The following is a 57,671-nucleotide window of genomic DNA, read 5'->3' as shown; positions in this document are numbered from 1 at the left end:
CGGCTTTTGTAGTACCAGCGATGGCAAGTGTAACAGAACATCTATCTTTCGCCGTGACAGTTAGTACTACATATGAGCATCCATTCGGCCATGCTAGGAGGTTCTCAACCTTAGACCATCTTACAAAAGGGAGAATTGCTTGGAATATCGTTACTTCTTATCTTCCGAATGCTGCACGGAACTTTGGTCTACCAGAAATGCTAAAGCATGATGCACGTTATGATTTGGCTGACGAGTTTTTGGAAGTCTCTTATAAGCTATGGGAAGGGAGTTGGGAGGACAATGCTGTCATTGCTGATGCCTCCAAAGAAGTTCTAATAGATCCATCAAAGGTACATGAGATCAATCATAAGGGTGAGTATTTTTCGGTAGAAGGTCCTCATTTAAGTGAGCCTTCCATACAGCGTACTCCAGTCATTTACCAAGCAGGTACATCAGAACGTGGTAAGGAGTTTGCCGCCAAACATGCAGAATGTGTCTTTGTTGGCGGGTCAGCAGAAAAAATAAAATCGTCTATTCAAGATATCCGACAAAGAGCGCAAAAATATGGTCGAAACCCTGAAAATATTAAGGCATTTACTTTTTTAAATGTAATCGTTGGTGAGACTTCAGAACAAGCAGAGGAAAAGTATCAGGAATTAGCTAGGTATTGGAGTGCTGAAGCAGCAAAAGCCCAATATGGCGGTTCTAGTGGTTATGATTTATCACAATATACAGACTTAGATAGTCCTTTTGAATATAAACATACCGAACATGGGCAATCAAGAGCTGCCTCACTTACAAAAGATGCACCCAAAAAATTAACAGTCAGAGAGGTATTAAACCGTTTTGAAACAATTGATCGGAATCATGTGCTAGTAGGAAATCCAAGTGAAGTGGCTGATGCCATTCAATTTCAATTCGAAGAGAGCGGCGTAGATGGCTTTAACCTGGCTCATCTTGTCACACCAGAAAGCCTGAAGGAATTCATTGATTTGGTCATTCCTGAATTACAGAAACGCGGAATTTACAAAACAGAATATGAACAAGGGTCCTTTAGGGAAAAATTATTTAATAACGGAAGTAGTTTATTACCAAGCGATCATCCGGGAAGTCAGTATCGAAAAACTGCTATATTAGAAGGGAAGTAATTTTCGTAAACATTGTTGCATTTATTTTAGCCATTAATAAGTATTATTAAATACACATTGGGTGTTAATTCAATTGATTGGAGTGGATGGCACGAGACTCCAGCGGGAATAGCGAGCCAAGCGACCCGCAGTGAGGTACGAGCGAGGAGGCCTGCGGATCGCCCGCGGAAAGCGAGTGCCAGAAGCGGAAATCACCCCTAATTCCACTGATAAACTTTAAGTTAATAGGAACAATCTTTTAGAAAAGAGCCAAATGTTATTATAAGGAGAGGGAGTATTTATGGAATATAAAATAATCGGAGATACTGGCATTTACGTATCAGAGTTGTGTTTCGGTACGATGTCATTTGGTGGAATAGCAGACGAAAAAACGTCTATGGCAATGTTTAACCGGTGTAGGGAAGTTGGAATCAATTTTTTTGATACAGCCAATATTTATAACAGTGGAAGTTCAGAAGAAATACTAGGTAAGTGTATTGCTGATTGCCGAGATGATATTGTATTAACATCTAAGGTCGGTCTTCCTTCGGGTGTTGGTAACAATGAAGGAGGCACTTCTAGGAGACATATTTTCCTTTCTATTGAAAAAACACTGAAGCGGTTGGGAACAGATCGAATTGAATTTTACTTCCTTCATCGGTTTGATGAGAAAACCGATATCGAAGAAACACTCATTGCTTTAGACGATCTTCAAAGACAAGGAAAGATACTGTATCCTGCGGTCAGTAATTGGGCAGCGTGGCAAATTGCAAAAGCTCTTGGTATTGCAGAACGGAAAGCTTTGGCTAAATTTAAGCTCATTCAACCGATGTATAATCTAGTGAAAAGACAAGCGGAAGTTGAGATATTACCATTAGCTCAATCAGAACAACTTGGGGTCATTAGTTACAGCCCGTTAGGTGGAGGGCTTCTATCTGGTAAATATGGGGAAGCTAAGCAGCCTAAACAAGGCAGGCTGATAGAACAACGTAATTATCAACTCAGATACGGTCAAGAGAGTTATTATGAAATTGCTAGTCGATTCACACAATATGCGAATGAAAATGGGTATGATCCAGTTTCTCTAGCGGTTGCTTGGGTAAAGAGTAACCCGAGTATCACAGCGCCAATCATAGGTGCTAGAAACCTAGAACAGTTGGAGCCGGCACTTAATTCTAATAAAATCTCTTTAGATAAGAATCAGTGGGAAGAAATAGCTTCCTTGTCCATTACTCCCCCGTTAGCAACAGACCACAGTGCGGAGGAAGGAATAGTGAGGAGTAGATAAAATAAGAAAAATCTGTAGGTGTTTGCCGCCCTACAGTTTTTTCTTATTTCTATAGAACTACTTATTTAATAAATCATTGTATATGTAATTTTTTTCAACGTACGTATCAATTGATAGTTGGATTAGTTCAAAGTCCTTTTTGGTTAGGTCCCGGACCACCTTTCCTGGTGAGCCTAGTACGAGGGAACGAGGTGGAATGATTTTATTAGACGGGATCAGTGTATTGGCACCAATGATACACTCTTCACCGATGACGGCACCGTCTAAAATTGTGGAGCCCATTCCGATGATACATCTTTTTTTAATCGTACAACCATGAAGAATCACATTATGACCAACAGTTACTTCGTCTTCTACTACTACTGGCGAGCCTTCAAATAAATGAATGGTTGCATTATCCTGGATACTACATCGATCCCCAATAATAATAGCGTCTTCATCACCGCGCAGAACAGCGTTAAACCAAATAGAGGTCTCTTTACCGACCTGAACATCACCAATTACATTAGAACCTGGAGCCAAGAAGACAGTATCATGTACGTTCGGTTTTTTGTCTTTAAAGGGAATAAGCATTATGAAATCTCCTTTTTAATTTTTCATAATATTATAACATATTTATCATTCGTGATAAGATGGGATTTGGAATGGACTTATTCGTTCGGGGCTTCATACCGCCGATGAAGGACTTTGCAAGAGACTGACATGCTCGATCGGGCCTTCATACCGCCGATGAAGGACTCTGCACGAGACTCGCTTGCTCGATCGGGCCTTCATACCGCCGATGAAGGACTTTGCAAGAGACTCGCTTGCTCGATCGGGCCTTCATACCGCCGATGAAGGACTTTGCAAGAGACTGACATGCTCGATCGGGCCTTCATACCGCCGATGAAGGACTCTGCAAGAGACTCGCTTGCTCGATCGGGCCTTCATACCGCCGATGAAGGACTTTGCAAGAGACTCGCTTGCTCGATCGGGCCTTCATACCGCCGATGAAGGACTTTGCAAGAGACTGACATGCTTGTTCGGACCTTCAAGACGCCGACGAAGGACTATACACGTGTCTCGCTTGTACTTATCAGAACAATCTTCGATAAGGGAAGGTATTCCTCTTACTAAGGGTGGCTAAACTTGTAACGTACTGAAGAAAACATAGTAGATTCATATAGAAAGGATGGTAACATGTCAGATAAGAAAGATGAAATCATTTTAAAAGGACTAAAAGAACATAATTTAAAAAATATAGATTTAACGCTACCAAAAGAAAAAATCATTGTTTTTACTGGCCTTTCTGGCTCTGGAAAGAGTTCAGTTGTTTTTGATACATTAGCCACGGAAAGTAGAAGACAAATGACAATGAACTATCCTCTCTATGTCAGAAATCAAATGCCAAGGTATGAAAGACCACACGCCGATCTTATGCAAAACCTAAGCCCTGTTATAGTTGTAGAGCAAAGACCTGTAGGGGGCAATTCACGTTCAACAGTAGGTAGCTATATGGATATAGATCCATTGATTAGACTTTTGTTCTCGAGAATAGGAAAACCATCCATAGGTACTGCCACCGATTTTTCGAGTCAAAGTTCCTTTGGAAGATGTCCAGAATGTGGAGGATATGGAGAAGTCATTACGCCGGACTTACATAAGATTATCGATTTCAATCAATCACTTCGAGAATACGCAGTGAAATTTAAACCGTTGTCGCCTTCAGGTTGGCAAGGCAGATGGATGATGACCGGTGGTTTATTCGATCCAGACAAACTCATTAAAGACTACTCGGAAAAAGAACTCCAGCTGCTATTATACGGTCCCCCAGAAGGAGAAAAAGTCTATGCGCCGTTTCATACAAAAAATGGACCTCAGGATCATGAGTGGGATGGGTTATTGCCTCGATTTACGCGACTTTATATAAACAGAGATATCACAAAGCTAAAAGAAGTTTCTCAAGATGATGTCTTAGCCGTTTCTACACACTCATTATGCCCAACATGCCATGGTTCAGGCCTGAATCCAAAGGTATTAGAATGTAGAATAAATAACTTAAACATCGCAGAGTACGATCAATTAGAGCTTCCAGAAATTGTAGAAGAACTTAAGAACATAAAAAATCCTATGGGAGAATCAATCGCACAACAAGCCATTCCACATGTGAAACAACTAGTCGACATGGGACTAGGATATTTAAGTTTGTCAAGAGAAATGGGCACTCTGTCTAGTGGCGAAGCTCAAAGGGTGAAAATTGCTCGTCAATTAGGGAGCAGTCTAAACAATATTACATACATTTTCGACGAACCAAGTGCAGGACTCCACCCAGAAGAAGTGAATATGTTAATCCATATGCTAAAACGGATAAAAGACCAACACAATACGGTCATTGTAATTGAACACAATCTATCAGTTATAAAAGTAGCGGATGAAATAATTGAAATGGGACCAGGAGCAGGTGTAAATGGAGGGGAAGTTGTCTATCAAGGAAAACTGGAAGGCCTAAAAAGTTCTCCCACCGCAACTGCCTTAACAAAAAAGGTAAACATAAATAAAAATCCAAGGGATATAAATAGTTATTTTAAAATCAACAATGCAGCTACTAATAACCTGAAAAATATTAGCGTTCATATTCCTAAAAATGTCTTAGTCTCTATTTGTGGAGTGTCAGGTTCAGGTAAAAGCTCCTTAATGTTGGGAGCATTTGCTAAAAAATATCCTGAGACAATAATGGTAGAACAAGGCAGTATAGGAATCTCCAATCGTTCAACCCTAGCAACATATATGGGAATTATGGACGATATTCGCGCAACATTTTCAAAAGAAACAGGACAACCAGCGGGTTTGTTCAGTTTTAACTCATTAGGCGCATGTCCTATTTGCAATGGAAAAGGAGTAATAACTCCAGACGTAGCATTTGCAGATCCGGTAAATATCCCATGTGAAACCTGTGGCGGTACGAGATATTCAGATGAAGCACTGTCCTACAAATACATGAATAAAAATATAGTAGAGATATTAAATTTTACTGCGGACGAGGCTACCCATTATTTTAAAATACCAAAAATCATAAAGAGATTGCGTACGCTTAAAGAAGTAGGATTAGGGTATTTGACTTTAGGACAGACGACAAGTTCTCTTAGCGGAGGGGAAATCCAACGTCTAAAGCTTGCAAGCCACCTACAGAAAGAAGGACAAATCTACCTATTAGACGAGCCATCCTTAGGACTGCACACAGAGGATAATGAAAAACTTTTAGACGTATTTCAAAGTCTTGTAAATAGAGGTAATTCTGTCATTATAATCGAACACAACTTAAACTTTATAGCGGCGAGTGACTGGGTAATCGAATTAGGTCCAGGGGGAGGAAAAAAAGGAGGACATATACTTTTTGAAGGCACACCAGAAAAGATGCTATATGCAGAAACATTGACAGCGAAATGGTTAAAGGATGGAGTGATCGCACATACCACATAAAATGGGGGGCAACTATGAAGATCGGTGTAGTTGGTGCAGGAGCAATCGCTATTTTTTGTATTGAAAGAAATTAACCAAGTCGAAGATTTAGAAAACTATTTTATCGTCTGAAAAAATTTAGAAATTTCGATTGAGAAGGGGGGGGTGGGGTGAGCCTTTAAGGTTCACTCTTTTTAACGATATTTCTTTTTCTATATTTATTCGAACGATAAATATCTTGAAGTTAAGAATCTTAAATTGACGTAAAACCTGTGTTGATGCTAATATAAAATCATTCAAGAAAGTTCGCACTTACATATTTAGCATTTACTTCTGCTAAGTTTTAAAAATAGTAATTGTAAACTTAAAGGGGTTTAAAAAATGGAAAACCTACATCGTACTCTAGATTACTCTGATAAATCCATAAGCTCTAAATTAGCAAAACAAGTAGAAGAGGAACAAAACGAAAAATATAGATTGATAGCTGAAAATACGACAGATTTAATTAGTCTCATTGAAGTAGACGGGACTTTTCAATACGCATCTCCCTCTTTTGAAGCTATATTAAAGTATGACTTATCTTCCATCCGACATCTTACTCTTTTTGAAATGATTCATCCAGATGATCAAGAGCTAGTTAACAAGGAAATAAGAATCTTTTGCAAGAGGAAAAAAACAGTTAGACATATTGAGATTCGAATCCGTGATAACAAAGGGGAGTATATTGATATAGAGGCAAGTTTTAGTGTCATTGATAAATCATCATTTTCAAAAAATGATTTAATTCTTGTGGTCATGCGTGATATTCGATTCAGAAAGATATTCGAACAAAAAATATATCATTTGGCTTTTCATGACTCATTAACAAATTTGCCAAATCGACGTTCTTTTATGAATGAGTTAAATAGAGAAATTCTTGACAGGAAACATAGAGCCTCGTCGACGAAAATGTCCGTCCTATTTATTGACCTTGATAATTTTAAATCGATTAACGATCAGTGGGGCCATGATGTAGGTGATCAAGTATTAATCGAAGCTGCGAGAAATATAAAGGACGCGATAAACCCAAGCGATCTAGTAGGTCGTGTTGGCGGGGATGAATTTATTGTATTGTTAAGGGATATAAAAGATGAAGAGGATTTAAAAAAATATGTTACTCGTATTCTAACGAAGTTTAACTCTCCAATCTCCATTTCAGGACAGGAGTATATCATGACATGCAGTATTGGAGTCGCTACTTATCCCAACGACGGTGATACATCGAGGGAACTGATTAAGAATGCAGATGATGCTCTTTACAATGTTAAAAATAAAGGGAAAAATCATTATTTATTCTTTAATAGTAAAATTAAAAATGAATCATTAGAACGCAGGCTGCTTGAAAATGCATTGAGAATGGCTATAAAAGAAGAACAATTTTATCTGGAATACCAGCCTAAACTAAACCTCTCTACCCAAAAACTAATTGGGATGGAGGCTTTAGTTAGATGGAAACATCCTGAGTTAGGTACCATTTCACCTGGTAAATTTATATCATTGGCTGAAGAAACAGGATTAATTGTGCCGTTAGGGGAATGGATCTTGCGGGAAAGCTGTAGGCAAATGAAAAAATGGCAAGAAAAAGGATATCAATCATTGGTTATTTCGGTTAATGTATCCATTCGACAGCTTGAGGACGCTACATTTATCGATACAGTCAAGAACATCCTAAAAGAAACGGATTTAGACCCAAAGTGGCTCGAAATGGAAGTAACAGAAAGTGTTTTTATGGATGTTAATGATGCTGCGTCCATCCTTGAGCAAATCCGACAGCTGGGGATTCAAATTTCAATTGATGATTTTGGAACAGGATATAGTTCGCTTAGTTACCTTAAACACCTTCCAATTGATACATTAAAGGTCGATGCTTCATTCATTAGAGATATTCATGTGAATGAAGAAAGCAGAGCAATTGTGAAATCCGTTTTAACTTTGGCAACAACTTTAGGCTTAAATGTAATTGCAGAAGGTATCGAAATACAGGAACACGTCAACGAACTAAACAAAGATGGTTTATTATTTGGACAAGGTTTTTACTTTAGCAAACCATTAAATAGTCAAGCATTTGAAGAGTACCTATTAAAAGGACTAAACTCGTAACCTGACTCACTGTCCCATCACTAATAAAAGAAGTAAATTCAAAGTGAATTTACTTCTTCTTTATAATAAATTATCCTGTTCAATTCATAATTAATTTTTCATTTTCAACTGGCTCCACATGGACATGAACATCATAAATGTTATACTGGTTCTTTAACATTTCCTCCACATTAGATGATATTTCATGTGCCTCGGTAATATCTAAATTAGTTGGAACAGAGATCACAACATCCACAGTATTGCTATTTCCATATGTTCTTCCTTTAATATCCTTTACTTCTAAAACTCCCTTAACATTTAAGATTGTCTGTTTATACTCTTCTAAAGCATGTATATCGAAGCCATCAGTTAAGTAATGTGAGGATTCTCTAAAAATATCCCACCCGGTCTTACATATTAATAATCCAACAACTATTGCCGCCACTGGATCGAGCCAAGGTATGCCGAATTGAGAAGCTAAAATTCCAATTGCAGTCCCAATACTAACCCAAGCATCCGAGAGGTTATCTTTAGCAGCAGCCATAACTGCATGACTTTTTACTTTCGTAGCTAATTTTTTATTATAGCGGTAAACCAAGATCATAATAAATGCTGAAAAGAATCCTGTCCAAGCTGCTATTATATCAGGTGATTCAGCTTTGCCATTAAAAACAGAAATTGCTGCACTGTATAATACCTGAAGACCTACAGCAATCATTATTAAGGCTGCGATTAAAGAGGCAACAGATTCAGCCTTCCAATGACCATAGGGGTGATCGTCATCTGCTGGTTTTTGGGAAAGTCTTAACCCAATTAATACTGCAATGGATGCAATAATGTCAGTTGTATTATTTAAACCATCAGCTTTCAGCGCTTCTGAACCTGCAATATATCCGATGATTAGTTTTATACATGATAAAAGTATGTAAACTGCAATACTTAATATTGCACCACGTTCTCCTAACCTTAAATCTTGATACCTTTGTTCCATTTATCTTCCTCCGGTACTCAGCATTGAAATTTATTGTACCAAAGGGGTTTCGTGTTAGTCTACGGCAACGTTTTTGTGCGAAAACAATAAATTACAGGTTAGGCAAAAGTTTTGAGAGAGGGAAACTTTTACACAAATATGATTAATATATCGAAATAATATTATTACCAATTATTTGGTCACTTCTTTTAATTCTATGGGACGATATGAAGTGTTGTCTCAAATTTTAGGTACAAAAAAATGAGCATACATTATGACAACGTATGCTCACTTCTTATCAACTCATTCTTTATTCATTACGCTATGCTTTTTACCATAGACAAAATAGAAAAGTAATCCAAATACAAACCAAACACCGCATGCTATCCAAGTGAAGACAGAGAGCTGGGACATTAAAAATAAACATAATAAGAATGAAAGAATCGGTAAAATTGGAAAGAACGGTACTTTAAACCCATTAGATGGAAGATTCTTATCTTTTCTTAAATAAAGAATACCAATTGAGACAATTGTAAATGCGAGTAATGTTCCCATGTTTACTAGTTCAGCTAGCTTAGACAACGGAACGAAGCCGGCACAAAAAGCTACAATTGCTGCAAATACCCATGTGTTTTTAACGGGTGTCTTATGTTTTTTACTAAGTTCATACATACTTTTCGGTAGCAATCCATCACGGCCAAACGCGTATAGAAGTCTAGTTCCTCCGTATGACATAACGAGTATAACTGTCATCATCCCTACAACAGCCCCAAGTGAAATAACACCAGCCACCCAATCTTGATTAACGATTTGCATTACGTAGCTTACTGGATCACTTACATTTAGCTTTGTGTAAGAAACCATCCCAGTCAAAACAAGGGAAACAGCTCCATAAAGAATTGTACAAATTAATAACGAACCAATAATACCTATTGGCATATTTCGTTGTGGGTTCTTCACTTCTTCAGCTGCTGACGAAACAGCATCAAACCCAAGATAAGCAAAGAAAACAAGGGCTGCTCCACTTATAACGCCGTTCATTCCGAAGGGCAAAAATGGTTGCCAATTAGCAGGCTCTACATAAAAAATACCCACTCCAATAAATAAGAGAATAACACCTACTTTAATAAATACCATAATCATATTAATCTTCGTAGATTCTCGTATACCGAGTGTTAATAAATAAGCAGTGGCAAATATAATGGCTATAGCTGGTATATTGATATATGTTCCATCTGCCGGATTAAAAGAACCAGAAATGGCTCTAGGAATGGAAATATTAAAACCTTCTAATAAAGCACTTAAATATGCAGACCAACCTGTTGCAACTGCTGAAACTGCTAGGCCATACTCTAATAGTAAAGCCCATCCGACTAACCAAGCGACTACTTCTCCAAATACAATGTAAACATACGTATATGCACTACCCGTTACTGGTACGGATGAAGAAAATTCTGAATAGCACAAGGCTGCCAATGCGCAGACTATCGCAGCTATAATAAATGAAAAAACGATACCTGGTCCTGCGTGCCCCGCAGCTACTGTCCCAGGAAGAATGAATATACCAGTTCCTACAATGGCACCCACTCCAAGTAGCATTAAATCAAAGGCACCTAATGTTTGTGGTAGCTGGACATCTCCCTTTTTTTTGAGTAACTCTCCGAGACTTTTTTTCCTGAATAATATATCTTTCATGCTAACCCTCATTTTTTGAAAATATGTACAAATTCTAAATGTTTATGAATAAAAGGTCAATCGTTTTTGTCGAATTACCAATTTTTTTGTCGAAAATGAAAAAGCTATCCACCTTTCACTGATGGGGAGCGCTAGTTCTATTTCTATTATGTACCCAAATGACCATTTGTAATAGAAAGGCATCATGAAAGTTTTGAGGGTCATAGCCGCTTTCTGTTTTAATTTTGTTAAGACGGTAAATAAGGGTGTTGCGATGGATATATAGTTTTTTCGCAGTTTCTTTTATATTTAAATTCGAGTCAAAGAACGCTTGAAGCGTATCTAAATGATTAATAAGGTCACTCTTCCTTTTTAGTATTCTTTCTGAAAACTGTGTTGCTAGCTTTGGATTAATTTGGTGAACGAGTGCTTTCGGTTCAATGTCGGTATATGAAATGATCTTTTGTTCAGGTTTACTGATGGCTAACGCAATTTCACATTCATGATAACCTTGATTAACCTGTAGAAGGTGTTGGATTAGCGGAGAAAATGCTAAACGAACATGAACCTTCATTTTTTCAAATTCTTTACATAGGAAAGTTAACTTCTTTTTTGCACTCTCGTGGGTTACCCCAGTTAATAGGAGCAGCAATTTATTGCCATGAACAAATCCTGCCAACACTTCTCCTTTTCCAACTACTTCTTCTGTATTTTTGATAAGCAAGTGACTTGAAAGAGCATAATCAACAATTTCAATTAAGCTAACGACAAAAGGTCCTGTAAGTTTCATATTAAGTAGGCTAAGCCAGCGTTCAATATTAATTGTGTTCGGTTTCTCCTTCAAAAGTTCTTCGATAATCGTCTCTTTCGTTTTTTGGCGCCATTCCGTTTGGGATGCCATGTAAGCTTGCTTAATCATTAATTCCGCCATCATTTTAACAAGGCCACCACGGTCTCTTATTATGTAGGGTTCCCCCGTAATTCCGATGACTCCGACAACCTCACCATGAAAATGTATCGGTAAATTAATTCCTTGCTGTGTTCCACGAAGTTGGCCTTGATTTTCCGATGTAATTTCAAGGACCTTACCAGTTTTAATAACTTCTAATGCACCTTCATGGATCGAATCTTGACGAGAGGGGTCACTTGTTGCAATAATAACTCCTTCTTCATCCATTATATTGATATTCAGGTTCATGACCTTCGAAGTTTCATTTACTAACATCTCAGCAATTTCCCTAGTAATCATCAAATTCTCCTTTTGGTTATTGAGTACAAAAAGACATTATAATTTATATAATTATTTGTATTCTACATATAAAGAAGAATTGAAGCAAGTCCATTATAATTAAATAAACAGAATATTGTAAGCGTTTGCGTTAGGGAGGGACACAAAATTAAAATCATAATTGCGCCAGATTCCTTTAAGGGCAGTGTAACTGCAATGGAAGCGGCCTTATCTATTGAAAAAGGAATAAAAAATGCATATCCGAATGCGGAAACGAAGTTAATACCTGTGGCGGATGGAGGAGAAGGAACGATGGAAAATCTCGTTTCTTCGACAAAAGGACATAAAGTTTCAGCTACTGTTACAGGTCCCCTTGGTAAACCAATCGAAGCATCTTTCGGGGTGCTAGGTGATGAAGAGACATGCATTATAGAAATGGCTAGTGCATCCGGCTTGGATTTAATTAGTCGTTCTGAGCGGGATCCTCTAATTGCAACGACGTTTGGTACTGGGGAATTAATTAAGAAAGCGCTTGACGAAGGGTATCGAAATTTTGTCTTAGCCATTGGTGGATCTGCCACAAATGATGGTGGTGTAGGGATGCTACAGGCTCTTGGTATGCAAATCCTGGACAAGTCAGGACAGGAAATTGGCTTTGGTGGTGGTGCGTTAAATCAAATTCATGAAGTACGAATGGATTATTTTGATACACGAATCCAAGAAAGTCATTTTTTAATTGCCTCTGATGTGGAAAATCCACTCGTGGGTGAAAAAGGAGCTTCTCATGTGTTTGGACCGCAAAAAGGAGCTACAGATGAAATGGTTCGGGTCCTCGACAAAAACCTTACACATTGGGGCAATGTAGTGGAACAAGTAACGGGGATTCGGTTGCATGAAAGACCGGGAGCTGGGGCTGCAGGAGGAATTGGAGGAGCTTTTCAAGCATTTTTTCCATCCACAATGAAAAGAGGGGTAGATGTCGTTATTGAATACTCCAAGCTTGAAGAAAATCTAAAAGGGGCTGACCTTGTAATTACTGGGGAAGGGCAGGTGGATTTTCAAACAGCTTATGGAAAAACTCCCATGGGGGTGGCCCAAACAGCAAAGAAGCTTAATATTCCAACGGTCATTATCGCGGGTTCCATTGGTGAAAGAATTCAAACATTATACCAATATGGAATTATAGGGGTTTTTAGCATAATAAATCGTCCAATAAACTTAGACGAAGCGATGAAAGAATCAAAAAAATTGTTAGAACTAACAGCTGAGCAAGTAAGCCGCACTTATTTTTTCAATAAAGAGGGGGTAAATGGGAATGAAAATCAAGCAAACAATTGAGAAAGTACCAGGTGGATTGATGGTTGTACCTTTAATGTTAGGGGCGTTATTTAATACAGTCGATCAAATGCACATTCCAGCAGTTATGGAGGCTTTAAAATCTTTGGGGGTTGCTCCAACTGCCGATGGTCATTATGAGTTTTTACGGATTGGTGGATTCTCTGAACAATTATTTAAAAATGGTGCATTAACATTAATTGCCTTATTCCTATTTTGCGCAGGTAGCCAGATGAATCTTAGAGTCGGTGGGATTGCTTTGAAAAAAGGAGTATTGCTGACAACATCAAAATATTTAACTGGGCTTGCCATTGGACTTTTGTTTGGGTACTTTTTTGATCCTATGAATGGTTTACTTGGTTTATCGACATTGGCAATCATTGCTGCAATGACAAATGGTAACGGTGGGATGTATGCTGCCTTAACAGGTCAATATGGAAACAGGTCGGATGTAGGTGCTGTATCTGTCCTATCATTAAACGATGGACCGTTTTTTACTTTAATGTCACTGGGCCTATTAGGTTCCAAATTCCCAATTATTTCTTTTATCGCAGTATTATTACCGATTGCTCTAGGAATGCTTCTAGGGAATCTTGACCCTGAAATTCGTGAATTTTTGGCTCCAGGAGAAATCTTACCGGTTCCATTCTTTGCATTTGCACTTGGTGCAGGAATGAACTTTATGACATTCTTCAACCCTAGCGTTGTTGGCGCTGGATTACTTCTAGGAATTATGACAACCGTATTAACAGGATTAACGGGTATTCTCGTGTTTAAGCTGTTTAGAGAGAAAAGTCAAATTGCCCCGGTGGCTGAAGCATCTACAGCGGGTAATGCTGTAGGTACACCGGCAGCAATTGCAGCGGCTGCGACTGTTGCAGCTGGTTCTGGTATGATGAGCGCTGCTGAAGCTCAAGCCTATCAGGATATTGCGAACATAGCTACGATGCAAATATCAATATCTGTATTAACGACGGCCATTCTTTGTCCAATTGCTGTTATACTAATGGATAAATACCAAAGAAGTAAAGGCATTGATGCAAAACTGGAAAACCCAGGAGCACCAAAAGACCCTGGAGTACCAGTATAACTTTATTCAGAAGAAGTCCCCACTCCTATGAGTGTTTCGATTAATGTTATAAAAGGAACCAATCATTTGGGGTTCAGACCCTGACTGAATAAAGTTATAGCCTCCGGCGGATGCCACGATTTTTCAAAGGTAGTTTTTCGAGACAGTAAGTTCAAAGACTAAGAACGCCACGTCCTGTGGCAACGTCTTTATGACCCACTTCCTGTGGGCCTAAAAATCGGGCAGCAAATACGCTCCACCCCTGGCCATTTAAGAGGCTAGGGGTGGTTATTTATTAAACACATCATGAGTTGAAAAGGAGAAAAAAATGCAAACAACATTACTTTATGGAAAAGAAAATTTAACAATTAATGTCCCGGATGATGCTCTTATTTTAGAACCACAAAACCCCTCTGGTCTTGCTGATGAAATGGGAGCATTACAAGAAGCCCTCAAAAATCCAATTGGATCACCTCCTTTAGCAGAAATGGTGAAAGCAACAGATAAAGTAGCCATCGTTATTAGTGACATTACACGGCCAACGCCTAATGAAAAACTTGTTCCGGCTTTAATTAAGGAATTAAACCATGTTCCGCTTGAAAACTTTGTGATTATTAATGGAACGGGAACGCATCGTGATCAAACGGAAGAAGAGTTCGTTCAAATGCTAGGGCAATGGGTTGTTGATAACGTTCGGATTATTAATAATCGTTGTCATGATAAGGAAACACTTGTCAAAGTAGGGCATAGTAAATTTGGTTGTGACGTTTATTTAAACAAAGAATACGTTGAAGCAGATTTTCGAATCGTAACAGGTTTTATCGAGCCTCACTTTTTTGCTGGCTTTTCAGGTGGACCAAAAGGAATCATGCCGGGGATTGCAGGAATTGAAACGATCATGACCTTCCATAATGCACGGATGATTGGTGATCCGTTGGCAACATGGGGAAATATGGTGAATAACCCTCTACAGGAGATGACAAGGGAAATCAACATGATGTGCAAACCGCATTTTATGCTGAATGTCACTTTGAATCGTGATAAACAGATTACAAATGTGTTTGCTGGGGAACTTATTGCCGCCCATGACAAAGGTTGTGCTTATGCAAAAGAACACGCAATGACGAAATGTGAACAGCGCTTTGATGTCGTCATAACCTCAAATTCTGGCTATCCACTCGATCAGAATCTGTACCAGGCTGTAAAAGGTATGAGTGCTGCTCATAAAATTGTGAAAAAAGGGGGAGCGATCATTATCGCTTCAGAATGTTCGGATGGGCTTCCAAGCCATGGGAATTACGGGGATATCTTAAAAATGGCCAAGTCTCCACAAGAAATCCTAGACATGATCAATGACCCAGAGTTTAAAACATTTGATCAGTGGCAAGTGCAAAAGCAGGCCGTAATTCAAGTGTGGGCTGATGTTTATGTGTATTCACTACTTACAGATGAGCAAGTGACACAGGCAATGCTGAAGCCAACACACAATATTGAACAAACGTTAGAACAGCTTAAAGAAAAGTATGGGAAAGACATGTCTGTAGCGGTACTACCGTTAGGGCCATTAACTATACCGTATGTTGATTCTGAGGATTAATAGGAGGGCTAAGTCATGTCTCAAAGTTTTTCGGCTGTATTAATGAATGAGAGAGATAATGTTGCGACCGTTTTAGTAGATTTAGAGGCTAATATCTTTGTTACTGCTTCGTATGGTGATAGGAAAATTGATGTACAACTCGTACACTCCATTCCCTTTGGGCACAAATTTGCCGTTGATTCTATTAAAAAGGGTGAAAAGATTTATAAATACGGTGAAATCATAGGTGTTGCTTCATGCGATATTGAGGTAGGAGAGCATGTCCATGTACACAATCTTGAAGGAACACGAGGTAGGGGGGATATAAATGAATAATCAAGAATATTTTATGGGGTATAGACGTCCGGATGGAAAAGTTGGGGTTCGTAATCATGTATTGATTCTTCCAACTATCACCTGTGCGACCCAAGCTGCATACCAAGTTACTCAGCTTGTACATGGGACTGTTAGTTTTATTCATCAACATGGCTGTACACAGGTTGGAGTGGATTATGATCAAACCTTCCGAACCTATGTTGGTGTTGGCCTTAATCCAAATGTGTATGGCGTAGTCGTGCTAGGTTTAGGCTGTGAAACACATCAAGCAAGAAGTGTAGCAGAAGAGATTGCTAAAAGCGGAAAGCCAGTTGAGACTGTTTCCATCCAGGAAAATGGAGGCACCTTGCAAACGATCGCTAACGCAGCCAAAGTTGCAGCAAAGATGGTTCAGGATGCCTCTGCAATTATGAGGGAACCTTGTCATGTTAGTGAATTGATCATTGGAACGGAATGTGGTGGTTCGGATGCATGTTCTGGCTTATCTGCGAACCCTGCGGTTGGCCATGTGAGTGATTTAATTGTAAAAGCAGGCGGAACAGCAATCCTTGCAGAAACGACAGAATTAATCGGTGCCGAACATTTACTTGCGAACCGAGCGGTTGATGACCATACTTCCAGACGAGTATATGAAAAGATTAAGCAGGCAGAAGGTCGTGCGCTTATGATGGGGATTGATATCCGCACTGGTAACCCTACGCCAGGGAATATCGCTGGAGGGTTAAGTTCACTTGAGGAAAAGTCACTTGGTGCAGCTACAAAGTCTGGCACCAGTCCGCTTCAAGAACTGGTTGACTATGCAGAGATTCCAACTAAAAAGGGACTTGTCTGGATGGATACTCCAGGGCAGGACATCGAACAGCTTACAGGAATGGTTGCGGGAGGTGCACAGGTAGTTCTCTTTACAACTGGTCGTGGTACGCCAACGGGTTCACCGATTGCTCCTGTTATTAAAATTTCAACAAACACACCAATGTTTAATAGTATGAGAGATAATATGGATTTGAATGCTGGAACAATTATTGAAGGTAAAGAGACTGTTCAAACAGTTGGACAATCTATCTTTGATGAAATTAAATCTGTCTCGTCAGGAAAACTGACAAAATCAGAAATTTTGAAGCAAAACGACTTTGGAATTTGGAGAATAGGACCGACCTTTTAACTTATTCAGCAGGGTCTCCAGCCAATCTGAATAAGTTAACGTTTCCGGCAGAATCAGCCATTAGTTGAATAAATTTGCTAAGTAGAAACCTTCAAAACCGAAATCGGAAAAACCAAAAAAGGAACCCACTTGAAACTGAGAAGGTTCCTTTTTTTCTTTTTTAGACGTTGTTATTTATAAAACGAAACTAACAATAATACCTGAAAGTATGCTTACTAGTGTGGCACCATATAAAAGTTTCAAACCAAACCCAGCAACGACATTCCCTTGCTCTTCATTGAGACTTTTCACCGCCCCGGTAATAATCCCGATTGATGAGAAATTAGCAAAGGAAACAAGGAATACAGACAGAATACCAAGTGTCCGTTCACTAAATTGGTGGTTTCCTCCAGATAAATCCATCATCGCAACAAACTCATTTGTCACGAGTTTTGTCGCCATAATTCCTCCGGCACTAACTGCTTCTGAAAAAGGAATCCCCATAATAAGAGCAATTGGAGAAAAAAGGTAACCTAATAGCGTTTGGAATGAAATGGTGAATACTAGTTCAAATACATGATTGATTGCTGCCATTAAAGCAATAAAACCAATTAACATGGCACCGACAATAACTGCAACCTTGAATCCATCAAGGATATATTCTCCAATCATTTCAAAGAATGATTGTTTTTTTTGATCGCGGATTTCAATCATATCCTCATCTGGATTTACTTCGTACGGATTAACGATAGAAGCGATAATAAACCCGCCAAATAAATTTAACACTACAGCTGTGACAACATATTCTGGCTTTAGCATTGTCATATAAGCGCCGACAATGGACATTGAAACTGTTGACATCGCGGAAGCACATAGGGTATACAACCGTTGTTTGGATAGCATACCTAATTGCTTTTTTAGTGTGATGAAAACTTCCGATTGCCCGACCATCAATGAAGCAACTGCATTATATGATTCAAGTCTACCCATCCCGTTTACTTTACTTAATAACCATCCAATCCCATTCATAATGAATGGTAAAATTTTCAGATACTGGAGAATTCCGATTAATACTGAAATAAATACGATTGGAAGCAATACAGTTAAAAAGAATGGAGCCTCTCCATCGTTCGCCATTCCGCCAAACACAAAGGAAATCCCTTCGCCTGCATATTCAAGCAGTTTATTAAAAAAAGCAGAAATCCCCTGGATGATAATGAAACCAAATCTAGTATTTAATAGTAATATTGATAAAATAATTTGGATGACAATCATGATGAGAATCGGTTTATATTTTACCTCTTTTCGGTTGGAACTTGTCAACCAAGCCAAAAACAAAACAACAAAAATACCTAAAACTGAAAGAGCATATTGCATATGTAACCTCCTGGTGTATTTTTAACATTATGTACATACTCTCGGTATAGTAACCTCTTTTATATGTGATTACAATGTATATTTTGTCCATTTCTTATAACAAGAACACGATATAGATGGCTTATTTTTTTATATATCCCATGTTAAAACAGTAGTTACTGGATTTTCTAATAATTAGTAGTTGACTGATTAGTAGTTACTATTGTAGTATAAAAACACAATTAAATAAGGCCTCACTTTTACTAGTGAGGTAGAGGCGCGATATTTAACAGTCTTTAGTGGAGTTTGAGGAAACAGTGATGCTAGGGAGAAGGAAATGTCGCCGAAGTTTGTAATAACCTCAATATTACATGCTGGGTCTGCAGTTAATAGCTGCAGGACTGTCTCAATAAACCCCCAGTTTATTGAGTTGTGCTATCTCAATTGAGATAAAAGAGAGGACCTTAGGGCAAATTTACTGCGACCTGAGTATATCTCAGGTCGTTTTTTTGTCGAAATTTATAAGAATACGGAGGAGAAACAGCATGAGAAGCAAATTAACAATATTTTTCGTTTTAATCATTTCTACCATTCTATTATTAGCAGGGTGTGGAACAAGTAATAGTTCGGATTCTGGTTCATCAGAAGATAATACATTTAAGGTAGGTCTTGAAGCTGGATATGCACCGTTTAACTGGACTCAAAATGATGATTCCAATGGTGCAGTAAAAATAGACGGTTCTGCAGAGTATGCAGGCGGATATGATGTGGAAATTGCAAAAAAAGTAGCTGAAGGTTTAGGTAAAGAATTAGTGATTGTAAAAACAGAGTGGGATGGTCTTGTACCAGCTTTAACATCAGGCAAAATTGATGCAATCATAGCTGGTATGTCACCAACAGCAGAACGAAAAGAAACAATCGATTTTTCGGATAATTACTATACTTCAAATTTAGTTATGGTTGTGAAAAAAGGCAGCACTTATGAAGGTGCTACTTCTATCCAAGATTTTAAAGGAGCAAAAATTACTGCTCAATTAAATACATTCCACTATACAGTAATCGACCAAATTGAAGGTGTCGAAAAGAAAACGGCGATGGACAACTTCCCAGCAATGAGAGTAGCACTTGAATCAGGAATGATTGATGGTTACGTGTCAGAACGTCCAGAGGGTATTAGTGCTTCATCTGCTAATGAAAATTTTGTAATGGTGGAATTTGAAGATGGATTTGAAACTTCAGAAGATGATACAGCAATTGCTGTCGGACTTCAAAAGGGCAGCGAATTAACAGAAAAAATCAATGAGATTTTATCAGGTATCTCAGAAGAAGAACGTACAAGCATTATGGATTCGGCTATTCAAAATCAACCAGCAGCAGAATAATAAATACAGGGAACCGACTGTATATCAACATACAGTCGGTTATATAGGGCTAAGGAGGAGAAGAAATGAGTTTTGAGTGGGTCATTAAAATAATTATCGAAAACTGGCCAATGTTCCTTCGTGGTGCGGGTTTAACACTCTTGATCGCTCTTATCGGGACGGTCTTTGGGGCAATGATTGGATTGCTAGCAGGAGTTATCCGTACAATTCCAATGCCCGAACGTGGTGTGAACAAAATATTTTTAAAAGTCATTAATGCCATCCTCTCCATCTATATTGAATTCTTCCGTGGAACACCGATGATTGTACAAGCAATGGTTATCTATTATGGTTCTGCGTTAGCATTTGGGATAGATATGAATGTTTTTGTTGCAGCGATCATTGTTGTCTCAATCAATACAGGGGCATATATGGCTGAGTATGTTCGTGGTGGGATTGTTTCGATTGATAAAGGACAGTTTGAAGCAGCACATGCAATTGGAATGAATCATTTCCAAACGATGTGGAACGTTGTCTTACCACAGGTTATACGTAATATTCTACCTGCAACAGGTAATCAATTTGTGATTAATATTAAAGATACCTCCGTTCTGAACGTGATTTCAGTGACAGAATTATATTTCGTGACAAAATCGATATCAGGCAATAACTTTAGATATTTTGAATCGTTTTTCGTAGCATGTATGATTTATTTTGTGATGACCTTCATTGTTACAAGAATTCTATTATACTTTGAAAGAAAATTAGATGGCTCTGATAATTATACGATGATTGGGAACGATCGACCGATACAAGTTAATCAACAACAATAGGAAGAAGGAGGAGAGAACATGGAAAAGGTTATTGATATTCAACATTTAAGCAAATCCTTTGGCACTCATGAAGTATTAAGGGATATTGATTTCTCGGTGAATAAAGGAGAAGTTGTCTCCATCATCGGTTCCTCCGGATCCGGTAAATCAACTCTTCTTCGTTGTATTAATCTATTAGAAAGACCTAGCGGTGGGCAAATTATCTATCAAGGTGAAAATATTTTGGATAACAAGCATGATGTCGCTACCTACCGAAGACATTTAGGAATGGTCTTCCAACAATTTAATCTTTTCAATAATCATAATGTCCTAAGCAATTGTGTAGTAGGGCAAATAAAAGTATTGAAACGCACGAAGGAAGAAGCGGAAAGAGTAGCGATGAAATACTTAAAAGTTGTTGGTATGGATAAATACATTAACGCTAAGCCAAAGCAGTTATCCGGTGGGCAAAAGCAACGTGTAGCGATTGCAAGAGCACTTTCGATGGAACCAGATGTGATGTTATTTGATGAGCCAACATCAGCACTTGATCCAGAAATGGTAGGAGAAGTCCTAAAAGTCATGAAGGAACTCGCTGAGTCTGGTCTTACGATGTTAATCGTAACGCACGAAATGGAATTTGCAAAAGAAGTATCAGATCGAGTTGTATTTATGGATAAGGGTGTTATTGCTGAAGAAGGAAGTCCAGAGCACATCTTCAATAATCCGACACAAGCTCGTACTAGAGAATTCTTAAAACGTACAATCGTATAAGCAGCTAAAAATAAATAGAATCAATCCTCTGTCAATTTAATATTGACAAGTTGATCATTTTCAATTAAATTATTACTTAGATTAATAACCGAGTGATATTATTTACCTTCTGAATAATAATAAAGAGCTTTAGCATTTTATTAATGTAGAATTGGTAGAATGAAGAAGCAATCTTTTTGTATTTAGAAGTACAGAATAAGACAAATCGGTATATTTTTAGACTTAGAGGGAATAGTCTGGAAATATACCGTTTTTTTTGTTTGGGGGGAATTTACTTGAAGAAAACAAAAGGGTCCATCGAATCAGAAATTAGCAAAGCGATTACTCATTGGGAAAAGGATTTTTTGGGGCGTGGATCTGTTTCCGTTAAAACAGATATTCTCCGTGATATGATAATCGTTTATTTACAAGGTATATTAACTCCTGCGGAATATGCTGTTTGTCAAACAAAGGATGGCATGCTATCAATCAAACATACTCGGTCAGGGTTAGTTGAATCTGGTTTGGATGGATTAAAAGAAATTATTTTAACCATCACTGGGGAAGAAGTAAAAAGTTTTCATACTGATTTAAGTACTCGTACTGGAGAACGAGTTATCGTGTTTAAGTTATTTAATGATTTAGAGAAAAAATTAGTTTAGGGAGATTTTTAAAAGACTTTATTAGTCAGTTAAAAATAGACCGAGAACAAGTATCAGTGGTTACTACGACTGGTACTAGTTCTCGGTTTTTTTATTTAATTACTATTTAAGTTCGGTCCATTTTGACGGAGGGAAGTTTTATGATTTCGAATAGCATATCCATACTACTTACCTTATTTTTTATCGCACTTTTTTTATCTGTGGTAAGTGGATTCGTATTCCTATCTAAACGGGTGCCCCTAGGTTTTGTGCGGGTCCACATCGGGATCATTTCATTGCCTGCTTTGGTGTCATTATTGATTCTATTAATGAACAATATGAATCACAATGTTGGCCCCTTGCACTTGGATTCATTAGCTTGGCTTATGGCATGTTTTGTTCTGACGATAGGGATTGTCATCCAACGTTTTTCTGTAAGGTATTTACTAGGAGACCGTTCTTACCGAAAATACTTTGCATTCTTCACACTTATAACAGGTACGGCTTCTGTTTCCTGGTTAAGTAATGACCTTCGATTGTTGGCCGGTTGTTGGGGGATTACTCTTATTGGGTTAACGATTCTTATAAGTATAAAGAGGGAGTGGAAGGTAACGAGAGTAGCAACAAGACTCTCTGCTCAGGTATTTGCAGGTAGTTGGCTGGCTCTTCTATTTGCTATCATTTGGTTGTCTCAAATCACGGGCAGCTGGAAGCTAACTCTAATCTTGGCCAATGATAGTCTGACACATATCGGTACATGGGAAAAAACAGGAATAAATCTATTATTGGTTTTGGCTGTAATCATTCCAGCAGCCCAATGGCCATTCCATAAATGGTTAATTGAGTCTGTTGTGGCTCCTACACCCGTTTCTGCAATTATGCATGCTGGGATTGTAAATGCAGGCGGAATTATACTAACACGTTTCTCACCGTTGTTTAATGGGGATAAAGCTCAGATTTTATTACTTGTTCTCTCAAGTATTTCTGTCTTAATCGGTAGTGGCATAAGTTTGGTACAGGTTGATTATAAACGTCAATTGGTGGGTTCTACAATTGCGCAAATGGGTTTTATGCTTATTCAATGTGCTTTAGGTGCTTATTCGGCAGCCATTCTCCACCTCATATTACATGGTATTTTTAAGGCTACTCTTTTTTTACAGGCTGGTTCGGCAATACGCCGGATTGAAGTCTCTTCTAATCATACTAAAAGATCGTCTATTTTGTGGATTTTCGCTGGTTATGGATTAGGTTTACTTACTGGGATTGCTTATTGGAGGATGTCCTCTAGTGGACCTTATGACATTGTGACTGCTTTGATAGTAGAATGGTCCTTATCATTTTCTTGGATGCAGTTAATTGTTTATTGTAAAGGAAGAATTGATAGAGTGGCTGGTCTTTTCCTTTTGGGAGGATCAGCAACTGTCTACTTACTTTTACATAGTTTTTTTAAAGAATGGTTATATACACCTGTTTTTCAAAGTCTTCAACTGCCTATGCCGATTGTGTTCATTGTCGTTTGTCTATTAATATTTGGTAGTGTAATGGGCGCGATCGCTTCCCGTTATCCTACATCCTCCTTTTCCGCAGTACTTTTTCTTTGGTTTATAAAATTTGGAGAAGGAGAGATGAAGTCTACCGAAAGCCATCCAAGCTATCTAAAATAATCACTTTCACAAGGAGGTTGTTGGTGTGATGTTATCCTCTACATTACAAAAAGAAATAAACATACAACAGCTAAAAGAAATTGATACAGAGATTGATATTAAATCGTTAGTTTCTTCAGCAAGTAGAGTAATAGCACCACTTGGACCTATTTCAACGTTTGCAGCTCGTCACCCATGGGTGGGACTGGAAGATTTAAAATTTGAAGATGTTGCTAACTGGTTAAAGAACATCCGAAATGTAGAAATATACCCTAGTACATCTATGATCCTATCGGCTAAAAATCGCGGGGAAATCGATGAAGGTTTTTTAGAAATAGGTTTGCAGCACTGGCTAAACTCACATTCTCTTAAAATACCTCGGGAAGAGGCTGAACGTTATTGCCGGTTTTCTCTAAATTTGGATGCGATGTCTGCAAATCCCTTATCATCACTAGAGGTAAAAAACTTTATAGAGGATTCAAAAAAACGAAATATAGAACTTTACGAGAGTATTCCGAGACAGCCCTTAAGCATGAAGATAGAGCCCAAGGATGGTAGAAATTTAACGGAAGTGCTAGATCATCATGTTATTAAATGGTGTAAGTTATATCTGGATGACTCCCAAGCGGGGTGGTCAATACCGAAACATGAAGATGGATTTTATCGAACTTGGCAAAGCCTTATACAGCATGACCCTTCATTGCGTAAAAACCAACGCAAAATGTTTAGAAACTGGCCACAAGATGCAGAGACGGCGTTGGAAGTCGTTTTATCTGCTTTTAAAATTCCTCGTTCAGAGATACAAGATTACCTTGAGAGTCATTTGCTATCTTTGCCTGGCTGGGCAGGCATGATGCTTTGGCGTTCTCAACAATCTCAACAAGAACAATCACTTTTAATGGAATATTTAGCTGTTCGAGTTTCTATGGAATGGGTTTTGGTGAATCCTTACCTGCCTTTGCACAATAGCTTTGAGAAAAAAGTTCAATTTGATTCACTTATAAAAGCCTGGGTACAGTATGGAGGGCTCACAATCGAGAAATGGTTGGGGATGTCTACTGAACAACAAAAAGAATACTTGTCATTTGCCTACACGTTTAATGAAAAGATTCAAAAAAAATTGTGGCTTGAGGCTTGGGAACAAACTTACACAGATCAATTGAAACAGAGAATCTTAGCTAAACAACAAGTGAACAATGTAACAAATCGTGCATTAGCCCAATTTGCATTTTGTATAGATGTCCGTTCTGAAACCTTTAGACGTTATTTAGAGAAAGCGGGGCCTTTTGAAACAATTGGTGTCGCTGGTTTCTTCGGATTACCAATTGAAATTCGGGAGCTTGATTGTAAACATACTCATTCCTCATTGCCCGTGATGCAAAAGGCAAGACATAGAATAGAAGAAAGAGTGGATACAAATGAACTAAAGCAATACCAACAACGTAAACGAGCGTTAGAATCTGTAGCGTATACGTTTAAAAAGATGAAACAGAATACAGTTCCAAGTTTGCTTTTACCTGAGGTAAGCGGACCTTGGCTTATGATACAAACGCTAGGCCGTAGTTTTCTACCCAGAAAAGCGGGCCATTTCATACGTAATTTTCGAGATTCATGGTTAAGGAAACCAGAAACAAATCTCACGCTTCATTCTGCTCGGAACAATATATCTGAAATTTCATTAGGTTTTTCTGAGGAAGAACAAGTCAATTATGTCCGTCAAACACTTAAGATGATGGGGCTGACAACAAACTTTGCACCATTAATTGTGATTTGTGGACACGGAAGTCAAAGTACAAACAACCCATATGCAGCCTCGCTTGATTGCGGTGCTTGCGGTGGTGCGTCAGGAGCATTCAATGCTAGGGTTCTTGCAAATTTGTGCAACTTACCAGAGGTAAGAAACGCACTTTTAATGGATGGTATTGAAATTCCAGCTGAAACAGTATTCGTTGCAGCTGAACATAATACAACTGTGAATGAACTTAAGTGGATTTATGTCCCCAAATTATCAAGGTTAGCACAGGAATCGTTTGATCACATTGAGGAAGTTTTACCTAACGTAAGTCATCAAGCAAATGCAGAATGTTTATCACAATTACCCACGATCGGCACTTATTGTAAAAATCCAAAGGCTGAGGCACATCGTATCGCAGAAGATTGGAGTGAAATACGACCTGAATGGGGATTGGCTCGTAATGCAGCTTTTATTATAGGGAAGAGAGAACTGACTCATCATTGTGATCTAGAAGGAAGAGTTTTTCTGCATAATTACGATTGGGAGCAAGACCACAATGGAGAAATTCTAGCTAACATTATTGCTGGGCCAGGAACCGTAGCCCAATGGATTAACTTACAGTATTATGCATCCACCGTTGCACCACATTTCTATGGGAGTGGGAATAAAGGAACACAAACTATAACCTCAGGACTTGGTGTCATGCAAGGTGTTGCAAGTGATTTATTGACAGGCCTTCCCTGGCAGTCTGTGATGAAATCAGATGAAGAGGCTTATCATGCTCCTCTTCGTCTGCAAATCGTTATTCAGGCACCAAGAGAGTTCGTGAAAAGATTATTAGAAAATGATGATGTGTTTAAACAAAAGGTACAAAATGGCTGGGTTAGGCTTGCGTGTGTAACCCCCCATTATGAATGGGAAAACTATTAAAAGTCTTTAAACCAATTTATCTAGATGAAAGGGTGTGCTGTATGGATAAAACAACAAAAAAAACATTATTTATAACGGACATGGAATCTGGATTGGAGCCTATTCTGCAACAAGAGACGAACGTCCAACCTGAAAATATGTTAATGATACAAAGCTATGGCCCAATCATTTCTCACCCTTTTGGAGAAATAATGAGATCAATCATCCTTGCCATTTATCAGGAGAAGGTTGAGGAGATATTTGTAGTTGGTTCGACGAACAAGCGGAACGTTTTTGAGGATGCTCAAAGCCAACTTAAAGTCAATATGAATGATAAACTAAAAACAGTTGATTATCTTTTTAAAAATGTGAAACCAGATTTCATTGAGGATAGTATAAGTGATTGGTTAGATGGAAGCAGAAATGTCAGGGAAGATATCAACAAGAGTGTTGAAATTATTCGTCATCATCCCTTGGTACCATCTAATGTTAAAATTCATAGTTTGGTGGTAAATAATAATGCAGAAGTCGCAGCAGTTAATCAACCATAAGACCTTAATAACTTACTAATAGAATATGATAGGGCCTGGCCTCGGCGGAAAGTAGTGTTAACGCTGGGGGCAGGCCCTATTTTTTATTTGATTACATTTGTTTATTTTCTACGACCGGCTTAAGCTTTTGGTTTCGGTAAAGCCGATAACCAATAAATGATTGGATTGTCAGAAAAATACCTCCTACTGTCCAATAAAGCGGTAGTGCAGCCGGAGCATTAAATGAAATTACAACGATCATGATGGGTGATAATAATCCCATAAACTTCATTTGTTGTTGTTGACTTTGAGCCATATTTAACTGTGAAATTCTAAATTGAATGTAATAAATAACCCCTGCAATAATGGTTAACACTAAATCAGGTTGTCCTAGACTAAACCATAAAAAAGTGTGGTGAGTGATTTCTGCTGACCCACGAATGGCATAATATAGTCCCGTCAAAATAGGCATTTGAATGAGAAGGGGCAGACAACCCATATTAAGCGGGTTAATTCCATGTTTTCGATAAAGCCCCATCAATTCTCTTTGCAACTCTTGCTTCTTTTTCGGATCTGTTTCAGCAGTGATCTTTTCCTGAATCTTTTCCATTTCGGGTTTAAGTAATCCCATCTTTTCTTTCATCACTGATTGATTTTTATACTGTTTTAACATGGATGGCATCATTATCAAGCGAATTAAAATAGTGACAATAATAATAGCCACTCCGTAACTGCCATCAAACGTATTTGCAATAAAATTTATGAGTTTTGTTATAGGTTCTACTAAAAAATTGTGGAAAAAACCTTCATTATCCTCACTTGACTGAATTCCACATCCAGAAAGGAATGCTGTAAGGACAGATAATAGGACAATAAGTTTAGTGAAAGTGCGATTCATTTTCATGTTTCCTCCTTAAAAGTTAAATAAAACTGTTAAGATAATAGGAAACGAAACAATCTGAATCATCACTTGTAGCCATTTTATTACGGATTGATTTTGTAATTCTCCTCGAAATAAAGTACTGAATTAATAGACTCCTGTTACCATCAAAGCACTTCTCTTCACAAATCTGCTTATTTGTAAAATTGGAAAACGGTGAACCAAAACCAATATGAACCCTTTGTGTAGTAAGCAGCAGTAACATTAGCCCTATACCAATACTAACGTTAAATGCCATATGAGTATATAATTCCGGATCTAGTAAAAGTAAATCAACCAACAAAGGATTCTCACCTCTCAATTTCGTTTGCGAATACTTTTACTATACATGAATACAGTTAATCTCACAAAAATAAATTATGGAAGATAAGGGAACCAAGGGAAGAACCGCGATTAATGATTGGTTCATTTTATTTATCTGGAAATCAGTGAGATCCCTCGACTTCGGACAGAGTTGCGCTGAATTTGCCTTGGCTTGTCCGAAGATACTCAAACTTCGGCCAGAGCCACGCTGGTTTTGCCTTTGCATGTCTGAAGATCCCTGGACTTTGGACAGAGCGGAGCTGAATTTGCCTTTACTTGTCCGAAGATCCCCGAACTTCGGACAGAGCCGTACTGATTTTACCTTACCGTGTCTGAAGTAACCCCGACTTCGGACAGAGTTGCGCCTATTTTTCCTTTGCTTGTCTGAAGATCCCCGAACTTCGGACAGAGCCACGCTGGTTTTGCCTTTGCTTGTCCGAAGTCCCCCGAACTTCGGACAGAGTTGCGCTGAATTTGCCTTTACTTGTCCGAAGATACTCAACCTTCGGACAAAGCTGCGCTGATATTGCCTTTGCTTGTCCGAAGATCCCCAACCTTCGGACAGAGCGGGGCTGAATTTGCCTTTGCTTGTCCGAAGATCCTCGAACTTCGGACAGAGCCACGCTGGTTTTGCCTTTGCTTGTCTGAAGATCCCCAACCTTCGGACAGAGCGGGGCTGAATTTGCCTTTGCTTGTCCGAAGATCCCCGAACTTCGGACAGAGCCACGCTGGTTTTGCCTTTGCTTGTCTGAAGATCCCTGGACTTTGGACAGAGCGGAGCTGAATTTGCCTTTGATTGTCCGAAGATCCCTGGACTTTGGACAGAGCGGGGCTGAATTTGCCTTTACTTGTCCGAAGATCCCCGAACTTCGGCCAGAGCCGTACTGATTTTACCTTACCGTGTCTGAAGTAACCCCGACTTCGGACAGAGTTGCGCCTATTTTTCCTTTGCTTGTCTTAAGATCCCCGAACTTCGGCCAGAGCCGTACTGATTTTACCTTACCGTGTCTGAAGTAACCCCGACTTCGGACAGAGTTGCGCCTATTTATCCTTTGCTTGTCCGAAGATACTCAAACTTCGGACAGAGCCACGCCGGTTTTGCCTTTGCTTGTCTGAAGATCCCCGAACTTCGGACAGAGCCGTACTGATTTTACCTTACCGTGTCTGAAGTAACCCCGACTTCGGACAGAGTTGCGCCTATTTATCCTTTGCTTGTCCGAAGATCCTCGAACTTCGGACAGAGCCACGCCGGTTTTGCCTTTGCTTGTCTGAAGATCCCCGAACTTCGGACAGAGCCGCGCTAGTTTTGCTTTTGCTTGTCCGAAGACCCCCGAACTTCGGACAGAGTTGCGCTGATTCTGCCTTTGCTTGTCCGAAGTACTTAAAACTTTATTTTCATGAGCATCATTTCTATAATGGTATGTACTATGTAAAAAGAGAGAGGGATTCAAATTAATATTCTATGGGATTTTGACGGAACATTGTTTAACACCTATCCAGCATTGGTCAAGGGTTTTATCCATTTAAGCGGCAAGGATTTGAATCCGAGTGATGTTCTGAAGTGGCTAAAGGTTAACTCAAAAGTGGCCTTTCAGCAATATGGAATTGATGAAAGTAAGCGAGAGGAATATATCAAGCTTTATAATCAATACTCCTTTGACAGCCGGCCGTTTGAACAGCTAGAAGAGGTTTTACAAATTGCAGATGACAATTTTATCGTTACGCACCGTGACAAGGAATCAACACTGTACCTTCTGGAAAAATTTAAGTTGTTACATTATTTTAAGGTGGTTGTTTCAGTCGAGGAAGAGGGCTTTGAGAGGAAGCCACATGTAGCCTCATATCAACATGTCATCAAGGATTATCCGATTGATTTAGTGATCGGTGATCGTGAGCTAGATTTAATTCCTGCTAGAGAATTAGGAATCAAAACTGTTGCCTTTGAAAATCAGGAGATTGAGGCAGATTTTCACATTGATAACTATGCTGAGTTCAAAACGAGAGTACTTCCTTATTTATCATAAGTACCTCTCAGGGGAAAATACAAAAACGCACGATGATTCGTGCGTTTTTACAAGTAGTATTTTAAGGAATAACGTAAGAAAATAAATCAGCAATATCTAGTTATCATCACGATACCCAAAGTCTGTTACTTCCATTTTAATTGAGTAATGAATCGGTACTTCTGAAAAAACTTCATCCCAATTATTTTTAACCTTTTGCCATAGTTGGGGGTACTTAATCCTTACTTGATTGCCAAATCCAGCTACATCTACCTGTAAATCCTTCTGTATTGTTTTAATCGCATTTTTAATAATCTTTTCTGTCTCCAGCTCAATCAGCTTTTCGATGTCATTTATAAAGGCTGGCGTTTTTGATAAGTTCATCCAGCTTTCAGATATACGTCCTGTTGAATGAATATCGAGTTCAAATGAGATCTTATCCTTATTTATAATAGGGATTATTTTAGTCGTTAGTTCTTCAACTTCGTAAATGAATACCTCACCTGAAGTTTCATCAGTCGCTTTTATAAGGCCGCCTGTTGTCTTCCTTTTTAGCAAGCTTATACCATGTAACACATCTTCATTAATGGTTGCTAAAAGTAGATTGTTTTTTCCATTAATAATTGCTGCACCGGATAATTTTATTTCACCATCTACAGAGTAAATATTTTGTAACAAATAACTCTCTCCAGAGTTAAATTTTCCTTTTAATTTTGACAACGACATAGGTTCTAGAATTTTAATATTCCGATAAGAATTATCGATCATTCCGCTTAGCCTAAAAGCGGGGATAATTTCAGTTGTATTGGATTCAAGAACCTCTTTGGCCGGACCGTTACTTACAAATACTAAACAACTAGGTCTTAATTCATTATCCCAAAGATAGTAATCAAGCAGCTCTTTTAGAGATTTTTGCTTTAATAGTTCTGAATTTATAACAATCACCTTTGTATGTAGAAATGTAACGGGTCTTTCTTGCCTTAAAGATAAATCTCTAACCATTTGATGGTTAGAATCTCCACTTTCGGATATATTAATATACTTTTTCTTTCCCGCACCCTGTGCTTCTGGTTTGGTAGTAGCTATATTCACATATTGATACGTAACTGTTATTTCGTCTTTCTTTTTATAAGTTGCACCTTTCATTTCAAAATCTTTCTCTTCGGAAGGTTCCTCGCCTTTATCTATAGCTATTCCTACATTAAAAGTGAGATCTTCAATTTCTTTACTGCTCCAACAGCCAGAAAGAGAAAATAACATGGCAACGGCTAGTGCAATTTTTAATTTACGACGAAGAAGATTGATCATTAGATGATACCTTCCATTTAGCCATTAATAATAAAAAAAGAGGAATAACTGTAAAAAAGACTATAGAGATCTTGCCAATATAATCCCCCAACTTGAACACCTCAAAAATAGACTTAGGGATTGAAGAAATGATATAAATGATAGCTGGTAGTACTAATAAGACCAACCGTGATTCCCTCTTTAATAGTTGGTTTAATCCCAAAGCGGATGAAAAGTAGGTAATACAAAACGTAGAAAAAATCTGCATGGTCCATATAACAAGGAGAAATGACTCAAACCGCTCAAATATCAAACCTTCTATTTCATAGCTTCTGATAAGTTCTAGTGTTGGCCAAGTCTGATGAAAAACTCCATTTACCGATAGGGCACCAATAACCATTACCACCGTAATCAAGGAAAATACGGTTGGAATGGCAACGCCGATTATGATCAATTTAACTGCCTTTTTAGGTTCTTCCATAAATGCTACTAGCAGAAGCATGATCTCTGCCCCAATAAACGTGATTATGGTGGATTTAACCCCTTTCGTTATTGGAAGGATTCCTTCCCCAAGAAAAGGTCGTAGATTGTCAGGCTCAATAATTTTGAAACTCATCATTATAATTATTAAGAAAAAAAACACTGTTATAGGGAAAATGATTTCAAACATGCGTGCTAAAGATGTAATGCCACCCGCTAAAAGGTATACACCTATCCAAAGGAATGGCATCGTTATCGCCCATCTAGGTGTTTCCTCAAGAAGGAGGTAACTAGTAACTTCTACTAAAACCCTAAGTTCAAATGCTGCTATTGTAAGGAAATAAACAATCAAAAAACAACTAAGTAGGGTTCCAAATACTTTGCCTAGTAGTTCGGGACAGTATTGGTAAAAGGTTTTTTCTGGGAAACGTTGACTAAGCTTCACCATAATTATCCCTAATAGGATTGAGATTACGCCGCCTAATAGAACACTAATCCATGCATCTGGAGTTTTCACCGCTTCCACACTCGTTCTGGGAAGGGTAAGTATTCCTGCTGCAAGTATATAATTGGTTATGATGACAACGGTCTGGACATTTGTAATTTTATTTTTTTTAAGTGTAAACATCCTATTCCTTCTTTCTATTTCTTGCGCTTAGGATCTTTAGTTTCTAGAATGCTTGGGCGTCGTTGCATCATAGCGATAGGAGCTCTTATTAAGAAGTCTTTCATATCTTTAAACCTGAAAGGAACTGCAGGGCTAGTATAGGGAACCCCAAAACTTTCAAGCCTAACTAAATGGCTGCATAAAAGAAGGAAAAATAAAGTGACTCCATATAGTCCTAAGGTCGCTGCAAAAATCATGGAAACGAAACGTAAATATCGTAGTGCAATTCCAGCGTTATACTGTGGTATGGCAAAGGAAGAGATGGCTGTTAAGGCAACCACAATAATCATAATGGAGCTGACAATACCTGCTCTTACCGCTGCTTCACCTATGATAAGACCTCCAACAATTCCAATAGCTTGTCCTATTGGTTTCGGAAGTCGCAGACCTGCTTCTCTAAGAATCTCAATTGATATCTCCATCATCAAAGCTTCGATAAACGCTGGAAAAGGTACTCCTTCACGAGAGCCGGCAATAGACATTGCTAGTTTAGTTGGAATTAAACCAGGATGAAAAGAAATAAATGATATATATAAGGATGGTCCCAATAAAGAGATGATTGCAGCCATTAACCTAAGATTGCGTACCAACGTTCCGGGTATCCATCTTTCATAATAATCATCAGGTGATTGCAGCAACATACTAAAGGTTACGGGCGCAATCAGTGCAAAGGGTGAACCATCCAGAAGTATGGCAACACGACCTTCCATAAGAGCAGCCATGACTCGATCGGGCCTTTCAGTACTTTGTACTTGAGGGAATGGGCTTAGGAAGTTATCTTCAACCAACTGTTCAACATATCCAGAATCGGCTACATAATCTATGTCAATTTTATTAATCCTTCTTTTGATTTCTTCCAAGAGTCTAGGATTTACAATTTCATTTAAATAAGAGATTACCAATGACTTTTTTGCTCGTTTGCCAACAGGAAGTTCAAGCATTATTAAATCTTTATTCTCTGCACTGTTTCGAAGAATTCCCATATTCACACTCAGAGATTCAGTGAATCCGAGCCTTGGACCACGAACGACTGATTCAGAAGGAGGTTCCTCTATGCTGCGAGTTTTTTCTTCTTTTATTCCCAAAAGCAATGCGTTCTCACAACCATCAATTAGTAAAGCCGCATTGCCTGTTAGAATTTTAGAAGTTACATTTTCAATGGAATTCGTATCTTTAATTTCACTAATTGGTAATAGATATTTCTTAATAAAATCTATTTTTCCCGTTAATTTCAATAGTTCAAGATCATCTGAATCAAACGGTTCTAATAATACTGGTAGAATGTCTTTGTCGATTGTTTTCCTGTTACATAAGCCATTTAAAAAGATAAGTAGGCAAGACACATTCGACTTTTTAAGTTTAAACTCCCTAAATAGAACGTCTGAATTTTTACCTAACCTCTCCTGTAGTAATGCTTTATCTAACTCCAGTACCCCTATGAAATTAGGATTTGAACTGGGTGTCTTTTTGCCATCCCGCCTCATCACTATTTCACTTCTCCTTAATTCTCTTTATAGAATCAAAAGTTCGGGATAGTAAAAAAGGTACAAAAAATACAATAAAAGCTTGTAAAAACACCGTCCACTCTGGGAAATAGGCAATCACATTCTTCAAAGTTATTCCACCTTATGATGTAAGTAGTTTTAAATTATCTTAACCTTGTTAAAGGGAATTATTCACATACTCGGTAAATGAAGGGGGGATAAAATAGGAAGTTGAAATCTCTTTACTTGTAGGTTTTACTAAGGATTGACCTACGATAAGAAAGCAAGGTCTTCAAAAATCAAAAGGAGAACAAGATTATGTTAAAATGAATGAAAAGATCCAATATACTGGAGTACATAAAGGATAAAAAATAGTTAAAATAGAACTAAATACTGTATAAAAGGAGTAACCCATGAAGCACGAATGGAGAAAGCATGAGAAAAATTTATATGTACCCAAAAGCAAACCAGAACTGGTAACGGTACCTGAACAAAAATTTTTCATGATAAAGGGAAAAGGGAATCCGAATAGTGAGGAATTCTCAGAGAAAATAAATGTTCTTTATTCATTATCTTATGCAGTCAGAATGATGCCTAAAGGAGGATATACTCCTGAAGGATATTTTGAATATACAGTTTACCCTTTGGAGGGTATATGGGATTTGACCGAGGAGGGTAGGAAACTAACTACCTTAAATAAAGACGAATTGGTATATACGATCATGATTAGACAGCCAGAATTTGTTACCGAAGAAATTATTGAGAAGGCTTTTGAGAATGTGAGAAAGAAGAAGCCACATCCATTGCTAGAGAATGTAACTTTTGGAGTAATGGAAGATGGCTTATCTGTACAAATGCTTCATGTGGGTTCCTACGATGAGGAACCACAAAGTTTTGAGAAAATGAATGAATTTATTGAAACAAACAGTCTTGATAAAGTTACTCTTGTACATAGAGAAATTTATCTTTCCGATGCAAGAAAAGTAGAGCCAGCAAAGCTGAAAACGGTATTGAGATACAGAGTGAAGCCTAGAAACTAACCGAATATGTGCCATATATTAAAGAAGCAACAGGCCTTTTAGAGGGGCTTGTTGTTTTTTGTTATATCAATATAATAATCTCTAAATAAAAGTAATGCTACTAAAGAACTAAAAATCGTCATAGGACTAAGGTTTCATTTTTTGTGAATTACCTGTAGTTAGTTGACTTAGGTTTTATTTCAATATATCATTAATTCAAGATAATTAATTTTAAGATAATAAAGGAGACTTTCATATAATGAATATATTAGTAGTAAAAGCAAATAACCGTCCAGCTTCAGAAGCTGTTTCAAGTAAAATGTATGAGACTTTCATAAATAGCATTGAAGGTGTGAATGTAACAACTTACGATGTTTTTGCAGAAGACATGCCTTATCTTGGTCAAGATTTATTCAATGCTTTTGGTAAATTAGAATCAGGCGAAGAAATGACAGACGTAGAGCAACGTATTTTAGCTGCAAAACAAAAAGCAATGGATGCCGTAACAGCAGCAGATGTAGTTGTATTTGCATTCCCATTATGGAACTTAACAATTCCAGCTAAGTTACAAACATTCATCGACTATGTGTACCAAGCTGGATTCTCATTTAAATATGATGAAAATGGTCAAGCTGTACAATTATTGACTGACAAAAAAGCTGTTATTCTAAGTGCTCGTGGTGGTATATACTCAACACCTGAAGCAGCGCCAATGGAAATGGCTGCTACTTATATTAAGAATGTAGCTGGTGGCGTATTCGGAATGGAAATCATTGATGAAGTCATTATTGAAGGCCATGCTGCAGCACCAGATCAAGCTGACAAGATTGTAGCTGAAGGCTTAGAAAAAGTAGCAGCTGTTGCAAAAAAATTATCAGCAGTATTGGTTTAATCTATAAAGAGTAAAAACCCGTCTTTTAATATGACGGGTTTTCTCGTTATATTTGAGTTTCTCAATATTCTATGTATCTATCGTTTCTCTCTTTTTATGGATATTGCGAATGGTTCTATGCTGACAATCTAAAATAAGCATGCGCAATTGCTTTTTACGCATGCTTTAATCGCTTATCTGCTCAGAAATGATACGCAAATGGATGATTGTACCGAATATTGCATTTTTTGAAATCAACTTTCCCTTATTATGGATATTGCGAATGGTTCTATGTTGTCAATCTAAAAAAAGCATACGCAATTGCTTTTTACACATGCTTTAATCGCTTATCTGCTCAGAAATGATACTCAAATGGATGATTGTACCGAATATTGCATTTTTTGAAATCAACTTTCCCTTATTATGGATATTGCGAATGGTTCTATGCTGACAATCTAAAAAAAGCATGCGCAATTGCTTTTTACGCATGCTTTTATCGCTTATCTGCTCAGAAATGATACGCAAATGGATGATTGTACCAATTATTGCATTTTTTGAAATCAACTTTCCCTTATTATGGATATTGCGAATGGTTAAATGCTGCCCATCTAAAAAAAGCATACGCAATTGCTTTTTACGCATGCTTTTATCGCTTATCTGCTCAGAAATGATACGCAAATGGATGATTGTACCAATTATTGCATTTTTTGAAATCAACTTTCCCTTATTATGGATATTGCGAATGGTTAAATGCTGCCCATCTAAAAAAAGCATACGCAATTGCTTTTTACGCATGCTTTTATCGCTTATCTGTTAAGAAATGATACGCAAATGGATGATTGTACCAATTATTTCATTTTTTTAAATCGACTTTCCCTTATTATGGATATTGCGAATGGTTAAATGCTGCCCATCTAAAAAAAGCATACGCAATTGCTTTTTACGCATGATTTAATCGCTTTTCTGCTCAGAAATGATACGCAAATGGATAATTATTCCTATTACTACCTTTATTGAAATCAGCTTTCCCATATTACGGATATTGCGAATGGTTCTATGTTGACAATCTTAAAAAAAGCGAACGCAATTGTTTTTTATCGACTAAGGATCTCATTATTCTTTAATTAACTTGTAAAGCTCTCCCATTTCTTTTTCAGATAGTATCATCGGCACTGGGTAAAGAGGGTTTGCTTCTTTTAAAGCCCGATCAACCATTAGCGGGATGTCCCAATCTACAATTCCACTTACCTTTTTAGGTATCTTCATATCCTCATTAAGCTTTTTAATGGCTTCGATAAATTTATTGGCCTTCTTTTCTTCGGAATCACTTAATTCGCTGATACCAATCAAATCGGCAAGTTCTGCTAAAGGTTTATGTACTGTCTCACCGTAATACTCTAATACGTAAGGTAAAACAATGGCGTTAGCAAGGCCATGTGGAACCGCATAAAAGCCTCCAAGAGTGTGTGCGATTGCATGGACATTGCCTACATAAGCACGTGTAAAAGCAATCCCTGCTAAGTAAGCAGCTGTTTGCATATTTTTTCGCGCTGTTATATTTGATCCGTTCGAATAGGCTTCATAAAGGTTTTCAAAAATCAGTTTTACAGCTGTTTTGCTGCATTCGATCGTTTCATTCGTATTACTGTTACCAATATAGGCTTCTACCGCATGTGTTAGAGCATCAATTCCTGTTGCCGCCGTTATATGTGGCGGAAGTTTAACGGTAAGTAAAGGGTCTAGGACCGCATAATGGGGGATGAGAGATGTATCCATAATCGCATATTTCTCATGTGTCTTGCTGTTAGAGACCACTGCAGCTAGAGTTGCTTCACTACCAGTACCAGCCGTGGTGGGGATGGCAAACAGTGGTGGCAGCTTTTTCAACACTTTAAATATCCCCTTCATTTGAGGAATACTTTTTCCCGGTCTAGCCACCCGTGCTCCCACACCTTTGGCACAGTCCATTGGCGAACCGCCTCCAAAAGCAACAATCCCTTGGCATTGATTCTCATTGTATATTTGAAGAGCTTCCTCAATATTATCAATTGTTGGATTTGGAACTGTTTTGTCATAAATAAAGAAGTCTACTCCTTCCTCTCGTAACCCCTGAAGAAATGGATCCATCAATCCTAGTGAGGTAATTCCCGCATCAGTAATAATTAAAACGGTTTCAATTTCAAGACTTTTGATCAATTGGGGTAGCTTCATTATACTATTCTCCCCCTCTAGTAATTCAGGTTTTCGCCAAGGAAGAATGAAAGAAGCTAGCTTCATAGAACGTTGGAACGTACGGCAGTACAGTTTGTGCATCTCAAGACCTCACTTTTTACTAAAATAGGAAATAAGCACTCTACTAACTATATAACTGCACTTACGATAAATATGTCAAGAAATAGTCCAAAGCGCTTGGGTCACAGGGACAGGTCCCTTGTCCCACTGCCAAATGGAATAGAATAGTGATTCTATCCCTCTGTCCAAGGATTTAGTAATATAAAAGTATAAATACATATCATAGTTTAAATATGAGAGGAGAGCATTGCATAATGAGTTACTGGTTAAAAAATGTACGATTAGAAACGGGTTATATAAAAGAAAATGGAATAGTGACGGGCACACAATCAGAGATAAAGCATTTAGTTATTGAAGATGGGAAAATTAGTAGGATTCTAGACTCAAATGAACCCACACCTAGTGATGTAGAAGTTAAGGATGCAATGGGGTTGTTACTGCTTCCTTCATTTGTTGAAAAGCATGTTCACTTGGATAAGACATATATGGGTGAAAAGTGGAAGGCATGTATCCCTGCGCCAGGTGTTTTAGAGCGATGCGAAATTGAAAAGAATATTTTAGCTTCGATACCTTCTAATACAAAGTCTAGGGCTCAAAGATTGTTAGATGTCTTACTATCTGCAGGCTCTACGCATGTTAGAACTCATGTTGATATCTATCCTGAGGTACAACTCCAAAATTTAGTAGGTGTCAATCAGGCACTTGAAACATATGCAGATAAAGTAAGTTCAGAGGTTGTAGCGTTCGCACAGCACGGGTTGCTTAAGGATGGAACAGTACAATTAATGAGGGAAGCTGTAAGAAATGGCGCAGGTATAGTAGGCTCTGTAGACCCAGCGACGGTGGATAATAATATCGAGGAATCATTGGTACAGTTACTCGATATAGCTGTCGAAGGAAATGTTGGTATTGATTTACATCTACATGATCCTGGTCATTTGGGCACCTTCACCATGAAACGCCTAGCGTATTTAACAAAGCAAGCAGGATGGGAGGGAAGAGTTGCGGTGAGCCATGCCTTTGGATTAGGTGATGTCTCAAAAGAAGAAGCGCGTGAAATGGCATATATTTTAAAAGATGCGGGTATTTCAATCATAACGAGTCTTCCGATTGGTAGGGGAGTCCCTGTCGATCTTCTTGATGAATGTGGGGTAGATGTGGCCGTCGGAAACGATAATATCTTTGACTCATGGTGGCCAACTGGGAATGGGGATATTCTAGAGAGAGCGGGGCGTTTACTTGAAAAATACCGCTGGACAAATGAGGTTGCCCTATCTCAAGCTTTACGTTTTATCACGGGAGGAATAACACCATTAGATCGAGATGGAAATCAAATTTGGCCAAAGCCAGGGGTAGAAGCGAACATGATTTTAGTTGATTCAAGTTGTTCTGCAGAAACGATTGCTAGACGATCCGAAAGAAAAGCTGTGTTTTATAAAGGTAATATTGTTGCAGGTGGCTTAACAGATTAATTGTTATGGGCCATCTAAAAGAAGGGCCTGCCTCCAGTGCTAAAATCTTTACAGTCTGTGGAGCAGGCTCTAAGTTTAAAAGATCGTTACACTAAAAAATTATATAGAACGATGGGTTGACAATTTACCCCAAGGGGTATATTATTACACTTGTACGATTATTAAAAACGACTATTTTTTTAATCTCAAGCATACCCTGGTGGGTATAAAGTAAGGGGGGATAAAAGCTATACACGTTATTCTACTGAGCAATCCGAACTTATAAAAAATACCTGTTATGGTATGTTATAAGTCTTCATTTACACTTAATATTCATGATCAATAATATTGGGATGACTCCCATTTTTATTTCGATTAACCATATACCTATAGGGGTAAAGGTAAAAATTCAAGGGGGTAAGAAATATGAACATTGATAAAGTTTTAAATGCAAAAGGTTTAGCATGTCCAATGCCAATCGTGAAAACAAAAAAAGCTATTGATGGCCTACAGTCGGGTCAAATATTACAAGTTCTTACAACTGATAAAGGAGCAAAAAGTGATCTAACAGCATGGGCTGCATCGACTGGACACGAAATCCTTGATACGCAAGAAGAAAATGGAGTTCTAACGTTTTATATAAAAAAAGGTGAAAAATAGGAGGGAAACCGATGTCTGACACAAAGAAAACAACAATTGTTTTATTTAGTGGGGATTATGACAAAGCAATGGCAGCCTATATTATTGCAAATGGTGCGGCTGCCTATGACCATGAAGTGACAATATTTCACACTTTCTGGGGATTAAATGCACTACGCAAGGATGAAGATCTTAAAGTTGAAAAAAGCTTTATTGAAAAAATGTTTGGCAAAATGATGCCAAAGGGCGCCGACAAAATGGGACTTTCAAAAATGAACTTTGCGGGAATGGGCCCGAAAATGATAAAAGATGTCATCAAAAAACACAATGCTCTGGAATTGCCACAGCTAATCGAAATGGCACAAGAACAAGATGTAAAACTTGTTGCTTGTACGATGACCATGGATTTGCTTGGTCTTAAGGAAGAAGAACTCCTTGATAACATTGAGTATGCAGGAGTTGCTGCTTATTTAGCAGATGCTGAAGTCGGGAATGTCAATTTATTTATCTAATAAGAAAGAGTGAGGAATGACCATGGATTATATCAATTATATCCTAATTGCGCTTATTGCAATTTTTATCGTACAACGCTTTATACCTGCTAAAGGTGTTCGAAATATAACAACAACTGAACTAAAGAATGACCTTAAAAATAAAAATAAACAATTTATTGATGTTCGTACTCCTGGAGAGTACAAAGGGTTCCATATTACTGGATTTAAAAATATGCCTCTTCATCAGCTTTCACAAAAAGCAACTGAACTTTCAAAGGACAAAGAGGTCGTTGTCATTTGCCAAAGTGGCATGAGAAGTCAAAAAGCTAGTAAACAACTTAAGAAAATGGGCTTTATGAATATTACAAATGTCAAAGGCGGATTAAGTGCCTGGAGATAATATATTTTAGGAGGAATAAACATGAAACAATTAACTGCAAAAGAAGTTGAAGAATTATTAGCTGATGAAAAAACATTAAATATTCTTGATGTACGGCAAGTAGACGAAGTGAAAGAAGGTAAAATTCCAGGAGCAGTCAATATCCCATTAGGTTTAATTGAATTCCGTATGCATGAACTAGATAAGTCAAAAGAGTATGTACTGGTTTGTCGTTCAGGTGGTCGAAGCGGAAGAGCTTCACAATTCCTTGAAGGACAAGGGTTCAAAGTGATTAATATGGAAGGCGGAATGCTCGCTTGGGAAGGTAAAATAGAATAATTTTTTGGATTTCATAATACCTATCGGGGTATATACTAGGTAGACAAATCTCGACATATACGTATTCATTGCATATATGTCTAATAATTGGGAGGAATATAGATGGAATCATTAAAAACAAACTCTGTGTTAGATGCAAAAGGGTTAGCATGCCCGATGCCAATCGTGAAAACGAAAAAAGCAATGAATAATTTAGAGGGTGGTCAGGTCTTAGAGATTCAAGCCACTGATAAGGGTTCAAAGGCCGACTTAAAAGCATGGGCTGAGAGTACTGGACATCAATACCTTGGTACATTTGAAGAGGACGATGTACTTAAACATTTTATACGTAAAGCTAGCGGTGAAGAAGTAGCAGAGAAAAGACATCCGATTGTAGTATCAAACGAAGATCTGGAGGCTACTATTGCATCCGGTAAGGATGTACTTATTCTTGATGTTCGTGAAGCAGCAGAATTTGCATTTAATCATATTCCTGAAGCAATCTCTATTCCATTAGGAGAATTAGAAGATAGATATGCTGAATTAAGTAAAGAGAAAGAGATTTATGTGATTTGCCGTACTGGTAGTCGAAGTGATTTAGCATCACAAAAATTAACTGAAAATGGATTTGTGAACGTAAAGAATGTCGTACCTGGAATGAGCAATTGGGCAGGTAACACAACAAGTATTACAAAATAAGAAGTATAAATTTTTTTAATCAAAAATATACCATAGGGGGTAATTTGAGAAATGACTATTCACATAATGACTGCAAAAGATGTTACGAAAAAAGTGTTTAATAAAGATTCATTGTTTATCTTAGACGTTCGTAACGAAAATGATTTTAACGATTGGAAAATTGAAGGTGAAAACTTCGACTATTTAAACATTCCCTACTTTGAACTACTAGATGGGGTTGAGGAAATCCTAGAAAAGCTGCCAAAAGATAAGGAAATCTTAGTTGTGTGTGCTAAAGAAGGTTCATCTGTCATGGTAGCCAATATGCTTTCTGAAGCTGGACTTACAGTATCATACCTTAAAGGTGGTATGAAGGCTTGGAGTGAGCATTTAGAGCCAGTTAAAGTGGGTGAATTAAATGATGGCGGAGAAATTTATCAATTCGTTCGTATCGGAAAAGGCTGTCTGTCTTACATGGTTATATCAAACGGTGAAGCAGCGATTATCGATGCAACTCGTATGACTGATATCTTCCTTGATTTTGCCGAGAGTAAGGGTGCAAAAATTTCACATGTATTTGATACTCACTTACATGCTGACCATATTTCAGGAGGACGAAAAATCGCAGAAGCCACAAATGCAACTTACTGGTTACCACCAAAAGATGCTACAGAAGTAACGTTTGAATACACGGCTCTAGAAGGTGGTCAAGACGTGACAATTGGTAATACGACAATAAATATTCATGCCTTGTATTCTCCAGGTCACACAATTGGTTCTACTTCTTTCGTTGTAGATGAGAAGTTCTTACTTTCTGGAGATATTCTGTTCATCGATTCAATCGGTAGACCGGACCTTGCTGGTTTAGCGCAGGATTGGGTAGGGGACCTAAGAGAAACTCTTTATAACCGTTATAGGGAGTTGTCTGATGATCTTGTGGTTTTACCAGCTCACTTCATGATTATTGACGAATTAAATGAAGATGGAAGTGTATCTGAAAAACTTGGAACACTATTTGCAAAAAACCACGGTCTGAATATTAAGGAAGAAGCAGAATTTAGAAAAATCGTAACAGAAAATCTACCACCACAACCAAATGCATATCAAGAGATTCGTGAAACAAATATGGGGAAAATTTCTCCTGATGATGAAAAACAACGTGAAATGGAAATCGGACCAAATCGTTGTGCAGTACGTTAATGAATATGTCTAGGGAACCATTATTGGGTTCCCTTTTCTATAGAATGGGGGAAATACGATGGATTTTGCATTCATTATTACAATCTTCTTAATTGGTTTTATTGGTTCATATATCTCTGGAATGTTAGGAATCGGTGGATCTATCATTAAATATCCAATGCTATTATATATTCCGCCTCTATTTGGATTAGCAGCTTTTAGTGCTCATGAGGTGTCAGGAATCAGTGCTGTTCAAGTATTCTTTGCAACAATCGGCGGTGTCTGGGCTTATCGTAAGGGTGGTTATTTAAATAAAACACTTATTCTCTATATGGGAATTAGTATTTTAGTAGGTAGTTTTGTTGGGGGATTTGGCTCTAAATATATGTCAGAAGGTGGTATTAACGTTGTCTATGGAATATTAGCGTTAATTGCTGCTATCATGATGTTCATTCCGAAAAAGAATGTTGACGATACTCCGTTTGATCAAGTGATGTTTAATAAGTGGTTAGCTGCTATACTTGCTTTTATCGTAGGGTTAGGTGCGGGGATAGTTGGAGCAGCCGGCGCATTTTTACTCGTTCCGATTATGCTCGTTGTCTTAAAAATTCCTACTAGAATGACAATCGCATCTTCACTTGCGATTACATTTATTTCATCAATTGGTTCTACTGTAGGAAAAATCACGACAGGACAAATTGATTATTTTCCAGCAGTAATCATGATCGTGGCAAGTTTAATTGCTTCACCGCTTGGTGCAAACGCAGGGAAGAAGATGAACACAAAGGTTTTACAAATTATCCTTGCCGTATTAATCACTGCAACTGCAGTAAAGATTTGGATGGATATTTTATAGTGATTCAACTTTATAGGAATGAGGTTAGTAGCATTTGATTTTATTTAGTCTTTTGCTACTATTTATAGTATGGGAACTATACAAAAGGTATTTTCCTTTAATCGGAATACACTGTGAAGATGTACTAAAAGTTGATTTACGAATATTGAGGTTATAGATATAAGAGACTATAATATTTCATACAAAGTTGTAATCGAGAATTCGCTTATTTGGCAAGGCATTGTTATGAAATAACTGTTGTGGCATCAGCAAGACTTGAGAAAAATGTTGCCATACGAATTTTAAGACTGAAAGCATTTCAAGAAAGTGGATACTCAATAATCAATTCTCGTAAATTTTGCCGTAAATATGCGGTCACATACCGATACATTAAACTATTAGAGATGAGGCATTTATATGAAATATGATGATAAAACAAAAAATAGGATTAAAAGAATCGAAGGTCAGTTACGTGGGATTTTAAGGATGATGGAGGAGAATAAAGATTGTAAGGATGTTATTACTCAGTTATCTGCTGCAAGAACTGCGGTTGATCGTACAATTGGTGTGATTGTAAGCTCGAACCTCGTTTCATGTGTAAGAGAAGCAGATGAAAAAGGTGAAAATACAGAAGAACTAGTAAAAGAAGCAGTAGAACTGCTTGTTAGAAGTAGATAAAAGACCTGGATGGGTCTTTTTTTTTACAAAAAAGGGGTGTGGAATTTAGTATTGAAAATAGGAAATTAAATTCTATGATGACTGTATAAAATCTGCACAATTTATTGATAATTTAATATGGACAATTAAATAAGTTTGAAAGGAAGGTAATGATGAAAAAAAGATTATTAGGATTAGCTTCATTATTGTTGTTTTTCCTTTTAGCAGCATGTGCAGGTAATGAAGCAACAACACCTAATGAAAATGCGGATACAGAATCTGACACTCATGAAATTATGGATAATAATAGAGGAGAATCTGATTCTAATAAGGAAATGGATCATTCAGGTATGCATCACTCAGGTTCTGACGAGGTTCCGGAAGGTTTAGAGGAGGCAGAAAATCCAACCTATCCAGTTGGTAGTAAAGTGATCATGCATGCGGATCATATGCCAGGGATGAATGGTGCTGAAGCAACAGTATCAGGAGCCTTCACTACAACAGTCTATTCAGTTACATATACTCCAACAAATGGTGGTGAACCAGTAGAAAATCATAAATGGGTGGTTCACGAAGAAATTGAAACTGCAGGTGCTGAACCTTATAAACCAGGCGATGAAGTTGTGTTACATGCTGATCATATGAAAGGCATGAAAGGTGCTAAGGCAACCATTGATACAGCAGAACAAACAACTGTTTATATGGTGGATTTCACCGATGAAGCTACCGGAGAAAAGATAAACAATCATATGTGGGTCACCGAAGACGAACTTTCACCTGTTGAATAATGAACACAGTTATTGATTTTAAAGGGATTGGCAATGAACCAATCTCTTTTTTTTTGTGAAAAATAGTGTCATTATGCATTAATATATATCTTCTAATTCTACATAGTGGATGGAGTCATGCTTGAGCGTAGCCCGCGCATATAGAGTCCTTCATTGAGTGGATGAAGTCCCGACGGAGCGAAGTGCGTGCTTGTAGAGTCCTTCATCGAGTGTATGAAGTCCCGCATGAGCGTAGTCCGATCGCGTAGAGTCTTCATCAGGTGTATGAAGTCCCGCATGAGAGAAGCCTGAGCGCGTAGAGTGCTTCATCAGGTGTATGAAGTCCCGAACGAGCAGAGCTCGAGCCCGTAAAGTCCTTCATCGGTTGAAAGTAATCCGAACGAATGCCATGACTAAGAACAACCATTTACTCTTTTTTAAGAGGTGTTGGGATTTGTTAAATATATATTAAAATAGTAAACGCATACAATAAATGAAGATAATAAAAGAATGATAAGTTGGTAATTACTTGGTATTTCAATTATTTTCAAAAAAATCTTTCATTTCTATCATTGAGATGTTATTATATTTAAAAAATAATAACAATTTACACAAAAAGGGGTTGAACTTATAATGTCTCAAATGCTAGCTTTAGTTCTTTTACTTATTGTACTTTTTATCGGAGACTTTATATCTATAAAAACAAAAGCATGGATCCCATCCGTGTTTGTGTGTGCAGTCTTATTTTTAATAGGATATTGGACCTTTTTTCCGCAAGACATTGTCGCTTTAGCAGGAATACCATCTGTTGTAGCTACGATGTTGATGTATCTCTTAATTGTAAATATGGGAACATTGTTATCAATTAAAGAATTAGTGGCACAGTGGAAAACAATTGTAATAGCTTTATCTGGTATTCTAGGAATTATTGCGATTCTTTTTGGAATAGGAACATTAATTTTTGATTTACAAACAGTAATCGTAGCCATTCCACCATTAGTTGGTGGCCTTGTTTCGGCATTAATCATGTCAGAAGGTGCAGCGAATGCAGGGCTTACAAGCTTATCTGTTTTTGCGATTGTGATCTATGTAATGCAAGGTTTTGCAGGATACCCAATTACTTCAATTGTTTTGAAAAAAGAAGGAAAAAAACTATTACAGCAATATCGCAGTGGTCAGCTTTCAAAAGTGGAAGAAGTAAAAGCAGAAGTTGCGGCAACTTCCGAAACTGCTCCAAAGATTAAGTGGATTGATAAAATTCCAGAAAAATATAATACTGAATATTTCAAGTTTTTGAGATTAGCAGTTGTTGGATATCTTGCTTATTTAGTTTCAACTTTATTAGCACCGGTTGTGACTGTGAATGCTCTTGTTCTGTGCTTACTCTTCGGGGTTATCGGAAAGAGCATTGGTTTCCTAGAAACACACTCACTACAAAAGGCAAATGGATTCGGATTAGCGATTATGGGGTTAATGCTTTTTGTTTTTGATGGGCTCAAGAATGCAACACCTGGGATGATGCTTGAAATTTTAACTCCTCTTGTGGTTTTAATTGGATTAGCCGTGATCGGGATGTATGTTTTTTCATTCATCGTAGGAAAATTACTCAAAGTCAGCAAACACATGGCATTTGCTGTATCACTAACAGCCTTATATGGCTTTCCGGCTGATTATATTATCACAAATGAAGTTATTAACTCATTGACGAAGGATGAAAAAGAAAGAGAAGTATTAACTAGTCATATGTTACCGCCGATGCTCGTTGGTGGATTTATCACAGTGACAATCGTTTCAGTCATTCTAGCTGGAGTATTTGTATCATTTTTATAAAACTTAAATAACCTTTTAACTGCAAATAATGATGTAAATGGAGTTGAATAGCATGGTAAATGAAAAAGTAAAACAAGCAATCGAGCATTATAGTGAAGAATTAACAGCTATCCGTAGGAAGTTGCATAGTGAGCCAGAATTGTCTTGGGAAGAGTACAACACATCTGCTTTTGTAGCACAATATCTTGATGATCTAGGAATCGAGTATCGTAAAACAAGTCCGACAGGTGTTATCGGAGAAATAAAGGGCGGAAAACCAGGAGAAACTGTAGCATTGAGAGCGGATATGGACGCTTTATCTGTTGAAGAATTAAATTCGGATTTGCCATATGTCTCTAAGACAAAAGGCAAAATGCATGCATGTGGCCATGATTCTCATACTGCAATGCTTCTCATTGCTGCAAAGGCATTGAATGACATAAAAGGGGAATTGCAAGGCAATGTCCGCTTGATTTTCCAACCGGCTGAAGAAGTGGCAACAGGCGCTTTAGAAATGGTGAAACAAGGAGCGGTTGAGGGAGTCGATAATGTATTTGGAATGCATATTTGGTCACAAATGCCAACAAGCAAAGTGTCCTGCAACCCTGGACCTTCGTTCGCGTCAGCAGATATTTTTACGGTGAAATTTAAAGGAAGAGGGGGACATGGGGCAATTCCACAGGATTGCATCGATGCCGCAATAGTTGCCTCATCCTTTGTGATGAATGTTCAATCTGTTGTTTCAAGAACGATTGACCCTCAAAAATCAGCTGTATTAACGGTTGGAAAAATGACGGTGGGCACGCGCTTTAATGTAATTGCTGAAAATGCAGTAATTGAAGGAACCGTTCGTTGTTTTGATCCGGAAGTTCGTGATCATATTGAAAAGCAGCTCCAGGTGTATGCAGAACAGGTTGCTGCAATTTACGGAGCAAGCGCTGAAGTAGACTATATCCGTGGCACACAGGCTGTCATTAATGGTGAAGAAAGTGCAACGCTCGTACAGAAAGTTGCAGCTGAAGCATTTGGAAAAGAAGTACTTTATGAAGAAAAGCCCACAATGGGCGGTGAAGACTTCAGTTTCTACCTGGATGAAGTCCCAGGTTGCTTTGCCTTAGTTGGTTCAGGTAATCCGGAAAAAGACACTCAATGGGCACACCACCACGGCAAATTCAACATCGACGAAGATGCAATGGTCACAGGGGCAGAGCTCTACGCTCAATACGCTTGGGCATACCTAAACAAATAGTTTATAAAAGAAGACATTAAGTGGGTCAAGGGGACAGGTCCCTTGATCCACTTTTTTGGGTGAGGGACAGTGGACCTGTCCCTGTGTCCCATTAGTACCCAACTTCTACTGAAGCAACCACTATGTACATAAAATCGTTTTGATCGCCTTTTTCCTCGATGACGATGCCACTTGTTGTTAGCATTCCACCATCCATAATTTCCACTGACACTTTTCCAAACGGTATACACTCTTTAACTGCATTGATATCCAATGCCTCTTTATCACAAGGGACCGCTAGCTTTACGTTCACGACCATATTGTCTAAGCTATTGCCTGGTAGTACAGATCGAATTCCTGGCATTGAATTAAAATGAATTGCATTTTTTACGGCCCGAACGGCTGCCTTCGTAATGTTCTGGCCATGAACATCAATTCCCATTCCTGTTTCAATAAACATTAATTGTTCCATCAAATACACACCTCTTTTTTATGTTTGGTACAATGCCCGTGTCCGACCAACTTTTCAAGGTGGGACACGGGACCTGTCCCTCTGTCCCATTATCATACCAAAAGAGTTGTGATACAAGTAGAGGAGGGTGCTTGGTTAAGATTTCATGTTATTTGTTTATATACTGGCTTCTACAATTTTTTTCGCTAAGATTTGTGTCGGGTCTATTAGGCTAGTACCGTCTAATTCACTTAACACGAGCGGGATTTCAGTACAAGCTGCGATTATTGCTTCCGCCCCTTGTTCGATGACTGTTTTCGATGCATGAAGGAATAGTTTTTTTCCTTTGTTAAGATCTCCACTTTTTACAGCATAAATTCCTTCCATGATGCTCACTTGTGTAAGTTTGTCCGGTACCACAACAGTAAATCCGCGTTTTCGAAGTGACTCTTGGTATAAATTAGTTGAAATTGTCCCGTCGGTAGCTAACAACGCAATTGTTTTAAAGCCGGCTGTGTCTATGAATTTTACAGTTTCTTTAGGCATGCTCATTATCGGGATGTTGACTGAATCTTGAATGTCATCTACATAATAGTGGGCAGTATTGCACGCTATTGCAATGAAATCTGCCCCTGCTGCTTCTAATCGTTTTGCGGAATCAATCATAAAAGATAGGGGGCTCGTACCTTTACCCAATATGGCTTCGGTCCGGTCCGGTATTTGTGGGTAGTTATCAACAATCATATGAATGTGATCTTGGTCTTTTTGAGCAGGTGTTAATGCAATGATTTTAGTCATTAAATCAACAGTGGCAAGCGGCCCCATTCCGCCCAATATACCTAGTGTTTTTTTGGTCATGTAATCCCCGCCTTATAAAAACAGGTTGTTGAAGATTTACTATACAAATCTCCAACAACCTTATTCTTTTCACTATATATCATTATACGCTTACTTGATTTGATATTTTAATATCTCGCTTTTCCTCAATCGCATTAACTACAACAGCAGCGGAGGCATCCCCTGTGACATTTATAGAAGTACGAATCATATCTAGGATTCTATCAATTCCTGCAATGAGAGCAATACCTTCTACTGGAAGTCCAACTGAAGTCACAACCATCGTAAGCATGATTAACCCAGCCCCTGGTACACCTGCTGTACCAATTGAAGCAAGAGTTGCTGTTAGTACAATGGTTAACTGTTGAGCGAATGAGAGATCATATCCGAAAAACTGTGCGATGAATAACACACATACCCCTTGATATAATGCGGTTCCATCCATATTTATGGTGGCTCCCAACGGAAGAACAAAGCTACTTACCTTTCTAGAAACACCAAGGTTTTCTTCACTGTTTTTAATTGTTATTGGCAGAGTTCCTGAACTACTTGTTGTGCTGAATGCTACGAGACTAGCAGGTGCGATTCCTTTAAAAAATTTAAGTGGATTCATGTTAGCGAAAAGTTTAACAGAGGTTGAGTAAGTTATTACAGCGTGAAGTATACATCCGAGATAAACGACTACAATTACCTTTAAAAGTGGAAGGAGTACTGAAACCCCATATTCTCCAACAGTTGGCGCAATTAAACCGAAAACCCCGATTGGAGCCAATTTCATTACGATACCAGTAATTTTATACATAATTTCAGCAAGTTCATCAAAGAAGTTATAAACCGTTTTTGCTTTATCTCCTAAGATTGTAATTGCTAGGCCAAGGAAGATGGCAAAGAAGATGATTTGCAACATATCACCGTTTACTAATGAAGCAATTGGATTAGTGGGGATAATATTTAACAAGGTATCAATTACCCCCGGTGCCTCGGACGGCTCGACTTTGTCAACTGTTGAATCAATATTTAAACCTTTACCTGGAGAAAAGATATTTGCAAGAATTAATCCGATGGTGACAGCGAATGCAGTGGTTAAAATATAATAAAAGAATGTGATTCCACCCATACGACCGATTTTTTTGATGTCTCCCGTACCAGCCACACCCACTACAAGGGAAGCTAGAACTAAAGGAACGATAATAAACTTGATCATCCGCAAGAATAAGTCACCGAGAGGTCTAATAACCTCAATACTCGGTCCAACGATAGCACCAACAATAATAGCAATTACAAAAGCAATTAAAATTTGTGAAAGCAAACCAATTTTTCTCATAAGAACCTCCTTTGTAGGACAAGTTGCCTCGCCCTTAAATATATACTTTAAGATTAAGAAAATAATAGGTGAAAAATGTTGCTAAATTCCTTAAATCCCCCCTTACTATGATACCGCTTACATTTTGTGATAAAAAATATATAAACTTATACACTTCTTATTCTTTTTATATAAAAAATTATATAAATAGTCAATATAAATTTATTAAATTATTTATAATAAGCGTTAACTCTAATTTTTATATATAAAAAAATATTGATTTTATATAAAAATTTATATATATTTTAATTGAACAGACCTAATGAAAGGAATTTACTTATGAATTCTATACTTGAACAGTACATTCCAGTGGCAGAGGTGATTGCCAAAACATTTGGCAATGATTGCGAAGTTGTACTGCATGATTTAACAGTGCCTCAAAGTTCAGTTGTGTACACTGTTAACAACCATGTAACCGGAAGGAATGTAGGACAAAGCTTTAACCATCTCGTTACAGAAGTGTTATTATCTCAAAACTTTACGAATGATTATTCAGCAAATTATTATTTCCATACCGATGATGGAAGATTAATAAAATCTTCTACTTTATTAATTAGAGATCAGGACAAAAAGGTTGTTGGCGCCCTTTGCATTAACATTGATACTACACAAATTACTGCAAATATAAACTGGTTAAGCAGCTTAATTCCTCAACATCCGGATCAGCCTTCAAAACACAGTCCACAGCAGGTAAATGTGCAAGAAACGGAGCATATTCAGGAAATAGCCAATGATTTGATTGATAAAATTATTGGCAATAGACCAGTAGAACAGCTGAGACGTGATGAAAAGGTTGAGATGGTTCGATTTATGGAACAAAAAGGTATCTTCTTAATTCGTGGAACAATCGATAGAGTTGCCGAGAAGTTGAATATCTCAAAAGTAACGGTATACAGCTATATTGAAGAAATTAAAGAAAAAAAGTAACAAAAGGGTAAACGTCTTATTCATAAAAACTCTAATCTCAAGGAGGCTTTTTCAATGAAATTCATCACAATTAATGGTGCGAAGCCAAACCCAGGGCATTATTCCGCTGCAACACAAAAGGGGAATTTACTTTTTATATCAGGTCAACTCCCGGTTGATCCCTTTACAGGAGAAGGAGTCAGTGGTGATATTACTGCCGAAACTAAACAAGTATTAACCAATCTAGACCATGTTTTAGAAGCAGCAGGAGCCAAAAAAGAGGACATCATGAAGGTTACGATTTATATTTCAGATATTTCATTATGGGAAACCGTTAATTCTTTATACAAACAGTATTTTGGCGATCATAAGCCTGCACGAGCTGTTGTTCCAACTAATCAACTACACTATGGATATTCGATAGAACTTGAAGCAGTAGCCTATATTGATTAAGAAAAGGAAGATTGATGATGAACTATATTTGTTTTGAATGTCAATCAACATATCCGTTGGAAAGTAATAAATGGAAATGTGATTGTGGTGGATTACTAAACCTTGATTATGAGAAGAAGGCAGTAGATTTTACTGAAACCTCCATATCCAGAAATCATTCTCTTTGGAAATATATCGATGCTCTTCCATTTGAACAGGATGATGTATGGCAAGAGATTACGTTAGGAGAAGGGGAGACACCACTCATAAAAATTGATGATAATGTTTACGCCAAAGCGGATTACTATATGCCTACTTTGTCTTTTAAAGATCGTGGGGCTGTAGTGCTCATTGCCATGGCGAAAAAACTTGGCATCGATAGGGTCGTTGCAGATAGTAGCGGTAATGCTGGAACGGCCATTGCAGCCTATGGAGCAAGGGCCGGAATCCAATGTGATATTTTCGTTCCAGAATCAACCTCTAGTAAAAAAATAGCCCAGATTGAAGCACATGGCGCGGTTATTCATAAGATCCCTGGAAAGAGAGAAGATACTGCAAACGCAGCAATATCGATGGTTGAAACTACAAAATCATTCTATGCAAGTCATATCTACAACCCGATTTTTTGGGAAGGTACGAAAACAAATGTGTATGAAGTATTTGAGCAATTGAATAACAAAATGCCTGAAGCATTTATCATCCCGGTAGGAAATGGGACATTGCTTATGGGAGCCTATATTGCCTTTCAAGAGCTATTAGCAAATGGGCAAATCGAGAAAATGCCAAAACTTCTCGCTGTACAGGCAGAAGTTTGTGCACCTCTTATGAAGGCTTTTGTTGAAGGTAAAAAAACGGTGGAACCTATTGAACATTCAGGAACCTTAGCGGAGGGCATTGCCATTGCAGCACCGGCAAGAGGAACAGAAATCTTGCAGGCTGTGAGAGAAACTGGTGGAGACATAATCGGTGTGTCTGAAGAAAGTATAGTAGAAGCAAGAAAGCAGCTTGCATTAAAAGGAATATATGTTGAAATCACTTCAGCAGCCAATTATGCCGGATACTTACAATATGTAGAGAAATATCCCGAATTAAAAGACCAACAACTAGTCTTTCCTTTATGTGGAGCAGGTCTAAAAAGTAACTAGAAGCTAGACTATATTAATTTGTGAGGAGTGGTTTTAATGAAAAAGTATGAACTAGATACACCGAGCTTATTAATTGATCGAGAAATCATGATGGACAACATTAATAGAATGCAAAATTATGCTAATAAATATGGTGTAAAACTACGCCCGCATACGAAGACGCATAAAATGCCTGCACTAGCTAAATTACAGGTGCAAGCAGGTGCAAAGGGTATTACAGTAGCGAAGGTTGGCGAAGCAGAAGTCATGGCTGAACACGGGCTGAAGGATATTTTTATAGCAAACGAAATCGTGGGAGAGGTCAAATTAAATCGCATTAAAAAGCTTGCTGAAACAATTGATATTTCCTTTGGTGTCGACAGTATTGAGCAATGTGAAATGATTGAAAAAGTATTTAGTGATAGTCAAAAGCCAGCTCAAGTTCTTATCGAGATTGAAGTGGGTGAGAATCGTTCAGGTGTTATAGAAGAAAGTGATTATACAAGTTTAGTAGAATATATTAAAAATTGCTCTCATGTGAATGTAAAAGGGATCTTTTCTCACGATGGTCATACATACAAAGCCAAGGACCTTGAGGAATGTCGCCGCCTTTATGATGAAGCGCAAAAACGTACTCTTCATTTTGCACATTTAGCTGAGGAGTTAGGCTGTAAACTTGAAACCGTTAGCATTGGATCGACTCCACCGCTCATGCATGATTTTGGAGTAATGGAGGGAATCACTGAACTTCGTATTGGTACTTATATCCTCATGGATGTTTCACAAGGAAATGCAATTGGTTCATACGATAGATGTGCGGCAACTGTCCTCACTACCGTCATAAGCAAACCAACAAATGAACGCGTCATTACAGATGTCGGTGCAAAGGGACTCACCATGCAATCGCGAAGTGAAGGAATATGTGCAACTACGGGGATAGGTTATATCAAGAACTATGGGGTTCATATTGACCAACTTTATGATGAGCATGCAATCATCTATAATGAAAAATTTAGAAATCAAGTTGCAATTGGTGAAACATTAGAAGTCATACCAAATCATATATGCCCAGTCTGCAACCTCTATGACCACGCCTACCTTATCTCTGGAGACGAAGTCGTAGACCAAATCCCAATACTCTGTAGAGGAAAACTTCAATAACGAATTGGTTATAAAAGTGGGTGATTTCTGAATGAAAAGCAGTTTTCTCCCCAAAAAGAAGGTAGGGAAATCACCCTACCTTCAAATCTTTTTTGTATTAGGCACTTTAGAAAACCGATTTTAACTTTCATCAATTTCTTAGACTAACTGAGTGCGTATACGTATCTTAATTATTCGTTCCAATTAAAGTTATTTTTTGTCAGCCAATTTAAAGCGGAAATGACAGTTTCCATCTTTCAAGATATATTTATCATGTTCAACCTCAAATTCAGGGTTAAATCCTTTTGCAACAGCTGGATCAATCATTTGGCAATATAAAATTCCGTACTCATGCATATCGTCATCAGCCCATTGTTGTCCAAATGGGCAAACAGTAAAGTTTTGTTCAATCTCGCCTGGCTTATATTCTGTGGTATAAGTAAATAATTCACTTCTACCCATATCATAGTTTGTTAAATAATTTTCTCGTGAATTCACTTCTCCATTAACACGTGCCCGTTGTGCAATCCCACGACCACGTTCTTCTCCGAATGTACGGACACCTTCACGAACAGCATCTTTCCCTTGTTCTCCAAATCTGTCAACAACTGCTTTGCTGATTTGAGCAAATAATTTCGCCATTAAAGCATAGATTGTTAGATTTTGATATTTATTCTCCATAGAATGATTTAGAGGAATGTAATTAAATAGTGTATGATTCTCGCCATCTACGGTTCCTTGTGTGGCAATTATCTCTGCATCTTTAAATCCAAAGTTCTCAACACCTTTTTGTATCAAAGCTTTTCCTTCTTCCCCAAACTTTGAAACTACAGACTTTTCCACATGGGTAAAGAGTTTAGTTGTAATATTATGCATTGACAAAGGGGGGATCTGAACCCTCTCTTTATTCATTTAAAGCACTTCCTTATTAAAATATTTATATATTAATATATTGACACAGGTCTTGAACAACTATAGTATATAGTACTGAGTTTACGTTGTAAATCAGATAGGGATAATATGAATTATAAAGGGGATATAGCAGCATCATGAATTTCACGTCAGATAGTGTTATTATTTATGCGGAAATTGCAATTTATCTTTTAATATTGATAGGAATTGGTATTTACTTTAGTAGAAAAAGGTTAAATTCTTCAGATTATTTTCTTGGTGGAGATAAATTATCTGGTTGGGTTCTAGCCTTTTCAGAAAGGGCCACAGCTGAATCAGCATATATGTTTTTAGGAGCTGTCGGATTCATTTATCTTGCCGGATTATCAGGGATCTGGTTATTATCCGGAATGTTTTTAGGAGTTATTTTTTCTTGGGTTTTCTTATCTAAGAAATTTATGAATGAGAGGAAAAAGTACGGTGTTTTTACGCTACCGGACTATTTTGCTGCTAAATATCCAAAACATGGAACAATCATACGTTTGTTATCTGCAATTATTATGGGTGCATTTTCTCTATTTTATATCGCAGGCCAATTTTCAGGAACAGGGAAAACATTATATTCCATTTCAGGTATTAATATTACCTTCGGAACGATAGTAGTTGCCATCATTATTATCGCCTACGCTTGTATGGGAGGATTTATGTCTGTTGTATGGACAGATGCTGTACAAAGTGCTCTCATGGTATTGGCATTTATTATTGTGCCAATTGCAGCATTTATTGAAATAAAAAATAATGATTTATCAATCACAGCATCATTAGCTTCAATGGACAATGGAGCTGACCAATGGTTCGGTGGAATTTCTGGTTTGGCACTTGGCGCCATGTTATTAACGAACTTTTCATGGTTCTTTGGATTTCTAGGTGGTCAACCACAATTAAGTACACGTTTTATGGCAATCAAAAGCGAACAGGAACTTAAAACTGCTAAGTGGGTTGCGTACATATGGACAATTATTGTTTATATTGGTGCATTTTTAGTAGGGATATTCGGTTCTGTTCTTTATAAGCAAGATACAATTGCAGACTCAGAAATGATTTTACCTTATATGGTATCTCATTTATTACCACCTTGGATTGCCGGAATCATTTTTGCAGCTATTTTGGCTGCTATTATGTCAACTGCCTCCTCACAATTATTAGTTGTAACAACTTCAGTTAGTGAGGATATTATTCATAAATCTATGGGTATAAAGTTAAATGAACGTACAATAGTAACTATTTCTCGAATCACGGTTGTTGTAGGTGGTATTCTAGGAATTATTATTTCATTATTATCTGATTCATTTGTTGGTGGCGTAGTGGGCTTTGCTTGGGCTGGAATTGGTAATACTTTCTCTGTTGTTGTTTTATTAATATTTTTCTGGAAAAAAACATCTGGATTAGGAGTTATTGCTACTATTATTACCGGTTTTATTAGTGCCATTATATGGACACTTTCTCCATTAGAAGCAATTGTCTCAGCGAGAGCGGGAACCTTCTTCATATGTTTAATTGTTGGAATTGTTGTAAGTTTAGCCTTTCCTGATACGAAATCAGAAAGTAAAATTGCATAGTTTTATTCTACTAAATGAAGAAACCTAAAATCTTTAGGATCGCAAATAAGATTCCTCAAAATGAGGAAATGCTTTGCTGAAACAAAAAGAAGCAGGAACCCAATAG

52 protein-coding genes and 1 riboswitch (1 of these 53 running past the window's edge) are annotated in these 57,671 nt (G+C 37.8%); of the genes, 36 read left to right on the top strand and 16 right to left on the bottom strand.

From position 1 onward, the window contains the following. On the top strand, window positions 1-1,130 hold the 3' portion of the coding sequence (locus tag AC6CHV_RS10200) for an LLM class flavin-dependent oxidoreductase (RefSeq protein ID WP_440273150.1). The gene continues 256 nt to the left of window position 1, outside the view; the window shows 1,130 of its 1,386 coding nt (coding positions 257-1,386); the start codon falls outside the window, past its left edge; it ends in the stop codon at window positions 1,128-1,130. Between the two features lie 280 nt (window positions 1,131-1,410). Beyond that, window positions 1,411-2,397 (top strand): aldo/keto reductase, encoded by a 987-nt coding sequence (locus AC6CHV_RS10195; protein WP_498078821.1) that lies wholly within the window; start codon window positions 1,411-1,413, stop codon window positions 2,395-2,397. 57 nt (window positions 2,398-2,454) lie between these two features. Here the strand turns inward: AC6CHV_RS10195 and AC6CHV_RS10190 are convergent, their stop codons facing one another. After that, a complete protein-coding gene (locus AC6CHV_RS10190) occupies window positions 2,455-2,970 on the bottom strand; it encodes a DapH/DapD/GlmU-related protein (RefSeq protein ID WP_498078820.1) in 516 nt (171 codons plus the stop codon). Window positions 2,971-3,576: 606 nt separating this feature from the next. On the opposite strand from AC6CHV_RS10190, the gene AC6CHV_RS10185 reads away from it, so the two are divergent. Continuing rightward, window positions 3,577-5,856, top strand: a complete 2,280-nt coding sequence (locus AC6CHV_RS10185; protein WP_498078819.1) for an ATP-binding cassette domain-containing protein — start codon at window positions 3,577-3,579, stop codon at window positions 5,854-5,856. 360 nt (window positions 5,857-6,216) lie between these two features. Further along, window positions 6,217-7,974 carry an EAL domain-containing protein gene (locus tag AC6CHV_RS10180; protein WP_498078818.1) on the top strand — a complete coding sequence of 586 codons (1,758 nt, stop codon included), beginning with the start codon at window positions 6,217-6,219 and terminating at the stop codon, window positions 7,972-7,974. 79 nt (window positions 7,975-8,053) lie between these two features. Here the strand turns inward: AC6CHV_RS10180 and AC6CHV_RS10175 are convergent, their stop codons facing one another. From AC6CHV_RS10175 to AC6CHV_RS10165, 3 genes are all read right to left on the bottom strand, one after another. Beyond that, complete coding sequence (locus tag AC6CHV_RS10175) at window positions 8,054-8,944, bottom strand: cation diffusion facilitator family transporter (protein ID WP_341330048.1); 891 nt, start codon at window positions 8,942-8,944, stop codon at window positions 8,054-8,056. 282 nt (window positions 8,945-9,226) lie between these two features. Continuing rightward, window positions 9,227-10,618, bottom strand: coding sequence for a branched-chain amino acid transporter BcaP (gene bcaP, locus AC6CHV_RS10170; RefSeq protein WP_498078817.1), 1,392 nt, complete (start codon window positions 10,616-10,618; stop codon window positions 9,227-9,229). A gap of 115 nt (window positions 10,619-10,733) precedes the next feature. Then, window positions 10,734-11,846 carry a CdaR family transcriptional regulator gene (locus tag AC6CHV_RS10165; RefSeq protein ID WP_341330050.1) on the bottom strand — a complete coding sequence of 371 codons (1,113 nt, stop codon included), beginning with the start codon at window positions 11,844-11,846 and terminating at the stop codon, window positions 10,734-10,736. A 147-nt stretch (window positions 11,847-11,993) separates the two neighbouring features. Between AC6CHV_RS10165 and AC6CHV_RS10160 the strand changes: the two genes are divergently transcribed. The 5 genes from AC6CHV_RS10160 to AC6CHV_RS10140 all read left to right on the top strand — a co-directional run bounded on the left by AC6CHV_RS10160 (window position 11,994) and on the right by AC6CHV_RS10140 (window position 17,303). Beyond that, window positions 11,994-13,163 (top strand): glycerate kinase, encoded by a 1,170-nt coding sequence (locus tag AC6CHV_RS10160; RefSeq protein WP_498078917.1) that lies wholly within the window; start codon window positions 11,994-11,996, stop codon window positions 13,161-13,163. Beyond that, complete coding sequence (locus tag AC6CHV_RS10155) at window positions 13,141-14,250, top strand: 2-keto-3-deoxygluconate permease (RefSeq protein ID WP_341330051.1); 1,110 nt, start codon at window positions 13,141-13,143, stop codon at window positions 14,248-14,250. Before AC6CHV_RS10160 ends, AC6CHV_RS10155 begins: the two co-directional genes overlap by 23 nt. 307 nt (window positions 14,251-14,557) lie before the next feature. Beyond that, window positions 14,558-15,826: a nickel-dependent lactate racemase gene (gene larA, locus AC6CHV_RS10150; RefSeq protein WP_498078816.1), complete on the top strand. Its 1,269-nt coding sequence runs from the start codon at window positions 14,558-14,560 to the stop codon at window positions 15,824-15,826. A gap of 15 nt (window positions 15,827-15,841) precedes the next feature. Next, window positions 15,842-16,141 (top strand): UxaA family hydrolase, encoded by a 300-nt coding sequence (locus AC6CHV_RS10145; protein ID WP_341330053.1) that lies wholly within the window; start codon window positions 15,842-15,844, stop codon window positions 16,139-16,141. After that, window positions 16,134-17,303, top strand: coding sequence for a UxaA family hydrolase (locus AC6CHV_RS10140; protein WP_341330054.1), 1,170 nt, complete (start codon window positions 16,134-16,136; stop codon window positions 17,301-17,303). The genes AC6CHV_RS10145 and AC6CHV_RS10140 overlap by 8 nt, the downstream gene beginning before the upstream one ends. 174 nt (window positions 17,304-17,477) lie before the next feature. On the opposite strand, the gene AC6CHV_RS10135 is transcribed toward AC6CHV_RS10140, so the two are convergent. Continuing rightward, window positions 17,478-18,659 carry a nucleoside transporter C-terminal domain-containing protein gene (locus tag AC6CHV_RS10135; protein ID WP_498078815.1) on the bottom strand — a complete coding sequence of 394 codons (1,182 nt, stop codon included), beginning with the start codon at window positions 18,657-18,659 and terminating at the stop codon, window positions 17,478-17,480. Window positions 18,660-18,902: 243 nt separating this feature from the next. Then, window positions 18,903-19,084: riboswitch (Lysine riboswitch) on the top strand. A gap of 99 nt (window positions 19,085-19,183) precedes the next feature. Here AC6CHV_RS10135 and AC6CHV_RS10130 point away from each other — a divergent pair. From AC6CHV_RS10130 to AC6CHV_RS10100, 7 genes are all read left to right on the top strand, one after another. Beyond that, entirely contained in the window at window positions 19,184-20,020 is an 837-nt protein-coding gene (locus tag AC6CHV_RS10130; RefSeq protein WP_341330056.1) for a transporter substrate-binding domain-containing protein, read from the top strand. 65 nt (window positions 20,021-20,085) lie between these two features. Then, entirely contained in the window at window positions 20,086-20,832 is a 747-nt protein-coding gene (locus tag AC6CHV_RS10125) for an amino acid ABC transporter permease (RefSeq protein ID WP_341330057.1), read from the top strand. Between the two features lie 18 nt (window positions 20,833-20,850). Next, window positions 20,851-21,585: an amino acid ABC transporter ATP-binding protein gene (locus tag AC6CHV_RS10120; RefSeq protein ID WP_341330058.1), complete on the top strand. Its 735-nt coding sequence runs from the start codon at window positions 20,851-20,853 to the stop codon at window positions 21,583-21,585. Window positions 21,586-21,860: 275 nt separating this feature from the next. After that, window positions 21,861-22,226, top strand: a complete 366-nt coding sequence (locus AC6CHV_RS10115; protein WP_121446930.1) for a Na-translocating system protein MpsC family protein — start codon at window positions 21,861-21,863, stop codon at window positions 22,224-22,226. 140 nt (window positions 22,227-22,366) lie between these two features. Beyond that, complete coding sequence (locus AC6CHV_RS10110; protein ID WP_498078814.1) at window positions 22,367-23,869, top strand: NADH dehydrogenase subunit 5; 1,503 nt, start codon at window positions 22,367-22,369, stop codon at window positions 23,867-23,869. 25 nt (window positions 23,870-23,894) lie between these two features. Next, window positions 23,895-26,513: a DUF2309 domain-containing protein gene (locus AC6CHV_RS10105; RefSeq protein ID WP_440273144.1), complete on the top strand. Its 2,619-nt coding sequence runs from the start codon at window positions 23,895-23,897 to the stop codon at window positions 26,511-26,513. Between the two features lie 41 nt (window positions 26,514-26,554). Continuing rightward, window positions 26,555-27,043: a carbonic anhydrase gene (locus AC6CHV_RS10100; protein ID WP_440273143.1), complete on the top strand. Its 489-nt coding sequence runs from the start codon at window positions 26,555-26,557 to the stop codon at window positions 27,041-27,043. A gap of 91 nt (window positions 27,044-27,134) precedes the next feature. Here the strand turns inward: AC6CHV_RS10100 and yidC are convergent, their stop codons facing one another. Then, on the bottom strand, window positions 27,135-27,926 hold the full coding sequence (gene yidC, locus AC6CHV_RS10095) for a membrane protein insertase YidC (RefSeq protein ID WP_341330061.1): 792 nt from the start codon (window positions 27,924-27,926) through the stop codon (window positions 27,135-27,137). Window positions 27,927-27,942: 16 nt separating this feature from the next. Beyond that, a complete protein-coding gene (locus tag AC6CHV_RS10090) occupies window positions 27,943-28,245 on the bottom strand; it encodes a hypothetical protein (protein ID WP_498078813.1) in 303 nt (100 codons plus the stop codon). 1,465 nt (window positions 28,246-29,710) lie between these two features. Here AC6CHV_RS10090 and AC6CHV_RS10085 point away from each other — a divergent pair. Continuing rightward, window positions 29,711-30,289, top strand: a complete 579-nt coding sequence (locus AC6CHV_RS10085) for an HAD-IA family hydrolase (protein WP_498078916.1) — start codon at window positions 29,711-29,713, stop codon at window positions 30,287-30,289. Between the two features lie 96 nt (window positions 30,290-30,385). Here the strand turns inward: AC6CHV_RS10085 and AC6CHV_RS10080 are convergent, their stop codons facing one another. The 3 genes from AC6CHV_RS10080 to AC6CHV_RS10070 are packed head-to-tail and all read right to left on the bottom strand — an operon-like array spanning window position 30,386 to window position 34,186. Further along, window positions 30,386-31,576 carry a Ger(x)C family spore germination protein gene (locus AC6CHV_RS10080; RefSeq protein WP_440274417.1) on the bottom strand — a complete coding sequence of 397 codons (1,191 nt, stop codon included), beginning with the start codon at window positions 31,574-31,576 and terminating at the stop codon, window positions 30,386-30,388. Further along, entirely contained in the window at window positions 31,554-32,663 is a 1,110-nt protein-coding gene (locus AC6CHV_RS10075) for a GerAB/ArcD/ProY family transporter (protein ID WP_440274418.1), read from the bottom strand. The genes AC6CHV_RS10080 and AC6CHV_RS10075 overlap by 23 nt, the downstream gene beginning before the upstream one ends. Before the next feature lie 14 nt (window positions 32,664-32,677). Beyond that, window positions 32,678-34,186 (bottom strand): spore germination protein, encoded by a 1,509-nt coding sequence (locus AC6CHV_RS10070; RefSeq protein ID WP_498078915.1) that lies wholly within the window; start codon window positions 34,184-34,186, stop codon window positions 32,678-32,680. 413 nt (window positions 34,187-34,599) lie between these two features. On the opposite strand from AC6CHV_RS10070, the gene AC6CHV_RS10065 reads away from it, so the two are divergent. After that, on the top strand, window positions 34,600-35,226 hold the full coding sequence (locus AC6CHV_RS10065) for a GyrI-like domain-containing protein (RefSeq protein WP_498078812.1): 627 nt from the start codon (window positions 34,600-34,602) through the stop codon (window positions 35,224-35,226). A 238-nt stretch (window positions 35,227-35,464) separates the two neighbouring features. Next, window positions 35,465-36,097 (top strand): FMN-dependent NADH-azoreductase, encoded by a 633-nt coding sequence (locus tag AC6CHV_RS10060; RefSeq protein ID WP_121446913.1) that lies wholly within the window; start codon window positions 35,465-35,467, stop codon window positions 36,095-36,097. Window positions 36,098-36,415: 318 nt separating this feature from the next. Here the strand turns inward: AC6CHV_RS10060 and AC6CHV_RS10055 are convergent, their stop codons facing one another. Beyond that, a complete protein-coding gene (locus AC6CHV_RS10055; RefSeq protein ID WP_498078811.1) occupies window positions 36,416-36,871 on the bottom strand; it encodes a hypothetical protein in 456 nt (151 codons plus the stop codon). A gap of 318 nt (window positions 36,872-37,189) precedes the next feature. Then, window positions 37,190-38,389: an iron-containing alcohol dehydrogenase gene (locus AC6CHV_RS10050; RefSeq protein ID WP_498078810.1), complete on the bottom strand. Its 1,200-nt coding sequence runs from the start codon at window positions 38,387-38,389 to the stop codon at window positions 37,190-37,192. Between the two features lie 233 nt (window positions 38,390-38,622). On the opposite strand from AC6CHV_RS10050, the gene AC6CHV_RS10045 reads away from it, so the two are divergent. The 12 genes from AC6CHV_RS10045 to AC6CHV_RS09990 all read left to right on the top strand — a co-directional run bounded on the left by AC6CHV_RS10045 (window position 38,623) and on the right by AC6CHV_RS09990 (window position 48,823). Continuing rightward, window positions 38,623-39,840, top strand: coding sequence for an amidohydrolase (locus AC6CHV_RS10045; RefSeq protein ID WP_498078809.1), 1,218 nt, complete (start codon window positions 38,623-38,625; stop codon window positions 39,838-39,840). Window positions 39,841-40,245: 405 nt separating this feature from the next. Beyond that, a complete protein-coding gene (locus AC6CHV_RS10040) occupies window positions 40,246-40,479 on the top strand; it encodes a sulfurtransferase TusA family protein (RefSeq protein WP_498078808.1) in 234 nt (77 codons plus the stop codon). 11 nt (window positions 40,480-40,490) lie between these two features. Continuing rightward, window positions 40,491-40,970 (top strand): DsrE/DsrF/DrsH-like family protein, encoded by a 480-nt coding sequence (locus AC6CHV_RS10035; protein WP_498078807.1) that lies wholly within the window; start codon window positions 40,491-40,493, stop codon window positions 40,968-40,970. 22 nt (window positions 40,971-40,992) lie between these two features. Further along, entirely contained in the window at window positions 40,993-41,352 is a 360-nt protein-coding gene (locus tag AC6CHV_RS10030; RefSeq protein ID WP_498078806.1) for a rhodanese-like domain-containing protein, read from the top strand. Between the two features lie 21 nt (window positions 41,353-41,373). After that, the gene (locus AC6CHV_RS10025; RefSeq protein WP_498078805.1) at window positions 41,374-41,670 is read left to right on the top strand and encodes a rhodanese-like domain-containing protein; all 297 of its coding nucleotides are present in this window, start codon (window positions 41,374-41,376) and stop codon (window positions 41,668-41,670) included. 102 nt (window positions 41,671-41,772) lie between these two features. Then, window positions 41,773-42,348, top strand: a complete 576-nt coding sequence (locus AC6CHV_RS10020; protein WP_498078804.1) for a sulfurtransferase TusA family protein — start codon at window positions 41,773-41,775, stop codon at window positions 42,346-42,348. 51 nt (window positions 42,349-42,399) lie between these two features. Then, window positions 42,400-43,527 (top strand): MBL fold metallo-hydrolase, encoded by a 1,128-nt coding sequence (locus tag AC6CHV_RS10015; RefSeq protein WP_341332871.1) that lies wholly within the window; start codon window positions 42,400-42,402, stop codon window positions 43,525-43,527. Between the two features lie 58 nt (window positions 43,528-43,585). Further along, window positions 43,586-44,362 (top strand): sulfite exporter TauE/SafE family protein, encoded by a 777-nt coding sequence (locus tag AC6CHV_RS10010; RefSeq protein ID WP_341332870.1) that lies wholly within the window; start codon window positions 43,586-43,588, stop codon window positions 44,360-44,362. A gap of 396 nt (window positions 44,363-44,758) precedes the next feature. Continuing rightward, window positions 44,759-45,019, top strand: coding sequence for a metal-sensitive transcriptional regulator (locus AC6CHV_RS10005; protein ID WP_341332869.1), 261 nt, complete (start codon window positions 44,759-44,761; stop codon window positions 45,017-45,019). A gap of 149 nt (window positions 45,020-45,168) precedes the next feature. Next, complete coding sequence (locus AC6CHV_RS10000) at window positions 45,169-45,786, top strand: YdhK family protein (RefSeq protein WP_445724499.1); 618 nt, start codon at window positions 45,169-45,171, stop codon at window positions 45,784-45,786. A 612-nt stretch (window positions 45,787-46,398) separates the two neighbouring features. Then, window positions 46,399-47,595: a hypothetical protein gene (locus AC6CHV_RS09995; RefSeq protein ID WP_498078803.1), complete on the top strand. Its 1,197-nt coding sequence runs from the start codon at window positions 46,399-46,401 to the stop codon at window positions 47,593-47,595. Window positions 47,596-47,647: 52 nt separating this feature from the next. Then, window positions 47,648-48,823: an amidohydrolase gene (locus AC6CHV_RS09990; RefSeq protein ID WP_121446900.1), complete on the top strand. Its 1,176-nt coding sequence runs from the start codon at window positions 47,648-47,650 to the stop codon at window positions 48,821-48,823. A 91-nt stretch (window positions 48,824-48,914) separates the two neighbouring features. Here AC6CHV_RS09990 and AC6CHV_RS09985 read toward each other — a convergent pair whose 3' ends face one another. The 3 genes from AC6CHV_RS09985 to AC6CHV_RS09975 form a co-directional block, all read right to left on the bottom strand. Continuing rightward, on the bottom strand, window positions 48,915-49,274 hold the full coding sequence (locus tag AC6CHV_RS09985) for a Lin0512 family protein (RefSeq protein ID WP_440274430.1): 360 nt from the start codon (window positions 49,272-49,274) through the stop codon (window positions 48,915-48,917). A 156-nt stretch (window positions 49,275-49,430) separates the two neighbouring features. Next, window positions 49,431-50,111, bottom strand: coding sequence for a cysteate racemase (cuyB, locus tag AC6CHV_RS09980; RefSeq protein WP_341332865.1), 681 nt, complete (start codon window positions 50,109-50,111; stop codon window positions 49,431-49,433). 82 nt (window positions 50,112-50,193) lie between these two features. Beyond that, window positions 50,194-51,414, bottom strand: coding sequence for a dicarboxylate/amino acid:cation symporter (locus AC6CHV_RS09975; RefSeq protein ID WP_440274431.1), 1,221 nt, complete (start codon window positions 51,412-51,414; stop codon window positions 50,194-50,196). 318 nt (window positions 51,415-51,732) lie between these two features. Between AC6CHV_RS09975 and AC6CHV_RS09970 the strand changes: the two genes are divergently transcribed. From AC6CHV_RS09970 to AC6CHV_RS09955, 4 genes are read left to right on the top strand one after another with little or no spacing between them, the layout of a single operon-like run. Next, window positions 51,733-52,380, top strand: a complete 648-nt coding sequence (locus AC6CHV_RS09970; RefSeq protein ID WP_498078802.1) for a PAS domain-containing protein — start codon at window positions 51,733-51,735, stop codon at window positions 52,378-52,380. A 54-nt stretch (window positions 52,381-52,434) separates the two neighbouring features. Beyond that, the gene (locus AC6CHV_RS09965) at window positions 52,435-52,812 is read left to right on the top strand and encodes a Rid family detoxifying hydrolase (protein ID WP_498078801.1); all 378 of its coding nucleotides are present in this window, start codon (window positions 52,435-52,437) and stop codon (window positions 52,810-52,812) included. Window positions 52,813-52,826: 14 nt separating this feature from the next. Continuing rightward, window positions 52,827-53,936 carry a pyridoxal-phosphate dependent enzyme gene (locus AC6CHV_RS09960; RefSeq protein WP_498078800.1) on the top strand — a complete coding sequence of 370 codons (1,110 nt, stop codon included), beginning with the start codon at window positions 52,827-52,829 and terminating at the stop codon, window positions 53,934-53,936. Window positions 53,937-53,972: 36 nt separating this feature from the next. Next, entirely contained in the window at window positions 53,973-55,076 is a 1,104-nt protein-coding gene (locus tag AC6CHV_RS09955) for an alanine racemase (protein ID WP_498078799.1), read from the top strand. Between the two features lie 189 nt (window positions 55,077-55,265). Here the strand turns inward: AC6CHV_RS09955 and AC6CHV_RS09950 are convergent, their stop codons facing one another. After that, complete coding sequence (locus AC6CHV_RS09950) at window positions 55,266-55,967, bottom strand: L-2-amino-thiazoline-4-carboxylic acid hydrolase (RefSeq protein WP_498078798.1); 702 nt, start codon at window positions 55,965-55,967, stop codon at window positions 55,266-55,268. A 137-nt stretch (window positions 55,968-56,104) separates the two neighbouring features. Here AC6CHV_RS09950 and AC6CHV_RS09945 point away from each other — a divergent pair, with 137 nt between their 5' ends. Then, the gene (locus AC6CHV_RS09945) at window positions 56,105-57,565 is read left to right on the top strand and encodes a sodium/proline symporter (protein ID WP_341332858.1); all 1,461 of its coding nucleotides are present in this window, start codon (window positions 56,105-56,107) and stop codon (window positions 57,563-57,565) included. The last annotated feature ends 106 nt before the right edge of the window (window positions 57,566-57,671 follow it).

The organism is Ferdinandcohnia sp. GQ5 (assembly GCF_059759275.1).
Note: the sequence above shows the minus strand (reverse complement) of the source record. Positions and strands in the feature narration are given on the sequence as shown.

What these genes read in the sequence shown, in the direction of transcription:
- AC6CHV_RS09970 (WP_498078802.1), top strand. Translation starts at nt 51,733, where the DNA reads ATGAATTCTATACTTGAACAGTACATTCCAGTGGCAGAGGTGATTGCC.
- AC6CHV_RS10195 (WP_498078821.1), top strand. Translation starts at nt 1,411, where the DNA reads ATGGAATATAAAATAATCGGAGATACTGGCATTTACGTATCAGAGTTG.
- AC6CHV_RS10185 (WP_498078819.1), top strand. Translation starts at nt 3,577, where the DNA reads ATGTCAGATAAGAAAGATGAAATCATTTTAAAAGGACTAAAAGAACAT.
- yidC (WP_341330061.1), bottom strand. Translation starts at nt 27,926, where the DNA reads ATGAAAATGAATCGCACTTTCACTAAACTTATTGTCCTATTATCTGTC.
- AC6CHV_RS10065 (WP_498078812.1), top strand. Translation starts at nt 34,600, where the DNA reads ATGAAGCACGAATGGAGAAAGCATGAGAAAAATTTATATGTACCCAAA.
- AC6CHV_RS10165 (WP_341330050.1), bottom strand. Translation starts at nt 11,846, where the DNA reads ATGATTACTAGGGAAATTGCTGAGATGTTAGTAAATGAAACTTCGAAG.
- cuyB (WP_341332865.1), bottom strand. Translation starts at nt 50,111, where the DNA reads ATGACCAAAAAAACACTAGGTATATTGGGCGGAATGGGGCCGCTTGCC.
- AC6CHV_RS10010 (WP_341332870.1), top strand. Translation starts at nt 43,586, where the DNA reads ATGGATTTTGCATTCATTATTACAATCTTCTTAATTGGTTTTATTGGT.
- AC6CHV_RS10125 (WP_341330057.1), top strand. Translation starts at nt 20,086, where the DNA reads ATGAGTTTTGAGTGGGTCATTAAAATAATTATCGAAAACTGGCCAATG.
- bcaP (WP_498078817.1), bottom strand. Translation starts at nt 10,618, where the DNA reads ATGAAAGATATATTATTCAGGAAAAAAAGTCTCGGAGAGTTACTCAAA.
- AC6CHV_RS10025 (WP_498078805.1), top strand. Translation starts at nt 41,374, where the DNA reads ATGAAACAATTAACTGCAAAAGAAGTTGAAGAATTATTAGCTGATGAA.
- AC6CHV_RS10030 (WP_498078806.1), top strand. Translation starts at nt 40,993, where the DNA reads ATGGATTATATCAATTATATCCTAATTGCGCTTATTGCAATTTTTATC.
- AC6CHV_RS10130 (WP_341330056.1), top strand. Translation starts at nt 19,184, where the DNA reads ATGAGAAGCAAATTAACAATATTTTTCGTTTTAATCATTTCTACCATT.
- AC6CHV_RS09995 (WP_498078803.1), top strand. Translation starts at nt 46,399, where the DNA reads ATGTCTCAAATGCTAGCTTTAGTTCTTTTACTTATTGTACTTTTTATC.
- AC6CHV_RS10055 (WP_498078811.1), bottom strand. Translation starts at nt 36,871, where the DNA reads ATGCGTAAAAAGCAATTGCGTATGCTTTTTTTAGATGGGCAGCATTTA.
- AC6CHV_RS10175 (WP_341330048.1), bottom strand. Translation starts at nt 8,944, where the DNA reads ATGGAACAAAGGTATCAAGATTTAAGGTTAGGAGAACGTGGTGCAATA.
- AC6CHV_RS10060 (WP_121446913.1), top strand. Translation starts at nt 35,465, where the DNA reads ATGAATATATTAGTAGTAAAAGCAAATAACCGTCCAGCTTCAGAAGCT.
- AC6CHV_RS09985 (WP_440274430.1), bottom strand. Translation starts at nt 49,274, where the DNA reads ATGGAACAATTAATGTTTATTGAAACAGGAATGGGAATTGATGTTCAT.
- AC6CHV_RS10110 (WP_498078814.1), top strand. Translation starts at nt 22,367, where the DNA reads ATGATTTCGAATAGCATATCCATACTACTTACCTTATTTTTTATCGCA.
- AC6CHV_RS10070 (WP_498078915.1), bottom strand. Translation starts at nt 34,186, where the DNA reads ATGAGGCGGGATGGCAAAAAGACACCCAGTTCAAATCCTAATTTCATA.
- AC6CHV_RS10035 (WP_498078807.1), top strand. Translation starts at nt 40,491, where the DNA reads ATGTCTGACACAAAGAAAACAACAATTGTTTTATTTAGTGGGGATTAT.
- AC6CHV_RS10190 (WP_498078820.1), bottom strand. Translation starts at nt 2,970, where the DNA reads ATGCTTATTCCCTTTAAAGACAAAAAACCGAACGTACATGATACTGTC.
- AC6CHV_RS10050 (WP_498078810.1), bottom strand. Translation starts at nt 38,389, where the DNA reads ATGCACAAACTGTACTGCCGTACGTTCCAACGTTCTATGAAGCTAGCT.
- AC6CHV_RS10020 (WP_498078804.1), top strand. Translation starts at nt 41,773, where the DNA reads ATGGAATCATTAAAAACAAACTCTGTGTTAGATGCAAAAGGGTTAGCA.
- AC6CHV_RS10100 (WP_440273143.1), top strand. Translation starts at nt 26,555, where the DNA reads ATGGATAAAACAACAAAAAAAACATTATTTATAACGGACATGGAATCT.
- AC6CHV_RS10140 (WP_341330054.1), top strand. Translation starts at nt 16,134, where the DNA reads ATGAATAATCAAGAATATTTTATGGGGTATAGACGTCCGGATGGAAAA.
- AC6CHV_RS10005 (WP_341332869.1), top strand. Translation starts at nt 44,759, where the DNA reads ATGAAATATGATGATAAAACAAAAAATAGGATTAAAAGAATCGAAGGT.
- AC6CHV_RS10135 (WP_498078815.1), bottom strand. Translation starts at nt 18,659, where the DNA reads ATGCAATATGCTCTTTCAGTTTTAGGTATTTTTGTTGTTTTGTTTTTG.
- AC6CHV_RS09950 (WP_498078798.1), bottom strand. Translation starts at nt 55,967, where the DNA reads ATGAATAAAGAGAGGGTTCAGATCCCCCCTTTGTCAATGCATAATATT.
- AC6CHV_RS09960 (WP_498078800.1), top strand. Translation starts at nt 52,827, where the DNA reads ATGATGAACTATATTTGTTTTGAATGTCAATCAACATATCCGTTGGAA.
- AC6CHV_RS10015 (WP_341332871.1), top strand. Translation starts at nt 42,400, where the DNA reads ATGACTATTCACATAATGACTGCAAAAGATGTTACGAAAAAAGTGTTT.
- AC6CHV_RS10045 (WP_498078809.1), top strand. Translation starts at nt 38,623, where the DNA reads ATGAGTTACTGGTTAAAAAATGTACGATTAGAAACGGGTTATATAAAA.
- AC6CHV_RS10080 (WP_440274417.1), bottom strand. Translation starts at nt 31,576, where the DNA reads ATGATCAATCTTCTTCGTCGTAAATTAAAAATTGCACTAGCCGTTGCC.
- AC6CHV_RS10120 (WP_341330058.1), top strand. Translation starts at nt 20,851, where the DNA reads ATGGAAAAGGTTATTGATATTCAACATTTAAGCAAATCCTTTGGCACT.
- AC6CHV_RS10075 (WP_440274418.1), bottom strand. Translation starts at nt 32,663, where the DNA reads ATGTTTACACTTAAAAAAAATAAAATTACAAATGTCCAGACCGTTGTC.
- AC6CHV_RS10040 (WP_498078808.1), top strand. Translation starts at nt 40,246, where the DNA reads ATGAACATTGATAAAGTTTTAAATGCAAAAGGTTTAGCATGTCCAATG.
- AC6CHV_RS10180 (WP_498078818.1), top strand. Translation starts at nt 6,217, where the DNA reads ATGGAAAACCTACATCGTACTCTAGATTACTCTGATAAATCCATAAGC.
- AC6CHV_RS09975 (WP_440274431.1), bottom strand. Translation starts at nt 51,414, where the DNA reads ATGAGAAAAATTGGTTTGCTTTCACAAATTTTAATTGCTTTTGTAATT.
- AC6CHV_RS09965 (WP_498078801.1), top strand. Translation starts at nt 52,435, where the DNA reads ATGAAATTCATCACAATTAATGGTGCGAAGCCAAACCCAGGGCATTAT.
- AC6CHV_RS09945 (WP_341332858.1), top strand. Translation starts at nt 56,105, where the DNA reads ATGAATTTCACGTCAGATAGTGTTATTATTTATGCGGAAATTGCAATT.
- AC6CHV_RS09990 (WP_121446900.1), top strand. Translation starts at nt 47,648, where the DNA reads ATGGTAAATGAAAAAGTAAAACAAGCAATCGAGCATTATAGTGAAGAA.
- larA (WP_498078816.1), top strand. Translation starts at nt 14,558, where the DNA reads ATGCAAACAACATTACTTTATGGAAAAGAAAATTTAACAATTAATGTC.
- AC6CHV_RS09955 (WP_498078799.1), top strand. Translation starts at nt 53,973, where the DNA reads ATGAAAAAGTATGAACTAGATACACCGAGCTTATTAATTGATCGAGAA.
- AC6CHV_RS10000 (WP_445724499.1), top strand. Translation starts at nt 45,169, where the DNA reads ATGATGAAAAAAAGATTATTAGGATTAGCTTCATTATTGTTGTTTTTC.
- AC6CHV_RS10145 (WP_341330053.1), top strand. Translation starts at nt 15,842, where the DNA reads ATGTCTCAAAGTTTTTCGGCTGTATTAATGAATGAGAGAGATAATGTT.
- AC6CHV_RS10155 (WP_341330051.1), top strand. Translation starts at nt 13,141, where the DNA reads ATGAAAATCAAGCAAACAATTGAGAAAGTACCAGGTGGATTGATGGTT.